Source organism: Erythrobacter sp., assembly GCF_024305245.1.
Lineage (GTDB): Bacteria > Pseudomonadota > Alphaproteobacteria > Sphingomonadales > Sphingomonadaceae > Erythrobacter.
On sequence record NZ_JAMWYX010000012.1, the window covers coordinates 1 to 55,881 of the forward strand.

Below are 55,881 nucleotides of genomic sequence, written 5' to 3' on the forward strand. Positions count from 1 at the left end.
CGCCGCCACCTCCCCCGCCAATGCCCACGCCGATGGGCGAACGCGGATAGGTCTCCTCCGGCGAACACAGAAGGGCAGTGCGATAACCGCACTGCCCTTCGACGCGGCTGGTGAGAGCCGAAAAGTGCAGCGGAGCTTGGCATACAGAAGGCACAGGAAATGAATTGGAACAAAGGCCTGTTGGCCGGGGTTGCGGCGGTTTCGATGCAGGTTGCGGTGCCTGTCCACGCGCAGATGACAGCACCTGCCACCAACGCAGCGACACAGACCGTCGATACGGCAGTTGCTAACGCCATTCGAAGTGCCGCCGATGGCCCCTTGCGCGAATTTTACGCGGAACGCGGCTACAGGCCGCTTTGGGTTGCGAGCGGCGAAGTCGGCGCCGTTGCGCTCGGGCTGATCAGCCATATCGAAGGCGCGGCGGTCGATGGACTCGACCCGAGCGCCTATGATCCCGATGATCTGCGCGAGATGATCCGAGCCGCCTCTGGCGGTTCTCCCGAGACGCTGGCGCGCGCAGAACTCACGCTCTCGCAGGCTTTCGCACGGCTGGTCAGCGATATGCGCCGCCCGCGGGCCGAGATGCATTATGCCGAGCCGGAATTGCAACCCGGTGCCATCGCGCCCGCCGACGTGTTGCGGCGGGCCGCACGCGCGGATTCCTTCGATGAATACCTGACCGGCATGGAATGGATGCACCCGGCCTATGTCGGCTTGCGGGGGCAACTGCTCGCGGCGCGGCAACAGCGCCAAATCCCCTCGATCGATGTGCCCGCTGGCCCGCTGCTGCGCCCCGGTGACAGTGGCGAGCGGGTTGCGTTGCTGCGCCAGCGCCTCGGGCTTTCCGGGGACGGGCATTACGACGATGAACTCGCGCAGGCGGTGCGTTCGTTCCAGCATGTCAACGGGCTCGCTGCCGACGGCGTCGCCGGATCCCGCACCCTCGCCGCGCTCAATCGGGGTCTTGATGCCGCCCCCCGCAATGCAGAACGCATTCTCGCGATCAATCTCGAAAGAGCGCGGCTGCTGCCCGATGCGCATACAAGGCATGTGGTCGTGAATGCGGCGGCGGCCGAGCTGAGCTATTACGGCCAAGGCGAACGTCAGGGCGCGATGAAGGTGGTCGTCGGAACACCCGAAACGCCGACGCCGATGATGGCGGGCATGATCCGCTATGCAACGCTCAATCCCTACTGGAACCTACCGGCGGACCTGGCGGCGCGGATCATCGCGCCGCGCATGATCGAAGGCCATTCGCTGTCGGCCATGGGCTACGAGGTGCTCTCCGGCTGGACGCGCGAGGCCGAGGTGATCGATCCGGCCACGGTCGACTGGCGATCGGTTGCGGCAGGCAAGGAACTCGCGCGGGTTCGCCAACTGCCGAGCGCGCGCAATTCCATGGGGAGTGTGAAGTACATCTTCCCCAACGAGATGGGCGTGTTCCTGCATGACACGCCCAGCCGTTCCCTGTTCGACAAACCGGCGCGCCAGTTCAGCAATGGCTGCGTGCGGCTGGAGGACGCCGAAAGGTTGGGCGAATGGCTGTTCGGCCAGAGATTGGCGGCCGAGACCAAAGAGCCGGAACAATATCGCCACGTGCCCGAGCCGGTCCCGGTCTATATCACCTATCTGACAGCAGCGCCGGTCGGCCGGAATATCGCGTTCTTCCCCGATGTTTATACCCGCGACGAGCAAGCGATGGTGCAGGTTGCCGCGAGGTAAGCCGATAGCGAAAGCAGGAAACGCGCCCGGTCAGCAAGCTGCGGTTCGCGCAACGGGCCTTTGCCGCAGTCGCGTGTTCAGAGCATCGAGTATGTGATTGGTCCTGTCCACCGCAGCATTCTCCATCTCGGGCCAGTGGGCGAGATAGGCGCGGCTGAAACGCCGGACGGTTCCCATCTGCCGGAACTGTTCGACATGCACCAATTCGTGCGCCCACAGCGAGATATTGCCCGCATCCGCCGGGGTCTGGAACACCACCAGATCATCGAAGGTCATTGCCCTGTATCGCGGGAACAGGGCGCTGACGAAGGTATCGAGGCTGACCCTTCGGGAGGACACCGTCCAGCGCACCTGATCGAGTGTCTCGGCATCGAAGAAGGGGGCAAGCTGCTGCCGCATCTCCGGCGGAATCCGATTGTCGCCGCTGCGCAGCGCAGTGGCGCGCGAATGGCTGATCGACGCGCTCAGCAGCGGCGCAAGCGCTGCATTGGTGTTGCTTGCGATCCATGATGGCGGCGCGGCGCACAGCCTCACGCCCGGTGAACTGCAAGACCCGAGCAGGACAACGCACAGGCTCAACGCCAGACCTTTCGCGATCTGGCGAGGCCTGTGCGTACGGACCCGGGACATTGTGCCAAACTCCTGAAAAGACGACGGTGCTCGCCTCGCAATACGGCGAAAAATTTTGTCAGGAATTTGGCGTGTCCCATTGGCCGAGCCACAATTGCGGTGAACGACACCCGGCCTACCTAGGTTGGTAATCCGCCTTGTTACCGGATCGGGGGGAGTATCAGACCATCCGACCGTCGCGCATCGACACGACGCGGCATAGAAATCTAGGAGAACACGGATGAAACGATTCCTCACCATTGCCGCAGCATCGTCACTCGCGCTTATGGCCGCCTGCACCGAAGAGCCGGACGCGATCGAAACCGACGACCTCGCAGCCGATCAGACCACCATGGCCGAACCGGTCGGCACGGCCGGAACCTGGGACACCAATAATGACGGCATGTTGGATCAGGCCGAATACAACGCATGGGGTGAGCGCGGCATATCCGCATGGGACACCGATGCCGACGGCATGCTGAGCATGCAGGAATTCGAAGCCGGGTGGACCGGTGAGGGTATGAACAACGGCAACGACGTGTTCCTCGCCTGGGACGACGACAATGACGGCTTCCTGACCGACGACGAATTCTTCGACGAAGAGGAATGGACCGAGTGGGACGCCAACAGCAGCGGGATGCTCGAAAACGACGAATTCGCCAACTACTGAGGCTGGCCAATTGGTGAGACGGGGGTGACCTGCGCAAGGGTCACCCCCCCCGCTGCGCCCGCCTTAAAAGACAGGCCCCGCTTCCCACCCTCGCAACCCTTCCGGCCCGGCCTGAAGGGATAGAACATCGCTTGGCTTATCGGCTGCCTCAGGCCTTTGGTCGGCGTTTCGACAACCAACCCGAGCTAGGTTCACACAGGCGATGAAAAACGATCCGCCCTCCCCCAGCCGGGTGCCCGGTGCCGAGCCATCCCCGCTGCACCACCGCCTGTTGTTCGTGCTCGCGGCTGCTGCGCTGGTGTGGCTGCTGCGGGAAACCTATGCGGTGTTGATGCCCACTGCGGCGGCGCTGCTGCTGGCGCTGGGCGTGTGGCCGGTGGTCGCTGCGATCCGCGACCACCTGCCGCGCGCGCTCGGCTGGCTCGGCGCGGTGGTGGGAATGCTGCTGGTGCTCGGTATTCTGGTCCTGTTCTTCACGGGCATCGGCTATGCGGCGCGCCGCGTCTACGGGCTGGCGCAGGACATCGGCCCGCAATTGCAAACGCGGCTCGGCAACCTGCCGTTCGATCTGCCCGATATCCTTTCCGACGGTCCCGATGCCGATACCACCGCGCTTGCCACCAGCAGCGATCTGGCCTCCAGCGCGCTGGTCGTGCTCAACATGACCGCCGGCACATTGGGCGGCATCATCCTTATCCTGTTCCTGATGCTGCTGATGCTGACCGAAGCGGGCAACTGGAACGCCAAAATCCACTCGATTTCAAAGGGTCATCGCGATGCGCGGCGCTGGCTCGACATTGGGCTGTCGGTCGGCGGCAAGTTCCGCGCCTATTTCACCACACGTCTGCTGGTCGGCGTGCTGAGCGGGCTGCTCTACTCCGGCTTCCTGCTGCTGTTCGGGGTAGAATACACGGTGCTTTGGGGCCTGTTGACGGTACTCCTCAGCTTCATCCCAACGGTCGGCTCGATCATCTCGGGAATCCTGCCGACCATCTATGTCTTCATCACCCGCGATATCGGCACGGCGCTGATCGTCGGCGCGGGGCTGCTGGTGATCGAGCAGGTGATGGGCAATTTCATCGATCCCAAGCTGATGGGCCGCAGACTGGCAATCTCGCCATTGGTGGTGCTGGTGGCGCTGGTGTTCTGGTCGCTGCTGTGGGGTCTGGCAGGCGCGCTGCTGGCGGTGCCGCTGACGGTGCTGGCGACGGTGGTGATGGCCCATTTCGACCGCTTCAAGCCTGCCGCCCTGCTGCTGACCGACTGCGATGATCTGGAGGGGCTGGAAGATTACCGCCAGCCTGATTAGGGGCGCCGCGCTGCGATGCAGGCCGGTGGCGACGTCGGCTTCAATAGGAAAATGGCGCGCCCGGCAGGACTCGAACCTGCTACCTCAAGATTAGAAGTCTCGCGCTCTATCCAGATGAGCTACGGGCGCGCAGCCGCAAGCCCAATAGCGTGCTTTGCGGCGGATGGGAATCGCGCTAACCCGAGAAGCGATGGAAAACACCTCTCCCGCCTCCACGCTCGCCGATCCGGCCGCCGCATTCGATCGCGACCCCAGCGACGGCATTCACGCCGCCAGCCGCGCGCCGACGGCGTTCCGCTATTACGACATCGTGATGGCGGCATTCGTCGCCATTCTGCTGCTGTCGAACCTGATCGGCGCGGCCAAGCTGTCGACGGTTGCGGGATACACCTTCGGGGCGGGGATCCTGTTCTTCCCGGTCAGCTATGTCATCGGCGACGTGCTGACCGAGGTCTATGGCTATGCCAAGGCGCGGCGGGGGATCTGGACCGGGTTCGGGGCGCTCACCTTCATGGCGTTCATGAGCTTCGTCGTGGTCGCCATGCCGCCCGCCGATAGCTGGACGGGGCAGGCCGCTTATGAAGAGGTGTTCGGCAGCACCTGGCGCATTGTCGTCGCCTCGATCACCGCGTTCTGGGCGGGCGAATTCGTGAATTCCTTCGTCATGGCCAAGATGAAAATCCTGACCAAGGGACGCGCCCTCTGGAGCCGCACCATTGGTTCGACCTTCGTCGGGCAAGGCGTCGACAGCCTGATCTTCTACCCGATCGCGTTCCTCGGCATCTGGACGACGCAGGACGTGCTGACAGTGATCGTCACCAACTGGGCGCTGAAAGTGCTGTGGGAAGCCGCGCTGACACCGGTCACCTATGTGGTGGTCAACAAGCTGAAAGCGGCCGAGGGGGTCGATCTGTTCGACCTCGACACCGACTTTTCGCCCTTCGCCAGCAGCAAGGGCAACGCAGGCTAGTCGCGGCGCGCCATCAGCACGCAATCGGGCACGATCTCCACCCGCCATTCACACCCGAGCCTGCCTGCCAGCAGCTTCATGTCCTTTTCGGTCGGGATGCCGAACAGGGCTTCGTGGCTTTCTGCCAGCTTGAGCACCAGTGCGCCGTCCTCGACCACCAACTGGCTGACTTCGAACGAACGGCGCGAACTTGCGCCCAGCCGCCGGGCGAGGCGCAGCGCCAATCCCCAGCGCGCCGCCTCTTCCAAGGCCTCCTCGCTCGCGAGAGCGCGCACGCGGCCGGGCAGATCGAGCTGGTTGCCATTGGCCGCAATCGCCGCCGCCATCATTGCCCGGCCCTCGCCACCCACGCCGACCCAGCGTTTGTGCAGCGCCCAATCGATCGCCTGCGGCAGGCGCAGATTCGGTTCGATCTGCATCGAGGCAAGCGCCAGCATGGTCGCCGCCAGCCGCAGCCGTTCGCTGCCGTGCTCGCGCGCGGGCGCGGCATCCAGCGTCCAGGCGGCCATCCGCATCGCCAGTGTCGCAGGCGCGCCGCGCTGGCTGGCGAACACGCCCACCCCCGCCAGCAGCGGGTCCTGCGTCCGGCTATGGGCAGGCAGGCGGTCGTAGAGCAGCCCTTCCCGCAGGCCCCAGGACGAAAACACCACCTTGTCCGGATTGAGCCGCGTCAGCAGCGCCCCCAGCAGCACAGCCGCATCGGGCAGCTTTTCCGCGCGCATTGCCGAAATCCGGTCGCGTTCCTTCAGCGCGTCGCTTTCGCTACCCGCCAGCGCCGCCACCAGTTCCTGCGCGCTCGCCGCGTCCAGCTCGAAGCCGTGGGGATCGCTCAAAGCGTGATCGCGCGCCGCCATGGCATAGACCGCCATCGCCCGCCACGTGCCACCGACCAGATACAGCGCGCCGTTATCGGCAGGCGCAATCTCCGCCAGATCCCACCCGGCCTTGCGGATCGCCTTGTCGAGCGCTTTTGTCATCTCGCCCCGCCCGCCCTTGCGGAAATCGGGCAGCCGCAGCGTGCCCAGCGGCAGCGTGCTGGCGGTGTCCGCCGTGCCGCCTGCCACCCGCACCAGTTCAAGACTGCCGCCGCCCAGATCGGCCACGATCCCGCGCGCATCGGGGAAGGCACCGATCACCCCGTGGGCGCTGAGCAGCGCTTCCTCCTCGCCCGAGATTACCCGCGGCTTCAGCCCGATAGCGCGCAATTGCTCGACGAATTCCGGGCCGTTGGCAGCATCGCGCGCCGCCGCGGTCGCCACCGTCTCGACATCGTGAATGCCGAGGTCTTCGAGCAGCAGCGCGAACCGTTTCAGCCCGCGCAGGGCGAGCGCGATGGCTTCGTCCGCCAGCCGCCCGGTGGTGGCGATCTCGCGCCCCAGCTTGGCGGTGACCTTTTCATTGAGCAGCACCATCGGCGCGCGCATCGAACCGCCATAGACCACCAGCCGCACGGTGTTCGATCCGATGTCGATGATCGCGCGTTCGGGCGTGTTGCCGGCAAAGGCGCCGTCGCGGTCGTCCGGTCGTCTGCGATAGCTCATGCCGACCGCCCCCGGCGCAAGCTGAGCTTGGGCACAGCCCCTGCCTCCAATGCGCCGCCGCGTCCCGATAGCGACGGGTTCGTCATGAAATAGCGGTGACAATTGAACGGCTTGCCATCGGTGGACACCCGCGAATAGGAGCCATCGGCATTGCACCACCAGCTTTGTTCACTGTCGAGCATATTGGCCAGCAGCACCTGTTGCAGCACCTGATCATGCACTGTGCGGTTGAGGATCGGGATCAGCGCCTCGACCCGGCGATCGAGATTGCGGCCCATCAGATCGGCCGATGATATGAACACCGCAGCATGCGCGCTGGGCATCGCGTGACCATTGGCGAAGGCATAGATGCGGCTATGTTCCAGAAATCGCCCGATGATCGATTTGACCCGGATGTTCTCGCTCAACCCGGCAACACCGGGCCGCAGGCAGCAAATCCCGCGCACCATCAGTTCGATCATTACCCCGGCATTGCTGGCGGTATACAGCCGGTCGATCACGCCTTCGTCGGTCAGCTGGTTGCATTTCAGCCAGATCGCGGCGGGACGGCCCGCAGCGGCATTGGCGATTTCGGTATCGATCCGGCGATAGATTTCGGCGCGCAGATCGATGGGGGCGATGTGGATGCGTTCCAGCGCGTGCGGTTCGACATAGCCGGTGACGAAATTGAACATCTTGGCCGCATCGCGCCCCAGCTTGGGATCGGCGGTGAAGAAGCTGAGGTCGGTATAGATCTTGGCGGTGACGGGGTGATAATTGCCGGTGCCGAAATGGCAGTAGGTGCGGAACGAGGTGCCTTCGCGCCGCACCACCATCGCCACCTTGGCGTGGGTCTTCCAGTCGGTGAAGCCGTAGATCACCTGCACGCCCGCACGTTCCAGCTTGCTGGCCCATTTGAGGTTCTGTTCCTCGTCGAACCGGGCTTTCAGTTCGACCACGGCGGTGACGGATTTGCCCGCCTCGGCCGCTTCGATCAGCGCGCCGATCACCGCGCTTTGCGAACCAGCGCGGTACAGCGTCTGCTTGATCGCCACCACGTCCGGATCGGCGGCCGCCTGCCGGATGAAATCGACCACCACCTCGAAACTTTCGTAGGGGTGGTGGATGATGATGTCCTTTTCGCGGATCGCGGAAAAGGCATCGCCGTCATGTTCGCGGATGCGTTCCGGGAAGCGCGGGGAATAGGCATCGAATTTCAGATCGGGGCGGTCTTCGGAGGCAATTTCGGCCAGCCCGTCGATCCCGATCATGCCGTCGGTCTTGATCACCGCGGCTTCATGCACGCCCAATTGTTCTAGCAGCACGGCCTCGGCTGCGGGATCGAAATCCTCTTCCAATTCCAGCTGGATCACCTGCCCGCGCCGCCGCCGCTGGATCGCGCTGCGGAAGGTGCGCACGAGGTCTTCGGCCTCTTCCTCGATTTCGATGTCGCTGTCGCGCAGCACCCGGAACAACCCGTCGCCCTGAATGGTGAAGCCCGGGAACAGCGCCGAGGCATAGCGCTGGATCAGGCTGGCGATGGAAATATACAGCGCGCCGCCCGTTCCTGCTTCGGCCCCCGTTCCGGCGCCCGTCACCTCGTCCGGCACACGCACGAACCGCGGCAGCGCGCTGGGGATCAGCACCATTTCGATCAGCTGTTCCTTGTCGCCATCACGCGTCAGAGTGAACAGCAGGCCCATGCCTTCGTTCTGGACGAACGGGAACGGGTGGGCCGGGTCCAGCGCCTGCGGGGTGATGATCGGCAGAATTTCGTTGAGGAAGAAGCTTTTCAGCCACTTGTGAGCGGCGGGCTTGACCCGTTGTTCGTCGGCAATGTGGATATCCGCGCCCGCCAACGCATCGCGCAGCGTCCGCCAGATATGCTGCTGGCGGGACGACAATACGGCCAGCATATCGCGGATCGCGGCGAGCTGCTGGGTCGGCGTAAGCCCGTCGATCGATGGCCGCGCGATATCGCGCTGCGCCTGACCCACCAGTCCGGCCACGCGGATCATCATGAATTCATCGAGGTTGCTGCCCGAAATCGACAGGAAGCGCAGCCGTTCGAGCAGCGGGTAGGCCTCGTTCTGTGCTTCGGCCAGCACCCGCTGGTTGAACTGCAGCCACGACAATTCGCGATTGAAATAGGCCGATTCGTCGGGGCCAAGCCGCGCGAAAACGGGCGCGCCTGCCGCCTCGCCGTTGTCCTCATCCTCGATCGGTAACGTGCTCATCGGTTCCCTGCTACGCCAGCCCGGCCCATTCGTCACGGCGTTCCGCGCCGCCCCAATGTTCGCTGGCACCCCAAGTGTAAATCACCATCAAGCGCGTGTCACATGGATGTCGTTTTGGGGACGCGGAATTCCCGATCAAACCAGCGAACGGCACTCCGCGATCTGGGTAATCCCGCGCTTGCCATTGGCATCGCGCCCCAGTTGCACGATCACGTCGATCACGGAAGCGGCATAGGCGATGGTGTCCGACCGGGTCAGGCCGATCCCGGTCTGCATCACCATCAGCGACAATTGTTCGAGCGCGCCGCGCAAGCTGTTGGCGTGGATGGTGGAAAAGCTGCCCGGATGCCCGGTGTTGATCGCGCGCAGGAAGCTGACGCTTTCCGCGCCGCGCAATTCGCCCAGCACGATCCGGTCGGGCCGGAGGCGCAGCGCGGCTTGAAGGAGTTCGTTGGCGGTGACCTTGGCCTCACCCAATTCGCCCTTGATCGCGACCAGTCCGACCGCGTTTTCGCCCGGAAACTTCAGTTCGGGCGTGTCTTCGACCATGACCACGCGTTCACGGCGCGGAATCTCGCCCAGCATGGCGTTGAGGAATGTCGTCTTGCCGGTGCTGGTGCCGCCCGAAATCAGGATGGTGCGGCGATGGCGGATCGCCTCGCGCAGGTAGGCGATCGGCTGGAACTGCGGATCGGGCAGGTCGATATGGCCCTCGCCCACCAGCGGGCCGGTGTCATAGGCGTCGAGCGGCAGGTCCAGCCGGCGGTGGCGGCGGATCGCCATCACCCAGTGTTTGCGGCTGGCAGGCGGCCCGCAGAACTGGACGCGCGCGCCGTCCGGCAAGGTCGCGCCCAGCAGCGGGTGTTCGCGGTTGATCCCCTGATGGCTGACCCGCGCGACCTGTTCGGCCAGGCGCTGCACCAGCCGGTCATCGATCTCGGGCGTTTCGATCCGCTGCATGCCGGGGCTGGCGGCATCCTCGATCCAAACCTCGCCCGGCCGATTGACCATGATCTCGGTCACGGTGTCGCGGTCGAGCCAGCGGCGGAACGGCGCGAGATAGGCTTCGAGGTAGACGCTGCGTTCGGCGGGCAGCACGGGGCTGGCGGGGGTACCCTCGCCCTCGCCCGCTTGCGCCGTCAGCCGGTGGATATCCGCGCTCATGGCCGCGCTCAGCCGACCGTGCTGAAATCGAGATCGCGCGCGGTGAACACGCGGATCGGCTCACCCATGCGAACGCGGATGGTGGGGCTGATCTGGCCTTGCGATTGCACCGCCGAATTGGCCGCGCCTTGCGCGCCGCCTGCAACGATCACGCCGCCCACGCCGCCGGTCGCAAGCGCGCCGAGGCCGCCGACCACCGACAGGAGCAGGCCCGAACCGAAGCGTTTGAAGAAGTGGCTGTTGACGTCGCCTTCAAGCCCCGTCGTCCCATCGAACCCGACCGCGGGCGAGGCAAGGTTGACCGAGACGCCGTCAGGCCGGATCAGCCGCGTCCACACCACATAGGCGCGGCGCTGGCCTTGCTCGACGCCCGCCTGATATTGCCCGATCAGGCGCGACGAACGCGGGACGAGGATGCGCTTGCCATCGAAGCTGCGCACGTCCTGGCTCACCACCGCGCGGACATAGCCGGGCACATCGGTGTTGATCGCGGTTTCGAGGATCGCGGGGATCAGCGTGCCTTCTGTGACCGTGGTCGAAGGATTGGTCATCGGACGAGCCTGAGCAGGCGCGCCGCCCACGCCGCCGATCCGGCTGGCAAAGGCCGAGGCGCCGCCGGTGCCGAGGTCGGCTCCGCTCGCCCCGGTTGCGGCAGCCGCGCCCGGGGGCGCTTCGGCCAGACGCGCGCTGTTGGCGGCTCGGCTGGCGTCGAACACCATCGTCGGGCTGGCATAGGGATTGGCGGCCGGCATCGCGACCTGCGCAGGCTGGTTGGCATAGACCGGCGACGGCGCGGGATCGGCTTGCGGCGTCACCGGCGCGGGGGCCGCGACCGGCGTCACCGGCGCGGGCGCAGCGGCAACCTGCGGCGGCGCGACATTCGGATTGCCCACGCCCTGCGGCTCGGGCAGCCGGGCGGAATTCATCGCCCAGAACGTGACCGCGCCGATCCCGCCGATCAGCAGCACTCCAGCAGCCAGACCCAGCCCGTCACCCTTGGCCTTGCGGTCGGTGACGGCGGGGAACGCGGCGCGGCTGGCGAGATCGATGATCTCGGCGGATTCCTGCTCGCGCGGGTCGGCGCCGTCGGCAGAGCCGTTATCGCCCTTCTTGGGCGGCAGACGCATGGCAAGGCGCATCAGTGGAACTCCCTGACAGGATGGAACAGGCGGCGGGGCATCATCATGACCCCTTCTTGCGCGGAGCCGACAGCCCGGCGCTGCGGGCCGAACGCGGTGCCGGGCCGGTATTGGTGAGCGTGGCGGTGTCGCGGCCCGAACGCAGGATGAACTGCGGCGGCACGCCGTCGACAACCACGGTATCGCCGCGCACGGTGAAATTGACCGGGCCTTCATCGCCGTCCTCGTTGGTGACGAGGATTGCGGGGATCGCAGTGCCCACCGGCCAGGTGAGGAACACCGCCTCGCCATCATCATAGGCGCGCGAGGGGATCAGTTCGGCGGTTCCGGCGCTCGCCCATGCGAAGTTCAGGCTGGCCGGATCGGCCACCGCATAGGGATCGGTGGCGGCGGTCATTTCCGCCGGGCTGGCGGCGAGCCGCGCGGCTTCCGCCTCGGCCTCGGCAGCGGCGGCAAGGCGCACTTCTTCGGCGGCCCGTTCCAACTCGGGGTAACGGAATTGCAGCACGTAGAGCGGGGCGTTCTTCGGGCTGGCGACCAGATCGAACAGGTAGGTGCGGCGGTCGGTCACCACGGTCATGTTGGTGCGCGCAGACGTCTCCAGCGGTTTGACGAACAGGATGTCCTGCGCCTTGTTGGGCTGCACCTGCCACGCGGTGGAATCGCCGATCGCGACGTTCTCGATCACCTCGTCGGGGGCGAACTTGATGGTGGTCTGCACCAGCACCTTGCCATCGATCCGCACCACGGCGGCTTCATCGAAGACCAGCGTCTTGAGGCGCGGATCGTCGGCCAGCGCAGGCGCGGAAAGCGCGAGTGCGGCGGCGGACAGGGTCAGCCGAAATATGCCGGCGCGGATCATTGGTATTTCTCCGAAGGGGTGGCCGCAGCGGGCTTGGGCGCAGCGCTTCCGGCGGACCGAAAGCGATTGCCGATCCCGCGCGTGCGAGAAGTGGCGGGGGTCAATGGCGTTACCTGCCCGCCCCCGCCGCTGGTCGCATAGACGCGGGTTTCACGTGAAACATTGGCCGGGCCGGTATCATTGGCGGCATAGGCGGGCGCGGCGGCGCCGACATCGACCCTGCGCGCGGCCATGCCTGCGCCGGCCTGGGCGACATTCATATTGCGCGGCGCAGTGGGTGCAATCGCCGCAGCCATGGGAGCCGCGCGCAGGCCGTCACTGCCGCGCCCGCGATCCTTGTCCGGCACCAGACCGAACACCTGCCAGCCCGCCACCATCGTGCCCGCGACCTTCAGCGCCATGAACATCAGCGCCATGTGCACCGAGCCGACGAGGAAGAATGCCATCGCCGCCTGTTGATCGATCTTGCCGTCGATCCCGACCAGCGCGGACAGAATCGGCACCGACAATTCGAGCATGATCGACCCGCCCAGCACAGCGAACAGCGGTGCCAGTGCCATCATCGTCAGCCCCTTGAGCCAGCCTGTAAACAGCCCGCGCGTGCCTTCGAACAGCGCCAGCACCACGAAAATCGGGCCGAGCGCCAGCAGCAGTGCCAACGCAATCCGCGCCGTCACCAGCAGGCCGACCGTGCCGAGCAGCAGCAGCATCGCCCCCAGCCACATCATGCCCGGCGGTGAGAAAGCGTTGATATCGGTCGTCGGCCCGCTCGCCTGCTGGATCGCAAGGAACACCACGTCGAGCTTTTGCGCGAACACCGCGGTGGCGGATTCGCCCTGCGTGCCGGTGAGGATGCCCGCGATCTGATCCGGGCCGCCGATGAAGATGTTGTAGAAGATGGTCGAGAACGCCACGAAACTGGTGGCGAAACCCATTATCAGACCCAGCGTGATGACCTTGGGCAGCAGTGCGCGCACCCCCAGGTTCGACCGGCCCAGCATCAGCGATATGGCGAAGAAGCCGACATACAGCACCAGCATCAGCGTCAACGCGAAGGTCAACTGGCCCTCGGTCCCGAACAGGCGGTTGAAGGCTTGTTCGGACATGCCGCTGGCGATGCAATCCACCGCCGACAGTGCGGCGGAAACCCCGGTGCCCATCGACTGGGCGGCAAGATCGCAAGGCGTGCTCATTCCGCTGCCTGCCAGACGGGCTGACCGTCCTCGTCCACAGCCGCCGAACCATCGGGCCACGGCCTGCCGGTCAGCGCGGGATACCACGCTGCAGGCTCATCCCCCACCGCCTCGCGCAGCAGATCGAGCCTGCGCACCGCGCTTTCGCGGCCCGACAGGATCGTCAGCACTTCGGGCGCGCCCGACAGGTCTAGCCGCACGACAACGCTGGCATCGGGCTGGCGCACGAGGAAGCAGCGCGAATGCGCGGGCAGGCTGCGGATCAGCGCGAATTCGTGGTCCGTCAGGCCGAACCCGTCGCAGTAATCCTCCGGCCGCGCGCGGCTGTTGGGCATGAACACCATGGTCGCGGTCTGTTCGACCAATGCGGTCGAAATGCGGCTGTCGAGCGCATCGCGGGCGGACTGTGTCGCAAACCCGACCAGTGCATTGCGCTTGCGCAGCGTCTTGAGCCAATCGCGGATGCGCGCGGCGAAGACTTCGTCATCGAGCGCCTTCCAGCCTTCATCGATCAGGATCATGGTCGGCTGACCATCGAGCCGCTCGTCGATGCGGTGGAACAGATACATCATCGTCGGCGTGCGCAGGCGCGGATTCTCGAGCAGCGCGGTCATGTCGAAGCCGAGCACACGCTCCGACAGGTCGAGCCGGTCGCGTTCATTATCGAACAGCCATGCGTGCTCGCCGCCGTCTCCGCTGGCGCTTCCGATCCATGCGCTCAGCCGGTCGGCCAGATCGCCCGGTTCGGGCCGACGCGCGCCCGCCAGCAATTCCTTGAAATGCCGCAACCGCCGCAGCGAAGGATCATTGGCATAGGTCGCGTCGACAGCGCCGCTGACCAGCGCGAATTCCTCCGGCCCCTCGGCCTTCAGCAGAACGCTCAGCCAGTCGCGCAGGAACGCGCGGTTGGCGGGGGTATCGGGCAGCGACAGCGGGTTGAACCCGGTCGGCTCACCCGGCGCAATGCGATCATAGCGCCCGCCGATGCCGCGAATGAACAGCTCCGCGCCGCGATCCTTGTCGAACAGGATGGTGCGCGGTTTGAACTTTTGCGCTTGCGCGGCAAGGAAGTTCATCACCACGGTCTTGCCTGAACCGCTCGGCCCGATGACGCTGAAATTGCCGAGATCGCCGTGGTGAAAGTTGAAGAAGAACGGCGTGGCGCTGGTGGTTTCCAGCAGCGTCACCGCATCGCCCCAGTGGTTGCCGCTCGCCTGCCCCAGCGCAAACCCGTGGAACGATCCGAAGCCTGCCATATTGGCCGAGGAGATCAGCGCGCGGCGGACAATATATTCCTCGTTACCGGGGAACTGTGCCCAGAACGCCGGTTCGAGATTGGTGTCCTCGCGCACCGCAATCGCGCCGGTATCGGCCAGCGCGGCGGCGCAGGATGCCATGGCGTCATCGAGCCTGCCCAGGCTACGCTCGCGCACCAGCACAGTGAGGTGATGGTCGCCGAAGCCGACCGCGCCATTGCCCAGCGCATCGCGCGCCGCCATCATTTCGCCGCGCTCGGCTGCAGCTTCCTCGTCCACCGAGCGCGAGCGCCGCAGCGCGAGGTCGATCCGTTCGCGCGCAGTGGTGCGTTCATTGGGGGCGTAGCTTTCGCTGACCACCATTTCGAACGGCAGGCGCAGCAGATTGTCGAGCAGGCCGGGCGAGGTCGCCTCAGGGTAATCTTTCAACCCGAGGATCGCGGCAAAATCGGGCGCGGCGCTCCCGCGCAATTCCATCGCATCAAGGCCAAAACTGGCCCGGCGATAGGGCAGCATGTGGCCGATATCGGTTTCCGGCGCAGGGCGGCGCACCGGGCGCATTTCGCCGTTATAAAGCGCCGAAAGCAGTTCGAGCATTTCGGAATTGGTGCCGCCGCGGTCGGAGCCGGGCGCCTGATAATCACCCAGCACCGCCGCGCCGTAATTCTGCAAGCTGGCGACCAGCCCGGTGATCGCGGCCTTGAGGCTGCGGATATCCTTGGGATCGGCCTCCAATTCGTCTTGCCCGCGCCGCGAGAACAGCTTGCTCATCCGCTCGGGCAGGCCCGTCTTGCCGCGTGCGGGGCGGCGGATCAGAGTGACGAACTGATCATTGATAAACAGCGATCCGCCCGCCAGCCGCTGTTTCCAGCGCGCATCGATATGGCGCGACAGGGCGTCGGGGAATTCGGCGTCGAGCTCCACTTCCACCCGGCGGCGGATGACGTGGTGATACATTACAAACCGCGCATCGAGCGTGGAGCGCAGCATCACCTCACGCGTGGCAGCGTGGGCGTTGAGCGCGTCGGAATCCTCGGTTTCGAACAGCAGGCCGGGCACCTGAATGGCGCTCATCACGCTGCCATCGCGCAGCAGCACGGTGTTCTCGTCCACCAGGCGGGCATAGGGCAGCCGGTCGCCGACGCGCGCTTCCTTCGCGCTCCATGCGGCGGCTCCGATCCATTTCACCATGTCCGGCCCTCCTTGCCTAGGCCATTGCTCTGCGTCACGGGGCGTAGCTGTTGCAGCCCCAGCGCTTGAAATTGGGTATGCGCGGGCATCTGCTGACCTTGGTGATCCACAGATCGAAAATGCGCGGTTCGCGCAGCGAAGCGAAATAGCCGATCACGTGCATCACGATCGGCACGGGAATGATCCAGAAGCTTTTGAGCATCAGGAAGGCGATTGTCGTCACCATCAGGTTGATGATGAAGAAATTCATCGTCACGCCCGCAAACATCTGCGGGCGGGTGAGCGCGCGGTGCACCGGTTGGCGGATCAGCTCGCTCATGTTCGCCCCCTACCCCGCCGCCGACTGGATGCCGGCCACAATAGTGGTCGCGCCGAACAGGATGAACACGCCGATGATGACTGTCGCGCCGAAGCGCCAGTTCATCCGCCCGGTCAGCATCATGAACCCGATAGCCGCCACCGCCATGACCGCGACGGTGGTGGCGACCGTGCCCAGCAGCGTGCCTTGCAGCCACAGCAGCGCCGAATTGATCGGGCCGGAGCCTGCCGGGTCAGCCGCCTGCGCGAAAGCCGTGCCGGGAGTGAACGCCAGCGCCAGCAGCGCGAACAGACGGGCAGGAAAGCGGAACATCGAATTCATGAAAGGTCTCATCATCCTTGGATCGGGTTGGCGCGGCAGGATCACTGGCCCGGCACGCGCGAATGATTGGCGAGGCGACCGATGATGGCCGCGACATATTGCTTCGTCTCGCGGATATTGGGAATGCCGCCCGCCCGCTCGACCCGGCCCGGCCCGGCATTATAGGCGGCCAGCGCCTTTTCCAGATCGCCGTCGAACCGATCAAGTTGTTCGCGCAGATAGCGCGCGCCGCCTTCGAGGTTCTGGAACGGATCGTTCGAGTCGACCCCGAGATAGCGCGCCGTCCCCGGCATCAGCTGCGCAAGGCCGCGCGCGCCGACCGGCGACACCGCATTCTCGCGCCAGCGGCTTTCCTGCCACACCACCGCTTCGAGCAGGCTGGGCGACAGGTCGAAGCGCGCGGAAAGCTCGGCAATCTTGGCGGTGTAGCGCGCCGGCACTCCGGCGGCGTGGCGGGCCGGATCGGCAATCGCGAAATCGGGGATGGAGAGCCCTTCGACCTGCATGCGCGCGGTCTCAGCCGTTGCGGCGACAGACACCGACGCGTCCGCCAGCGGCCCAGCCACCCAGCGCGCACCGTCAGTGCCGAGTTCGAGCACGTCAGCGCGCGCCGCAACCGCGACGCACAACAAGGTGGCAGCAATGGTGACGCGGCACGCCGCGGCGAGAATCATTCCAGTTCCCTCCAGAATGTCCCCCTTTGTCTATCCTAAATGACAGGCAGGTGACAGTCTCGCGCTTGCCGGGCTTTTGCGCGCCGCGCGTATTGGATGCGTCAGGCAGCAAAACGGGCGGGCCGCACCACTGGCAGCCCGCCCGCAGCGGTTCTTTTGGCAGGCTTTGGGCTGCCGCTTCTTACTGGTCGTTATAGGTCAGTTGTCCGCCGCGCGCCGGCTCGGCCCGGAAATCGCCGCGTTCGAGCATCCTGATCGCCTTTCGTGCAAGCCGGCGCGAATCGGTGGCGGTGCCATCGGCGGTATCGAGCTCGATGACCTCGTGACAGTTCAGCGCCGCTTCGAATGCGGCGCGCGCCTTGGCATCGTCGCCCTTGTGGGCATAGGCGATGCCGAGATTGATGAGCACGGCCGGATCATGCGGATCGGCAGCGCTGGCGCGCTGAAGCACGGCCAGCGCCTCATCCTCGCGTCCGGCGGCGAGCGTCTGCGCGGCTAGATCGCCGCCCGGCGTGGCGGACTGAAGCTGCGCCTGGGGCGCATCGGCAAGCGGGGTGGCGGCAAACAGAGCGATCGCGAAAGCGGTGACGGACATGGGCTGGGCTCCTCTTTCCAGTGCTGGGAGCATAGTGACTCAGCTTTCCCATGAATGCAACAAAACCGTAATAATGTCTTTTTCCTGTAATTTTATCCGCCATCACACTGTATTAAGACCGTTTTCTACAGTCACATTCGCGGATCGGCGACAGCCCTAAATGGTCATCTTTGTCTTTCTTCGGTCATAATGACGTAAATGCCTCCGGACTGTCATGCTGCAAGAATTCTGTCACGCAGCACCCCTAGCGAAGCGACGCGCATTCGAATCTCGGTATTCGCGCTTTGTCTGATTCTCGGTTTTTGAGGGGACCGCTCGCTGTGAAAAACATTCAACGCACTCTCGTTCTGGGTTGCAGCCTGGTCGCTCTGGCTGGCTGCGGCGCCGACGAAATCGTCTCGCCCGGCACCAGCGGCGACATCATCATCAACAATCCGGCCCCGACGCCGACCCCGACGCCCACGCCGACCCCGACCCAGTCGCTGGTCACTCCGGCGGGCGGCTGTCCGACCATCAATTCGACCGGCGGTCTGACCGATGCCGGCACGATCACGAACAATGCCGTCGGCACTTTCCGGGTTTGCACCCTGCCGGCCACGTTCAACCAGAACGACACGCTGCCCTACATTTCGGGCCTGCTCTACCAACTCGGCGGTCAGGTTTTCGTCGGCAGCGACGAAGGCTTCGCCAGCACCGATAATGAAGTGACCCTGACGGTCGAACCGGGCGTGATCCTGTATGGTCAGGGCTCTTCGGCGCTGATCGTCAACCGCGGCAACCGCCTCAACGCCAATGGCACCGCCGATCGCCCGATCGTGTGGACCAGCCGCGATAACGTGATCGGTGTCGCCAACGACAACAGCCAGCAGCAGTGGGGCGGCGTTGTGCTGCTCGGCCGTGCGCGGGTTTCGGATTGCGCCACCGGCGGCGTCAACCTCGATGCCACCTTCTCGCAGAACCCGAACTGCAGCCAGAACCTTGAAGGTGCGGCGGTCACCATTCCTTATGGCGGGGCGAATGATGCCGACAATTCCGGATCGTTCACCTTCAACCAGATCCGCTTCTCGGGCTTTGAACTGGCACCGGGCAACGAACTGCAGTCACTGACCACCGGCGGCATCGGTTCGGGCACCACGATCGAGAACCTGCAGTCGTTCAACAGCTCGGACGACGGCGTCGAGTTCTTCGGCGGCACCGTTCGCATCCGCAACCTTGCGGTGATCGGCGCTTCGGACGATTCGCTCGATGTCGACACCGGCGCACTGGCCGATCTCGATACCGTTGTGGTCGTGCAGCGTGCCACCACCGGCGACGCGATCATCGAGCTTGATTCGCCCAACGCCGTTGCGAACCCGATCGTGGCCTTCCCGCGCACCCGCCTGCAGGTGAACAACTTCACCTTCGTGGAACGTTCCTCGGCTTCGGCACAGATGGTGCGTGCACGCGGCGGTGCGCAGCTCAGCCTCACCAACGGCGTGATGGACAAGATCGACGGCGATGCGACCTTCTGCTTCCGCATCGACGAGCAGGAAACGCTCGACGCGCTGATCGGCATCGACTCCGTGGTGTGCGACGGCGGCAGCAACCGTCAGGCTCGCGGTGACCGCGGCACGGGCGCCAATGCCACCACCGATGCCGAAGTTCTGGCGGCAGTGACGGCGGGCACCAACACCAACCTCGCCTTCACCATCACGCTCACGGGCACGGTGATCAACGGCACCGGCGAAAATGGTGTGACTCCATTCGCTGCCTCGGGCCGTTCGAGCTACTTCCCGGATCGCACCTATGTCGGCGCGATCGAAAATCAGGCCCAGTTCGAAACGACCTTCCGCAACTGGACCTGCAACTCGTCGATCCTCGACTTCGGCAGCTCCACCGGTGCCTGCACCGCGCTGCCGGTCTACAGCTGATCGCGCCTTTCGGAATGAGGGAGGCGCCGCGACATGCGAGCGCCTCCCGCTTTCTTTCTATCCGGCCCTGCGCGGCCGGCACTCATAAAAAGCCTAATCATGAGGGGGTCTAGCATTATGTCGACCGGCAAGCGCCTGGCAGGGCTGCTGCTTCTCACCACGTCGCTCACTGTTCCCGCCGTCGCCCACGCCCAAGCGGCTGATGCGCAGACCGAGGACGAGCTGACGGCGCAAGTCGAGGACACCCCGCCCGAAGAGCAGATCGAGGAATCCGATGTCTCGATCCCCGGCGGCGGGATCATCGTTACCGGGCGTCGGGGCCGCAATCCCGAACGCGCATCGAGCCAGGTGCTCAACGTCCTGTCCGAAGCCGACATCGCCCGCACCGGCGAAGGCGATATTGCCGGTGCGCTCAGCCGCGTCAGCGGGCTCAGTCTGGTCGGCAACGGCCGCGTGTTCGTGCGCGGCCTTGGCGATCGCTACTCGCTCGCGCTGCTCAACGGCCTGCCGCTGCCCAGCCCCGAACCGCTGAGCCGTGTGGTTCCGCTCGACATCTTCCCGACCAACGTCGTCTCCTCCAGCCTTGTGCAGAAGACCTATTCGGCCAACTTCCCGGGCGAATTCGGCGGCGGCGTGATCAATCTCACCACCAAGGCCGTGCCGACCGAGGATTTCCTCACCTTCAGCGTGAGCGGCGGCGGCGACACCGAAACGACGTTCGAAAACGGCCTGACCTATTTCGGCAGCCGCTGGGACACCTTCGGCTTCGACAATGGCAACCGCGACATCCCGTCGAACCTGCAGACCTTCTTCGGCAGCGGCGAACGGCTCGAAACGCTCGATCCGGCCACCTCCAACGGTATCGCCGGACAGCTGTTTCCGACCAACCTCGTGACACTGCAGAAGAACGACAATCTGCCGATCAACTTCAGCGCCAACATTACCGGCGGCAAGGCCTTCGAGCTTGGCGGCGACGTCTATCTCGGAGTGATCGCCACCGCGGGTATCAGCAACAAGTGGCGCAACCGCTCGGTGCTGAGCCAAGCCGGTAGCGCCGATCTCAGCCAGGTGTTCGAAACCAGCACCACCTTCATCACCGACAACAACGTGCTGGTGAACGCGCTGCTCGGCTTCGGCCTCGATATCGGCGAACACACGATCCGCTGGACCAACCTGTATATCCGCGATTCGCTCAAGACCGCGCGTCTCGGCGAACGGACCGACATCCAGCAGGGCGACAGCGGCTTCGACTTTCTCGATCAGCAGACGGCGTGGTTCGAACGCCAGCTGATCGACACCCAGCTGGTGGCCGAACTGGAATTCGGCAAGCTCGACGTCGATCTGCGCGGCGGGTTCGCCCGCACCCAACGCGAGGCACCGTTCAACGCCACCTTCAACTATGTCCGCACCAACAATCCGGGCGATCCGCTGGGCGACCAGTTCCGGGTCGATATCGGCGGCCTGCGCGGCCAGACCGGCATCCGCGCGCTGGTCGAATTCGACGACCTGCAGGAAGACAACTACTTCGGCGGAATCGATCTGTCCTACGAACTGCTGGACAACCTCGATGCGACCGTGGGCTATGCCTATTCCGACGTCACCCGCCGCTCATCGAGCCGCGGCATCCAGGCGCTGGTGGGCTGCGGACCGATCTGCGAATTCCTGCCCGATCAGGCAGCCTCGCAGACGATCGAAGCACTCGGCCTGAGGCCGCCGGGCGACATCATCAATGGTGCGACGCTGGCCGGGTTCAATGTCCGCCTGAACGAACGCACGCCGTTCCCGGTGTTCGACGCCGCGCTCGAAGTTCATGGCGGCTATGGTCAGCTGCGCTGGGCACCAACCGACACGCTGTCGGTCGACATCGGGGTGCGTTACGAAGACGCGATCCAGACCGTCGCGCTCGACCAGTCGATCTTCACCACCCCGATCGCCGGGGCGACGCCGACCAACATCGCCAACGACTATTTCCTGCCCGGCGCAACGGTGACGTGGGAGTTGATGGACGACCTGCAACTGCGTTTTGCCGCGTCCAAGACCATCGCCCGCCCGCAGTTCCGCGAGCTGGTCGAACAGCTGTATTTCGATCCCGAATCGAACCGCCGCTATGTCGGTAACCCGCTGCTGCAGGACAGCCAGCTGACCAATGCCGAAATGCGCGCCGAGTATTACCTTGGCGGGCCGAACCGCATCAGCCTCGCGGGGTTCTACAAGGAAATCGACAGCCCGATCGAAAGCTTCGCGACGATCACGCCCGGCGAATTCCGCACCAGCTTTGCCAACGCACCGGCGGCCGAACTGTACGGCGCGGAACTCGACATCACCTACGGGTTCGACCTGTATGACTGGGGCAGCTTCTTCGAGACCAAGCAGTTCCTGGTCATGGCGAACTATACCTACACCCAGTCGAGCCTGAGCGTCGATCCGAGCGTCGACCGTGGCAGCTGCCCGCAGCTTGCGCCAACACCGGAAGATCCCGGACGCTGCGCCGCCGAACTGTTCGTCGACGGCGCATCGTTGGTGGGCCAGTCGGACCATGTCGGCAATATCGCGCTCAGCCTTGAGGATACCGAGAAGGTGCAGCAGCTTACCGTGCTGCTCAACTATGCGAGCGAGCGGGTGACGGCGCGCGGCTTTAACCGCCTGCCCGACATTGTCGAGGATCCGGGCCTGACGGTCGATTTCGTGGCGCGGTCGGAACTCAAGCTGGCCGGGCAACCGCTGGAACTGAGCTTCGAAGTGCGCAACATCTTCGGCCGTGACAACTTCGAATTCCAGGAGTTTCAGGGCAACCGGATCGACATCAACACCTTCCAGGTCGGCACGGCCTTCAACTTCGGGCTGAAGGCGACGTTTTGATTGTGGGCGCGGCCCCTCCGGGCCGCGCCTTCCTCGCTCACACGGTCTGAAGGCCGCGTCGCTGCGGGCGCGCAGTCGCGCTTACGGACCCTAGGGGTCCGTTCCAGCGCGTTCGCGATGGTGAACTGGTTGGTGGTTTTGCCGCCCCTCCCCCTCAATTCAGATCGAAGACGTAGCCCATCGATCTTACGGTGCGCAGGGGATTGCCGCCGCCTGCGCCCTTGAGCGCGCGGCGCAGGCGGCCGATCCACACATCCACGGTGCGTTCGTCGATCGGCGGTTCGCGCTTGCCCAGCCCGCCGATCAGATCCTCGCGCGTCAGCACCCGGTTGGGGTTTTCGGCGAAGAACCGCAGCAGCCGGAATTCATTGGGTCGCAGCATGATCGGCTCGCCGTTCCAGCGCGCCTGCAACGCGGCCATGTCGATGCACAGCGCCCCCGCTTCGAACCGGCTGGTGGCATGACGCTCGGCCCCGCGCGATTGCAGCGCCAGCACCCGGTCGAGCACAGCGGTGCGGGTCAGCGGGCCGACGACATAATCATCCGCCCCTGCGCGCAATGCGCGGCGGCGATCCTCGGCGTCGTTTTCCTCCAGCACCATCGTCACATGGGCATCGGCCGTGCGCGGATCGGCGCGCAGTCGGCGGCACATTTCCAGCCCCGCCAGATCGTCCATCACCCAGTCGATGAACGCCCACATCGGCCCCTCGACCAACCGTCGCGGGCCTTCCGGTCCGAGCCGGTCGAAAGTGAAGCGCCGCTGATCGTGGATGAAATCATCCAGGCTTTCGCCAAGCTCGCTGGTCAGGAAGATATTGACGACGTCCATGCGTGCCCCGCCCTGTTGTCATAAGCGGAGTTGGCGCAGGTGTGTGACGCGTTCGTGACGGGATTGCAGCAATAAGTAGCGACCGCTCAGGACAGGGTCAGCCCCCCGTCCACCACCAGCGTCTGCCCGGTGATGTAGGCGGATAGCGGCGAGGCAAGGAACAGCGCGGCGCCGGCCATATCCTCGGGCGTGCCGAGGCGGCGCAGCGGGATCGCCTTGAGGCTGGCTTCGCGCCGTTCGGGGTGGTCGGTGGTCACGGATGTGAGCTTGGTCGGCACCAGCCCCGGCGCGATCCCGTTGACCCTTATGCCGTCGCGCGCCCACGCCTCGCCGAGCGTCTTGGTGAGGCTCGCCGCGCCCGCCTTCGATGCCGCATAGGCCGGCGTGCCGAGGGTCGACTTGAACGCCGCGACGCTGGAGACGACGATGATCGCGCCCTTGGCTTCGGCCAGCGCAGGGTGGAAAGCGCGGGCGGCGTCCATCACCGAATTGAGGTTGATATCGACGACCGCGTCCCAGCCCTCGCGGGTGAATTCCTGTTTTCCATATCGGACAGTGCCTTGGCACAGCACCAGCACATCGATTTCGCCGAAGTCCGCCGCCAGCTGTGCGGCCGCCTCGCGGTCGGTCAGGTCGAGCTGGCGGTAATCCAGCCCGGTGAAATCGGCGTCCTCCGCCTCGAGGTAGTCGCCGAAATCGGGCCGCGTGCCGGTGACGGTGACAGCCGCGCCCCGCCCCCGGAACCCATGCGCGATGCCGTTACCGATCCCGCTCGATCCGCCGATGACAAGGATGCGTTTGCCGCCGAAGTCGAGCGGATTGTCGAGGGGGTCGGTCATGCTCAGATACTCCGCGAGATCACTTCCTTCATGATCTCGTTGGTCCCGCCAAAAATGCGCGTCACCCGCGCGTCGCGCCACAGGCGGGCGATGGCATATTCGTTCATGTAGCCCGCCCCGCCGTGGAGTTGCAGCGACGCATCGCACATTTCCCATTGCAGGTCGGTGTGCCACAGCTTGGCGGCGCTCGCTTCGGAGGTGGTAAGTTCGCCCGCCAGATGCTTGCGGATCGCCCAGTCCAAGTGCGCCCACCCGACTTGCAGCTTGGCCTTGAGGTCAGCCAGCGTGAACTTGGTGTTCTGGAATTCGAACACGGTCTTGCCGAACGCCTTGCGGTCCTTTGTGAAGGTCACCGCTTCATCGAATGCCCGCTGCGCTGCCGCCTGCGCGCCGACCGCGATGCCGAGCCGTTCCTGCGGCAGTTCCTTCATCAGATGCACGAAGCCCATGCCCTCCGCGCCGAGGATGTTGGTCATCGGAACGCGGCAGTCATTGAAAAACAGTTCGGAGGTATCGGCGGCGTGCTGCCCGATCTTGTCGAGATTGCGCCCGCGCTCGAAACCCGGCGTGTCGGCGTCGACCAGCACAAGGCTGATGCCCTTGGCGCCGCGCTCGGGATCGGTCTTGGCAACCACAATCACGCAATCGGCGTTCTGGCCGTTGGTGATGTAGGTTTTCGACCCGTTGATGACGAGGTGGTTGCCGTCCTTCTTGGCGGTGGTGCGGATGCCCTGAAGGTCGGAGCCTGCGCCGGGTTCGGTCATGGCGATGGCGGTGATGATGTCGCCGCTGACCATGCCGGGGAGGTATTTGGCGCGCTGCTCGGGGTTGCCGAGGCGCTCGAAATAATTGGCGGTGATGTCGTTCTGCAAAGTGAAGCCGGCGGACGAGCCGAGGTAGGACAATTCCTCGGTCAGCACGCAGTTGAAGCCGAAATCGAGGCCGAGGCCGCCGTTTTCCTCTTTCACCGTCATGCACAGCATTCCGGCGTCGCCCATCGTCTTCCACACATCGCGCGGGACGATGCCGTTGGCTTCGTGCTCCTCCATGTGCGGGGTCAGGGCTTCCGCGAAGACCTTGCGGACGGTGTCGCGGAAGGCCTCGTGGTCTTCATTATAGGCGGTGCGATAGGATGTTGCGAGCATGGCGGTTCTCTCTCCCGAAGAGTTTCGATTTGCCACGCTACAAACAGGGCCTGCGCTTGGGGGTCAAGCGGGAAAGCGGGAAGCAGAGCCTGAGATTTCAGCTGGGGAAAGTCGGCGCCGGTCAGGCCACGTGGCAGACCACCAGGACGTGCAGCGCAGAACCGTCTTCACTCAGTACCGGGGTCGACCGGCCCCTCTGCACCTGCTCGACAACCGGCCTGAGCTGCGGAGGCAGTTCCGACTGGTGCACGAACTTGTGTCTGGTGACCTTGGCACCCAGCGCCTCGCCAAGCGCCTTCGCTTCGTTGCAGGACCGGATTGCCGCCGTGACAGACTGGAATTCCGCAGGCGCGATCTGCGCCGAGGCGACCGACAATTGCACGAAGCTGTAGCTGGGAAGAGGCGATTGGCGCACGGGTTGGGCAATGGCGACTGCGGGCGCAATGCTCGCAAGGATGCCTGCCGATACCGAAACCAGACGCTTTGCCATGCCGTCCTCCTTCACCGAGGGAAGGTTACTATGGCAAAGTGAACCTTGCGTGAATTCAGCGGCATGGCTGCCGCCGCATCAGCCCACGAACGCGCGTTCGATCACGAACTGGCCCGGCTTGTTGTTCGCGCCCTCTTCAAAGCCGCGCGCTTCCAGATCGGCGGCGTGGTCCTTGATCATCGCCATCGATCCGCACAGCATCACGCGGTCCTCCTCCGGCACAAACCGCTGCGGGCCATTGGACTGTTCGAACAGCCGCCCGTCGTCGATCAGCGCCTGAATCCGGCCCTGCGTGCGGAAGGGTTCACGGGTCACGGTGGGGACGTAGATCATCTTGGCGCGGTCTTCGTCTTCGAGCAGCGGATCGCCTTCGAGCTTGCTTTCCAGCAGCTCGCGATAGGCCAGCTCGTTCACATTGCGCACCGAGTGGACGACGATCACTTCCTCGAACATCTGATAGACCTCGGGATCGCGAACGAGGCTCATGAACGGCGCAAGCCCGGTGCCGGTCGACAGCATGAACAGCCGCTTGCCCGGCAGCAGCGCATCGGTCACCAGCGTGCCAGTCGGCTTCTTGCCGAGGTAGATCGGATCGCCGACATTGATGTACTGCAGCCGCGACGTCAGCGGGCCATCCTGCACCTTGATCGACAGAAATTCGAGTTCCTCGTCGTAGCTGGGCGAGGCGACCGAATAGGCGCGCAGCAGCGGCTTGCCGTTGTCGCCGGGCAGTCCGATCATCACGAATTCGCCCGACCGGAAACGGAAGCTCGGCGGACGGGTGATTTTGAAGCTGAACAGCCCCTCACACCAGTGGTGGACATAGGTGATCGTCTCGACAGAGAGCGCCGCGCTTTCGGTGAACTGGTCGCGGTCGATGATGGGCTGGTTCAAAACGGGCCTCGAATACAGGTCAGCGCCGCAAGGACACGCGGCTGGAATGGGGGCGCAGATGGACGACAAGTGCGCGCCCTTCAAGACAGTTTAGCGATAAGCCCTGAAAGCGGGCCTTGATGCGCCTCAATTCCTTTGGCGCAAATCAGTTCCAGCCGGCGCGGTCGAAGATCCTCACCGCCTCGGCCTGATTACGGCCGATTTCTGCGGCGTTGATCGTGTCTGGTTTGAAGCTGCCCAACTGCTCGACCGCCGAATTGGCCTTCAGCCCCTGCGCCGCCGGATATTCGTTATTGCCGTCGGCGAAGTAACGCTGCGCGCTTTCCGAGGTGAGATATTCAAGGAACTTCACGGCATTCTCGCGATTGGGGGCGGTCTTCACCAGCCCTGCGCCGCTGACATTGACGTGGGTTCCCACCCCGTCCTGATCGGGGAAGATCACACCGATATTGTCGAAGATCGCCTTCTGGTCGGCATCGCCCCCGGCATAGCGCGCGAGGTAATAGGTGTTGACCACCGAGATGCGGCACTGGCCGGCCGCCACCGCTTCGATCTGCGAGGTGTCGTTACCCTGCGGCGGCTGCGCGAAATTGGCGACCACGCCTTTGGCCCACTCCTCGGCCTCGGCCGTGCCATTGTGCGCGATGATGCTGGAAAGCAGCGATATGTTGTAGATGTTGGAGGAGGAACGGATGCAGATATCGCCGCGGAACTTCGGATCGGCGAGATCGGCGTAGGTTTCCAGCCCCTCGGGCTTTCCGGCGGCCTTGTTGTAGATGATGATCCGCGCGCGGGTCGACAGGCCGGTCCACAGCCCATCCGGATGGCGCAGGTTGGCAGGGATGCGTTCGGCCAGCACGGCGGAATCGACCGGGCCGAACACGCCCGCTTCCTCCGCACGCCACAACCGCCCGGCATCGACGGTGATGAGGATATCGGCCGGGCTGAATTCGCCTTCGGACTGGATGCGTTCGATTAGCGCATCGGCATCGGCCTCGATCCGGTTGACCTTGATGCCGGTCTGTTCGGTGAAGTCCTCATACAGCGCCAGATCGGTATCGTAATGGCGCGAGGAATAGAGGTTGACCACGCCTGCATCGGCCGGGGCATCGCCCTCGCCGTCAGACGTTTCGGCACAGCCAGCGAGCACGCCAACGCTGGCGCAGGCAATCAGGCCGAGGAACAGTTTCTTCATGGATAGAGCTTTCTCGCTTTAAGTTGCGAATGACTTGCAATATTATTTGGCGCGGCGCAAGCCCTAACTCCGCGCGAACACCCTGAGGCTGCCGGCGCGCGGGGCGACGCGGTAACGCTGCGCGGGATCGACCGGCGCGGTGGTTTCGGCGGTGATTTCCGCGCCGTCTGCCGCCACCAGCACCACCCGCACGCCCTTGCCCTGAAGGTGGCAATCGCGCACCCGCAATCCATCGGCATCCGGCACCAGTTCCAGCGCATCGGCATGCACCAGCAGATCGAAGGCCGCGCCGTCGGGCGGCACGACGTCCGTTGCCCACAGCCCGAACGGGGTTGCGATCCCGCCCTCCCCGCGCACGCCCTGCACCACCTGCGCGCCGCCGAACATCGCGCCCACCGCCGCGCTGGCGGGCGCATCGTGCAGTTCCTGGGGGCTGGCGAACTGGACGATCCGCCCTGCCTCCATCACTGCGATCCGGTCTGCGATATCAAGCGCCTCTGCCGGATCATGCGTCACCAGTACTGTGGTCGCGCCGCGTTCACGCAGCAGGATGCGGCAATCGCGGCGCAGGCGGCGGCGCAGCACGATGTCGACGCTGGCGAAGGGTTCGTCCATCAGCAACACCTGCGGCCCCGGTGCCATCGCGCGGGCCAGCGCAGCGCGTTGCTGCTGCCCGCCCGATAATTCGTGCGGATAGCGTGCGCCCAGCCCCGCCAGCCCGACCTGCGCCAGCCAGCCCTCGGCCTCACTGCAGCGCTGTTTCGGCAGGCCGAACGCAATATTCGCGGCGATGGTCATGTGCGGAAACAGCGCGCCGTCCTGAAACACCAGCCCCACGGGCCGCGCTTCGGGCGGCGGGCTGCGGCGGGCATCGGCCAGCGGCTCGCCAGCGATCAGGATGCTGCCCTGCTGCACCCGCAGCAATCCCGCCGCCAGCCCGAGCAGAGTTGACTTCCCGCAACCCGACGCGCCAAGCAGGCACGTGATCTCTCCCGTCGGCGCGGTGAAACTGATGTCCTCCAGCGCTCTGACCTGACCATAAGCATGGGCAATATGACGAAATTCGAGGCTCAACGATTGATCCCGCCCATGATCCTTGGGAGTTGCCGGTGAGCCGCCTTAGGCAATTTGCACCGGCAGAGGCAAGCACGCCTGCAAGCTCGGGGGCAGGGTCGGGCGCAGGGTGGAGCGTCGCCGCACTGGCGATTGCCGCGCTGGCGGGCCTGCCGATCGCCGCGATCCTTGTTGGCGCGACCACTGGCGGATTCGAAGCGATCGCCCATCTCGCGCGCACGGTGCTGGGCGGCTATGTCCTCAACACCGGCCTCTTGATGCTGCTGGCGGGCAGTTTTGCCGCCGTGGTTGGGACCGGCTGCGCATGGCTGGTGGCCGCGAGCGAATTTCCGGGGCGCCGCGTGCTCGGCTGGGCGCTGGTGCTGCCGCTGGCAGTGCCCGCCTATATCGCGGCCTATATCTACGCCGATATGCTCGACTTTGCCGGGCCGGTGCAGAGCGCGCTGCGCCAGGCGGTCGGCTGGGGGCCGCGCGATTATGTCTTTCCCGAAATCCGTTCGCTGGGCGGCGGCGCGCTGGTGCTGGGTCTGGTGCTGTATCCTTATGTCTACCTGCTCGCCCGCACCGCCTTCGCCACGCAGAGCGTCACCCAGTTCCGCGCCGCGCGCAGCCTTGGCGCGGCCCCGACACGCGCGTTCTGGCGGGTCGCCCTGCCCGCCGCACGCCCCGCCATTGCAGGCGGTCTCGCGCTGGTGCTGATGGAGGTGCTCGCCGATTTCGGCGTGGCGGAATATTTCGCCATTCCCACCTTCTCCACCGGGATCTTTCGCAGCTGGCTGGCGATGGGGGACAAGCCCGCCGCGCTCAAGCTGGCGGCGGTGATGCTGGTGTTCGTGGTGGCGCTGATCGCGCTCGAAGCCGCCACGCGGCAGGGCCGCAGCGACAGCCGCGACGGGCTGGCGGGGCGCAGCGCCAGCGAGCCGCTGGTGGCGCTATCGCCGCTGGGCAAGGCGCTGGCTTTCATTGCCTGCCTCCTGCCTGTGCTGCTGGGCTTCGTGATCCCGGCGGGATATCTCGGCGCGATGGCGATGAGCGATGTCGCGCAGGGCGCAGCGGGCGATCTCGCCACCTATGCGGCAGGCAGCCTGCGTCTGGGGCTGGCGGCCAGCGGCGTTTGCCTTGTCGCCGCATTGCTGCTGGCCTTTGCCCGCGCACGATCGACCTCGCGGGTGACGGCGGGCGCGATCCGGCTGGGCACGCTCGGCTACGCCTTGCCCGGCGCGCTGCTGGCGGTGGGCCTGCTTGCCCCGCTCGGTGCGCTCGACCAGAGCCTGACGCGCTTTGCCCGCGACAGTCTGGGCTGGAGCGGCGGGCTGCTGCTGACCGGCACCAGCGCGGTGCTGATCTATGCGCTGTCGGTGCGGTTCCTGACGGTCGCCTATAACAGCGTCAGCGGCGGGATGGCGCGCATTCCTCCAGCGCTCGATTCGGCGGCGCGCAGCCTTGGTGCCGGGCCGCGGCGCGTGCTGGCGCGGATCTATGCCCCGCTGCTCGCCCCCAGCCTGCTGGGCGCAGCGGCGCTGGTGTTCATCGACACGGTGCGCGAACTGCCCGCCACCCTGATCCTGCGCCCGTTCAATCTCGAAACGCTCGCCACCCGCACGTACCGGCTGGCGAGCGACGAACGGCTGGTCGAAGCCGCGATCCCCGCGCTGATCCTGCTGGCGGCGGGGCTGTTGCCGGTGCTGCTGCTCAACCGGCTGACGAGGCGCTGACGGCCAGCGCCCGACTGTAAACGTGGATTGACGCCTCGCCTGTCTATCTACCCCTTGTCCCGACGCGTTCGGGCGCTAGAACCGGCGAATATGGCACGTTTTCCTTTTTCCGCGATCGTCGGTCAGGACGAAATGAAGCAGGCGCTGCTGATTGCAGCGGTCGATCCCAGCATCGGGGGCGTCATGGTGTTCGGCGACCGTGGCACAGGCAAATCCACCGCCGCGCGCGCGCTCGCCGGTCTGCTGCCGCCGATCATGGCGGCCGAGGGCTGCCCCTATGGCGCCTCGAAAGAGGATCAGGCGCGCTACCCCGACGTGTGCGGCACCGGCAAGCTGGTGAAGCGCGCCGTGCCCTTCGTCGACATGCCGCTGGGCGCGACCGAAGACCGCGTGATCGGCAGCCTCGATCTGGAACGCGCGCTGCGATCAGGCGAGAAAGCGTTCGAACCCGGCCTGCTGGCCAAGGCCCACCGCGGGTTCCTGTATATCGACGAGATCAACCTGCTCGAAGATCATCTGGTCGATCTGCTGCTGGATGTCGCGGCATCGGGCGAAAACGTGGTCGAGCGCGAGGGGCTTTCCGTCCGCCACCCGGCCAAATTCGTGCTGATCGGCAGCGGCAACCCCGAAGAGGGCGAATTGCGCCCGCAATTGCTCGACCGCTTCGGTCTGTCGGTGGAAGTGCGCAGCCCCAAGGATATCGAAGTGCGGATCGCGATCATGCGGCTGGTCGCGGAGAACGAGCGCGATCCGGAAGGTTTCGCCGCGCGCTGGGCGGGTGAGGACGAGAAGATCCTCAAGCGGGTCGCACGCGGCAAGGCGCGGCTGCCCAAGCTGGAAACCGGCGAGGATGTGCTTCGCGATGCCGCCGAATTGTGCATGGCGGTGGGCGCGGACGGGCTGCGCGGTGAACTCACCCTGATGCGCGCTGCCCGCGCGCTGGCGGCGCTCGACGGCGCGAAATCCGTCACCCGCAAGCATCTGATCGCGATTGCCCCTTCGGCCCTGCGCCACCGGCTGCGGCGCGATGTGCTGGACGAAACCGGATCGACCGTGCGCATCACCCGCGCGATCGGCGAATTGTTCGGATGAACACAGCCGAGGCCGACGATCTGCAAGCCGATCCGCTGGAGGATGCAGTGCGCGCGGCACGCCTGTTTGCGCTCGCGCCGAAGCTGTTCGGCGGGATGGTGCTGCGCGGCTCCAGCCCGGCGCGCGATGCGCTGGTGGCGGCCTTGGGCCAGAGAATCGCGCTGCGGCGGATGCCCGGCCATGTCGATGACGAGCGATTGCTGGGCGGGATCGATCTCGCCGCCAGCCTCTCCGCCGGCAAGCCGGTGCGCCAGCGCGGGCTGATCGAGGAAGCATCGGGCGGCGCGCTGGTCGCCGGAATGGCGGAACGATTGGACGCGAGCATCGCCGGGCGGCTGGCGCAAGCGCTCGATGAAGGCGGCGCGGCGCTGGTGCTGCTCGACAACGCGGCCGAACCGGATGAAGGCCCGCCTGCCAGCCTGATGGAACGCCTCGCCTTTGTCTGCGATCTATCGGCCTCGCGGCGCTGGCAGGGGGTGGAACTGGCCCCGGCTGCGCTCCCGCTCGCCGCTGTCGCGCCGCTGGATGATGACGCCATGACAGCGCTCGCCGCGACCGCCGCGATGCTGGGGGTGGATAGCTTGCGCGCGCTGATCTTTGCGGGCGAGGCTGCGCGCGGGCTGGCGGCGCTGGCCGGACGTGAGAGCGCGAACGACGCCGATCTGTCGGGCGCGGTGCGACTGGTGCTGGCCCCGCGCGCCACTCGCCTGCCGCCGCAGGAAGCCGAGCAGCCGCCCGAAGACCAGCAGGAGCCTCCACCCCCTCCGCCCGAAGGCGAGCAGGACAAGGCAGAGGATGCCGACCGCCAGCAGCAGGAGCCGGACCTGTCCGAAATCCTCGTCGAGGCGGCCAAGGCGGCGATCCCGGCCGATCTGCTGGCGAGCCTCGCACAGGGCAAGGCACCGCGCCGCTCATCCAGCAGCGGCACCGGGCAGAAACGCAAGGCGGCAACGCGCGGGAAGCCGCTCGGCGCACGTCCCGGAATGCCGCGCGGCGGGGCCAAGCTGGCGCTGATCGACAGCCTGCGCGCGGCGGTGCCGTGGCAGCAGGTGCGCCGCAAGGAACAGGGTGCAAGCCCCGACTCCCCCATCCTGATGCGCAAGGAAGACCTGCGCATCCGCCGGTTCGAGGAGCGCGCAGCCCGCGTCACGATCTTCGCGGTCGATGCCAGCGGATCGGCAGCGGCGGCGCGGCTGGCCGAGGCCAAGGGCGCGGTCGAACTGATGCTGGCGCAGGCCTATGTCACCCGCTCCGAAGTCGCGCTGGTCGCGTTCCGGGGCGAGACTGCCGAATTGCTGCTGCCCCCCACCCGCTCGCTCACCCGCGCGCGGCGGGCGCTATCCGAATTGCCCGGCGGCGGCGGCACACCGCTGGCGCTTGGCCTTAACGCCGCGCGCGAAGTGGCCGAAGCGGTGATCGCGCGCGGACGCAGCGCAAGCCTTGTGATCCTGACCGATGGCCGCGCCAATATCGCCGCCGATGGCTCCCCCGGCCGCCCGCAGGCCAAGGCCGATGCAGAAAACGCGGCGAAAGCGATCTACGCGCGCGGGATCGATACGCTGGTGGTGGATATCTCCGCACGCCCCGGCCCTGAAGGCGCTGCGCTCGCACAGGCATTGGGCGGACGCTTCCTCGCCCTGCCGCGCGCCGATGCGCGGATGTTGCAGGCCGCGATCAACGCTGTGCAGCCGGCGCTGGCCGCATGAGCGCGCTCGACTGGAACCGCGAAGGGCTGATCTGGCCGCACCGCGACGCGAGCCAGTTCATCGAAGCAGGCCGCGCGCGCTGGCATGTGCAGCGGATGGGAACAGGAGCGCCGCTGCTGCTGCTCCACGGCACCGGCGCCTCGGTCCATTCATGGCGCGGGTTGATGCCGCTGCTGGCGCGCGACAACGAGGTGATCGCCATCGACCTGCCGCGCCATGCCTTCACCACCGGCCACAATGCCTACGCCATGAGCCTGCCCGTGATGGCGGGCGAGATTGCCGGACTGCTGAAGGTGCTGGCGGTCGAACCCGCCGCGATCATCGGCCATTCGGCAGGCGCGGCGATTGCGCTGCAACTGGCGCTGGATCATGCCTATGCCGGGCTGATCGTGGGCCTCAACTCCGCGCTGCGACCCTTTCCCGGCCCGTTCGCGCAGATCTTCCCGGCTGTGGCGAAAGCGCTGTTCATCAACCCGCTGGTGCCGCGGTTCTTCGCCGGAAGCATCGACCTTGTCGGCGGGGCCAAGAAGTTCCTGTGGCGGTCCACCCATTCGCATATCGATGCCGAAGGGCTGGCCTGCTATCGCACGCTGCTGAAGCATCCCGGCCATGCGGGCGGCGCGCTCGCCATGATGGCGAACTGGGACCTGCCCGGCCTGCGGACGCGGATGGGCAGCGTCGCCAATCCGGTGCTGCTGGTGCATTCGGACAAGGACCCGGCCATCCCGCTCGCCTGGACGCGGGAAGCGCGCGGCTGGCTGCCGCAGGCGCAGCTTGAAGTGCAGCACGGCCTCGGCCATCTTGCCCACGAGGAAGCGCCTGAACAGGCCGCCGCGCTGATCAAGGCCTTTCTGGCGCGGCAAGCATAGGAGAGACACCATGGGCGGCGGCAATTTCGGCTGGATCGAACTGGTGTTCTTCTACGGTATCGCGATCGGGATCGGCGTGTGGCAATGGGTCAAGATGGACCGCATGCTGAAGAAAACCCGCGCCGAACGCGCAGCGAAAGAGGCCGCGGAGAACGAGGCCGGACCGCCTGCCGAGTAGATTGCACTGCGAAGGCGGATGGACCGCTTTTTGGCCTCGCCGGACGCTAGCTGTCGTTCGGGTATCGACCCTAAGCGGACTCGCGACGAGGCCGGGCTGGCTTGCTCCGCTGCATGCCAAATGCAACCTGCTCCCGCTGACCAATTGTGATGGGGCGAGCTTTCTCTCCCAAACCGCTTTAAAGCCGGTTATTGGAATATATGGACACTGACAAAGATGAACGCCGCACGGCCTTTAAAACGGCCAATATGCAGGTAGCGCAAGAAACCTCGTCCAGTGGTGCCTCGGTGGCTCGTTCCACCCTGATTGTTCTTGCAATCGTGGCTTTCGGTTGGCTGCTGATCGAGCTGAACCGGTTCTTCCTGCTGGTTTTTGCAGCGATTGTTTTGAGCGCGGTATTTGACGCGATCACCGGCCGGATTTGTCGCTGGACGGGAATGGGGCGTTCCTACGGCCTGACCCTGGCGATCCTTGCGTTTCTCGGTGTGTTCGTTGGCGCCTTTACGCTGTTTGGCACACAATTGGCGGACGAATTCGACACGATCAGGCAGACCGTTCCCGCAGCAGTGGAAGGGCTGCAGGGTTTTCTTGAACGCTTCGGCATGGGCCCGGCGGTGAGCGAGCTGGCCCAACTGAGCAGCGACGATATCTCCCGGTTGTTCACGCAAGCGGGCGGCTTTGCCCTTGCAGCCGGTAACGGGATCGCCGATTTTGTTCTGGTGCTGGTCGGCGCAATTTTCATGGTCGCCAATCCCGATGTCTATCGCAGGGGGTTCCTGCTGCTTTTCCCTGATAAGGCCGAAGCGGTTGCCGCACAGGCGCTGGACGACACAAGCACAGGGCTACGCGGCTGGATGATGGGGCAGGCGATTTCTTCTTTGCTTGTCGCTGCGCTGACATGGATCGGGCTTTGGCTTCTGGGAGTCCCGGCAGCGGGCGGGCTCGGTGTGATTGCCGGATTGCTCGACATCATTCCGATGGTCGGGCCGATCATTGCCGGCGTCCCGGCCGTTCTGCTGGCGTTTACAGTGTCGCCGCTAACCGCGCTGTGGACGCTGCTGCTGTTCCTCGCCATCCAGCAATTGCAGGGCAATTTCCTGCAACCCATGATTCAGAAGCATGCGGTGGATATTCCGCCCGCCTTGCTGTTGTTTGCGGTGCTGGCGTTTGGTTTGCTGTTCGGTTTTCTGGGCGTGCTGCTTGCGGCACCATTGACGATCGTGAGCTTCATTCTGGTCCGGCGGGTCTATGTCGAGGCGATATTGGGCAAACCGATTACCGTTGCCGATGTGGAGTAATGGGGCGGGATAGACGGAGGGCGGCCGCGCCCTGGATCGAGTCCGGCGTGGCGTTGGAGAGGATGGCGGATAACCGCTCTGGCCTTCCGCCACCCGGTCTGCCTTCCGAAAGCGGACGCCTCCCCTCACCCGGCCTTGCGCTTTCCTACTCGCGCAAAACGCGGCAGCACCGCGCACATGACCTGCCATTTCCCCTTCCGCTACCGCCCGACACGGGTGCTTTGGGCGGGGGGATTTTCGGTTCCTGGACAGTGTCTCATGTGTCTCCTACAAGCGCGCCGCCGGGCAAGGCTTCCCACGCGGCGGGGCAGTGGAGCTAGCCGCCGTCGCCTGCCTTCAGCCGCTCCATTGCCGCAAGATGCCGCAGCACCACCGGGTCCGATGCGGCGGCGAGCGAGCGCAGCTGGCTGTTGTCGCCGCTTTGCGCATAGCCCGACAGCAGGTCATGCGTCTCCTTGTGCGCCAGCACCTGCTGGTCGAGATAGGTGGCATCGAACGCATCATCGGGCGCGGTTTCCAGATGCTCGATCAGCTTGGCACGGCGGGTGTCGAGGTTCTCTGGCGGCAGCGGCGCGCCCGCGGTCTCGTTCATCCGCAGCGCCGACTGCATCTGGTGCGTCATGGCGGTGTGATCGACGATCATCTTCTGCGCCGCCGCACGCACCCCTTCCGAATGGCTGCGTTTCAGCGCGATCTGCGCCGCCTCGATCTCGTAGCGATTGCCGATCGTGGCGTTCTCGATGAAGGCGGCGGTGGAGGTGGCGCCGGCGGTCTTGGCCTTGGCGCGGCCCATCATCCCGCCCATTACGTCGCTGGCCTTGTCCATCGTGTGGCGGAGCGTTCCGTGTTGCTCGATCATTCTGCAAACTCCCTGCGGGCCTGCTGTTCGGCCTTGGCATATTCGGTATTCTCGCCCGTCCCGCTGTCACGCAGGGCGATGATCGGGTGGTCGCCTTCGGTGGCGAAGCGGTATTCCTGGCCGAACTCGCTGCGGTGTGCGGTGATCACGTCCTCGCTCGGCACGCTGCCTTCGTTGACTGCCCGCTGGTAATCGAAGAAGCGGTGGCCCTGCGGCAAGTCGTTGATGGGCACGAACTCGCTATCCCAGCTGGTCCAGTCGACCGTCCGGTCGAGCACGTCGCGGACATACTCCTTGTTAGGCTCGAAGGTCATCGGCTTGTCGATCCCGCCTTTGGGGAAGAAGTCCGCCGCATCCAGCCCGTGCACCGCCTTCAGCGCATCGCACGCGACCCGCAGGTGTTCGAGCTCCATCGCGAGGTGCAGTTCCCAGATACCGCGAATGCGCGGATCGGTCTCGGTCTCGCACGCCGACCAGTAGAGCCAGCATTCGTTGTATTCGTGGAGCACCCAGTTGAGCATTTCGGGAGTCATCGGATCGAGGATCGATTCGTAATGGGTGACGTGCTGCTCCTCGATCATCGCGATCTCCTGGTACAGCGCGCGGGCGAGCGGGTGTTCGGGCCGGTTGCCGACCGTCATGTAGAAGTTCATCGTCTGCTGCTCGGCCGACAGCACGGTCAGCGCGTTGAGGATCGACTGCACGCTCGCCGCCTCGACCGTCATCGGCCGGCGCAGTTCGTCGTGCGGATCGCGGTGCTGGAAGATGGTGGGGCGGCCCGGCAGGATTTCGGTGAGGTCGCCGGTGATCGCCTCGGCTTTGCGGCGTTCGCCCATCAGATCCATCAGGTTGGCGTAGCGATAGAGGTGATCGTAATCCTCCAGCACGCCGAATTCGTAGACCTGCTTGAGATAGGGGTCGGGCTCGTGACGGGCGATCCACGAGGTGAGATCGACCGCGACCTGTTCATAGCCGATGGTGTTGGCGATGCTGCTCTCGCTGCCGGGGATCAGCCAGTTCACGGCCTTTTGCTGCTGCTGTTCGACACGCCTGACCATGGCGAGCGCCTGCTTGATCCCGCTATCGGCGGTGCGGCGCGCGGCGTTGTGCGAATTCATGATCGCTTCGACTTCGATGCCGTTCATCAGGATCACGCGGCAACGGGTGTAGGGGTGCACATCTTCGGTGCGGTAAGGCTCGACCGCGAGTTCGGACCAGTTGCGCAACTGGCGATCCAGCGGGATGCCTTTTTCAGTGAGGGGGTTGAATGCCATGGTTCTCTCCGCGGTATGATTTGTCGCTCGGGGGCGTGCGATGGGGAGGATTTGACTCGGCGGGCGGTGCGCGGCCCTAACTTGTTTGATTAGGGTCGGTGCGGCTGCGGCGGAGCGTGAACCGGCCAAGCCCGGTCGCTGCGATGACGAGGCGCGAAGGTCGCATGACGCGCGAACGAAAAGGGCCGCCGGATCGCTCCGACGGCCCCTGCGGGATCGTATGGCGAAAGGCTCAGCCCTTGCCGCCCGGATCGGCGAAGTGGTTGGGCAGCAGCGCGTTGACCACGCCGCCGTCGACCGTCAGCGTGTCGCCCACCACATAATCGCCCGCGCGGCTGCACAGGTAGATCGCGGCGGCTGCCATGTCTTCGGCGGTGCCGATGCGCTTGGCCGGGATGCCCGAGGCGCTGGCGTCGGGCGCGTCCTTGGCGGCCTTGTTCATCTCGGACGGGAAGGCACCCGGCGCGATCGAGGTGACAACGATGTTGTCCTCGATCAGCCGCGCGGCCATGCGCCGGGTCAGCTGGATCACCGCGGCCTTCGATGCCTGATAGGCGTAGGTTTCCCACGGGTTGATCCGCTGCCCGTCGATCGAGGAGACGTGGATCACCTTGGCCGGATGCCCGGCCTTGCCGCCTGCGACCAGCAGATCGTGGAGCTTCTGGGTCAGGAAGAACGGGGTCTTTACGTTCAGGTCCATCGTCCGGTGCCATCCCGCCTCGCTGAATTCGAGGTAGGGCTGTCCCCATGCGGCACCGGCATTGTTGATGAGGATATCGAGCCGGCTTTCGCGCGCCTTCATCTCATCGGCGAGCGAAACCATGCCGTCCATCTGGCTGAGATCGGCGGGGATGCCGATAACCCGGTCGGCACCGAATTCGTCGATCGTCGCCTGCATCTGCTCGACCTTGCGGGCCGAGATGTACACGCGCGCGCAGCCGGCCGCGAGCAGGCCTTCGACAAACATCTTGCCGATGCCGCGGCTGCCGCCGGTAACCAGTGCAATGCGCCCTTCGAGGCTGAAAAGTGATTGAATGTCCATATGTATACTCCCCCCTCCCGCGAGCGGGAGGGGCAGCGAGACTTGGGCTTGCCTCGCAAGGCCTAGTCGCAGCGGGGTGGGCCCTTGCGGGCCCATGCCCACCCCCGCCCCCTCCCGCAAGCGGGAGGGGAGACGCAAATCAATACCCGCTCAGTTCCGCCACGCGGTTGGCGTGGAAGTAGGCATCGCCCAAAAACTCGGCCAGAGCGCGGTCGCGCTTCATGTAGAGGCCGATGTCGTATTCGTCGGTCATGCCGATACCGCCATGCATCTGCACGCCTTCCTGCACCGCGAGGCGCGCGGTCTTGGCGACCTTGGCCTTGGCGACGCTGGCCATCAGATCGGCCTGTTGGCTGCCCGCATCGAGCAGTTGCTGCGCCTTGATCGTCACCGCGCGGGCAATTTCGACTTCGGAATAGAGGTGGCTGGCGCGGTGCTGCAACGCTTGAAATTCACCGATCAGCTTGCCGAACTGCTTGCGCTGCTTGAGGTAATCGACCGTCATGTCCATCGCCCCGCTGGCGACACCAACGCCTTCGGCTGCCGCGCCGACCCGGCCCGCCAGCAGCATCGCATCGAGCACCGCGCGCCCGCCGTCGATCTCGCCGATCACGGCATCGCCGTCGAGTTCGACGCCATCGAACTTCGTGTGGGTCGCCATCGAGGTATCGACCAGTCGCACGGCGTCATGGCTCATCCCGCTGGCGTCCTTGGGCACGGCGAAAAGAGTGATCCCGTCAGCATCGTCGTCCGCGCCCGAAGTGCGAGCCGCGACCACGATCATGTCGGCGCTGCTACCCTGAATGACGAAGCTTTTCGAGCCGGTCAGGCGGAACCCGTTGCCCGATTTCTCGGCGCGGGTGGCGATGCGGCTCGGGCGGTGCTTGGCTGTCTCGTCGATCGCGACCGCGAACACGTGATCGCCTGCAATCAGGCCGGGCAGATAGCGGCCCTTGATGTCGTCCGAACCGTGGTTCAGCGCAGTCGCGGCCAGCACCGACGAGGTGAGGAACGGCGACGGCGTAAGATTGCGGCCGATTTCTTCGAGCACGATCCCCGCCTCGACATGGCCCATTCCCAGCCCGCCGTCGGCTTCGCTCACCAGCATCCCGGTGAAACCCATTTCGGCCATCTGCTTCCACAAGCCGTGGCCGAAGCCGTCCTTGCAATCGCGGTCGCGCCAGTGGCGCAGTTGTTTGGCAATGTTGCCTTCTTCAGCAATGAAGCCGCGCGCGGTGTCGGCCAGCATTGCCTGATCGTCGTTATGATACAGGGGCATTGGTTTTCCCTCTCCAATTGTTCGTCTTCCCGGGCTTGACCCGGGATCCCGCTGCATTCGTGCCCTGCCGCAAAAGAAGCGGGGCCCCGGGTCAAGCTCGGCGAGGCGCGGGTTTCTAAATCAGGCGCCCGGCAAATCCAGAATGCGCTTGGCGATCACGTTGAGCATCACCTCGCTGGTGCCGCCCTCGATCGAATTGGCCTTGGTTCGCAGCCAGCCGCGGGCCGGTTTGCCGCCGCCGGTGTCCTCGCTATCCCATTCGAGGCTGCGCGAGCCGCCGACCGCCATCATCAATTCATGGCGGCGCTTGTTCAGTTCGGTGCCGACATATTTCATCATGTTGGGCTGCGCAGGATGCGCCTTGCCGACCTTGATCTCGTCGAGGAACTTCTCGCCCATCGCGGTGTAGGCCAGCGCATCGACATCGAACATCGCGAGTTCGGCGCGCAGAACCGGATCGACATCGTCGCCGGTGCGGGCCGATGCGCGCTTCATCGCTGCGCCGATTGCTGCTGTGCGATCCCCGCCGCCAGCACCCGAAATCATCTCGCGTTCGTGGCCGAGCAAATACTTGGCAACGTCCCATCCGCGATTGACCTGACCGACATAGGCCGGGCAATCATCGCCATAGGACTTGGGCACCTTCACATTGTCGAAGAAGGTTTCGCAGAACGGCGAATTGCCGCTGATCAGCAGGATCGGCTTGGTCGAAACCCCTTCGCTCGCCATGTCGTAGAGCATGAAGGTGATGCCCTTGTACTTGTCTGTCTTGTCGGTGCGGACGAGGCAGAAGATCCAGTCGGCCTGATCGGCATAGGACGTCCAGACCTTCTGGCCGTTGACGATCCAGTGATCGCCCTGATCGTCGCCATAGGTCTGCAGGGACACAAGGTCGCTACCCGAACCGGGTTCGGAATAGCCCTGACACCAGCGGATTTCGCCGCGCGCGATTTCATTGAGGAAGCGCTGCTTCTGCCCCTCGGTGCCGAAATGCAGAAGCGCGGGGCCGAGCATCCAGATGCCGAAGCTGCTGAGCGGCGGGCGCGCGCTGATGCGGCCCATTTCCTCGCGCAGCACCTTCGCCTGTTCGGGAGAAAGACCGGCGCCGCCATATTCCTTGGGCCAAGCCGGCACAGTGTAGCCCTTGGCAAGACAGGCTTCGAACCACGCCTTTTGCGCATCGTTCTTGAAGGTTGCGCGGCGGCCGCCCCAGTAGATGTCGTCCTCGTCGCGGACCGGTTCACGCATTTCGGCCGGGCAGTTCGCCTCCAGCCACGCACGCGTTTCACTGCGGAATGTTTCCAGATCAGCCATCAGCCGATTCTCCTCTCGCTCATGCTCTCACTTGACGCTTACGTTATCGTCATTTGCGCAGAGCCTGCAAGCGCTCTTCGCCCAATTGGCTTTGCCGTAGCGTCAGCAGAGACGCGATTGACGAGGCGCGCAATCGGTCTAGGTTCGAAACTGAAACGGGAGAGAGACATTGCCGGGAATCGCCGGGCTGGTAGCCGCCAGGGGCCGCTGCGCGTGAGCAGCGGTGTGGGCATCATTGCAGGCAAGCTGCCGATGCGACTGAAGCTGATTCAGGGCTTCGGAGCCGTGGCGTTCGGCGTGAAGGACAACGGCTTTTCATTCTTTCTGCTGATTTTCTACAATCAGGTATTGGGCATGGATGCCGGGCTGGTGAGCCTTGCGCTGCTGATCGCGCTGCTGGTGGATGCAGTGGTCGACCCGATTCTGGGCAACCTGTCGGATCGCACCTATACCAGCTGGGGCAGGCGGTTGCCGTGGCTTTACGCCGCGCCGATCCCGCTCGCGTTCGCATGGGTGATGATGTGGAGCCCGCCCGCAGGCGAAGCGCCGAGTTTCGCCGGGCTGGTGGCGATAGCCATCGCGGTGCGCGTGCTGCTGTCTGCATGCGAGGTGCCATCGGTCAGCCTCGTGCCGGAAATCACCACCGATTACGACGAACGCACAACCTTGTTCCGCTATCGCGCGCTGGGGGGATGGATCGGCGGGTTGGGCATGATGGTGCTGGCCTACACCGTGTTCATGCCGGGTCCGGAAGGCCTGCTGCAGCGCGAAGGGTACTACGCGTTCGGCGTGTTCGGCGCGATCCTGATGGCGGTTTCGGTGATCGGATCGGCGGTCGGCCAGCACAGTCTGGTCGCCCGCCTGCCAGCGACCAAACCGGCCCCCTTCACCATCAAAGGCGCTTTCGCCGAAATCCGCGAAGCCTTTTCCGAGCGCGCCTTCCTGATCTTTGCCGCGGGCGGTCTGGCGGCCTATGTCCATCAGGGGCTGAATTTCTCGATCACCAATTACATCAACATCTTCGTGCTCCAGCTGACCCGCGGCCAGCTGATGTTCTTCCCGCTGGTCTTGCTGGGCGCGGTGGTTTTGATGTTCGTGACCATCGGACCTTTGCACCGGCGCTTCGGCAAGGCGAAGGCGGCCGGGCTTGGCATGATTGTCGGCACCGTGCTGGGGATCGTGCCTTACACGTTGCTGCTGTTGGGGTTCTGGCCTGCGCCGGGCAGTACGGCTTCGGCGGCGCTGTTCTTCGGCTTTGCGATGGTCGCGACCGGGCTCGGCATTATCTCGCTGGTGTCGGCCACCTCGATGATCGCCGAGATCGTCGAGGCCTTCGAAGAACGCACCGGCAGACGTGCAGAAGGATCGTTTTATTCGGGCAACTGGCTGGTGCAGAAATGCGCGACCGGTGCGGGCATCTTCCTTTCCGGCCAGATCATCGCCTTTTCGCAGTTGGCCCCCGATGCCGTTCCCGGCAGCGTGCCGCAAAGTGTGCTCACCAGCCTGCTGCTGTCCTATGGCAGCGCCATGCTGCTGCTGGCGGTGATTTCCGCATGGTGGCTGGCGCGCTTTCCGATCAGCCGCGAAGAGCACGAGGAGCGCATCAACCGACTGGCCGAACGCCGGGCGCAGGACAACCGCGATGCCGTAGCGGCAGCCGCTGATACGCCATATCTGGCCGTCGACGGAGTGCCCGCACCCCATAAATGAGAGCTTGGCGCAGCCATGAGGCTCTGCCACGGTCACCCGCAGATTCGAAGCAATCAAAGACGAGAGAGGAACACCCCCATGGATTTCGAACCCACAGAACGTCAGGTCTACTGGTCCGGCCGTGTGCGCGATTTCATCGCGGCGCATGTGCGCCCCAACGTGCCTGTCTATGACGAACAGGACCGCGCGGGCGATCGCTGGAAGGTGATTCCGATCGTCGAGGAAACCAAGGCCAAGGCCAAGGAAGCCGGCATCTGGAACCTGTTCATGCCGCCGCGCAACGACAGCCATCACCATGTCGATGATACCTTCGAATTCGAAGGGCCGGGCCTCACCAACCTCGAATACGCGCTGTGCGCCGAGGAAATGGGCCGCATCGGCTGGGCATCGGAAGTGTTCAACTGTTCCGCGCCCGATACCGGCAACATGGAAGTGTTCCACCGCTATGGCACCCGCGAACAGAAGGAACAGTGGCTGCGTCCGCTGATGAACGGCGAAATCCGTTCGGCCTTCCTGATGACCGAGCCAAACACCGCCTCGTCCGATGCGACCAACATCGAAACCCGGATCGAGCGGGACGGCGACGAATACGTCATCAACGGGCGCAAGTGGTGGTCTTCGGGCCTCGGCGATCCGCGCTGCAAGATCGCGATCGTGATGGGCAAGACCAATCCCGATGCACAGCGCCACGCGCAGCAATCGCAGATCCTGATGCCGATCGACACCCCCGGCGTGACCATCCTGCGCCATCTGCCGGTGTTCGGCTATGACGATGCACCGCACGGCCACATGGAAGTTGAAATGAAGGACGTGCGCGTCCCCGCCGACAACATCCTGCTGGGTGAAGGGCGCGGGTTCGAGATCGCGCAGGGCCGCCTCGGGCCGGGCCGCATCCACCACTGCATGCGCACCATCGGCGCGGCGGAAGTGGCGCTGGAGAAAATGTGCCGCCGTCTTCAGGAGCGTGAGGCGTTCGGTAAGCCGGTCTACAAGCATTCGGTCTGGGAAGAACGCGTTGCGCGTGCCCGGATCGATATCGACATGACCCGCCTGCTGTGCCTCAAGGCGGCCGACATGATGGACAAGGTCGGCAACAAGGCCGCAAAGCAGGAAATCGCGATGATCAAGGTGCAGGCCCCCAACATGGCGCTGCGGATCATCGACGATGCGATCCAGGCGCATGGCGGCGGCGGCGTTTCCGACGATTACGGTCTTGCCCGCAGCTACGCCAACCAGCGCACCCTGCGTCTGGCTGACGGCCCGGACGAAGTCCACGCGCGCTCGATCGCTCGCATGGAATTCGCCAAGCACGCACCCAACCCCGGCCCCACCGCCAACGCATTGCGCGGCGATCACGGGCGCGCCGCCAATGACGGCGACGGTTTCAGCTCGGGCGACATGGGCGTGGCGCGGTAAGGTCTGCAAACAAGGTAATCCGTTCGTGCTGAGCCTGTCGAAGCACTGCTTTTTCTTCAAGCAACGGGATTGGAAGAAGAACAGCCCTTCGACAGGCTCAGGGCGAACGGAGATTTGGAACAATGGCAAAAGCCGCCATTCTTGAAACACCCGGCGAAGGTCTGACCATCGCCGACGTCACCTATGCCGATCCCGGCCCGCACGAAGTGCTGATCGACACCAAGGCCTGCGGGCTGTGTCATTCCGATCTGCACTTCATCGACGGGCATTATCCCCACGCCCTGCCCGCCATTCCGGGGCACGAAGCGGCAGGCATTGTCCGCGCGGTCGGAAGCGAAGTGCGCACGGTGAAGCCGGGCGATCATGTCGTTTCCTGCCTCAGCGCCTTCTGCGGCCACTGCGAATTCTGCGTGACGGGCCGCATGGCGCTGTGCCTTGGCGGGGATACCCGCCGGACCAAGGGCGATGCGCCGCGCATCACCTTTGCCGATGGCTCGCCGGTCGCGCAGATGCTGAACCTTTCGGCATTGAGCGAACAGATGCTGATCCACGAACACGCCTGCGTCGCGATCGACAAGGACATGCCGTTCGATCGCGCTGCCGTGCTCGGCTGCGCAGTGACGACCGGCGCGGGGACGATCTTCAACGCCTGCAAGGTGACGCCGGGCGAAACCGTGCTGGTGGTCGGCTGCGGCGGCGTGGGTCTGGCCGCGATCAACGCCGCGAGGATCGCGGGCGCGGGCAAGATCATCGCCGCCGATCCACTGCCCGAAAAGCGCGACCTCGCCAAGGTGCTGGGCGCGACCCACACTGTCGATGCGCTTGCCGACGATGCCGCAAAGCAGATCATCACGATCAGCGGCGGCGGGGTCGACTGGGGGATCGAGGCGGTCGGGCGTCAGGCTTCGGCCGATCTCGCGGTCGCTGCCCTTAAGCGCGGCGGGACGGCGGTGATCCTCGGTATGATGCCACTGGATTGCAAGGTCGGTCTGGGCGCGATGGACCTGCTCGGCGGGAAGAAACTGATGGGCGCGATCATGGGGATGAACCACTTCCCCGTCGATCTCCCCCGCCTTGTCGATTTCTACCTGCGCGGGCTGCTCGATCTCGACACGATCATCGCCGAGCGCATTTCGCTTGAGCAGGTCAACGAAGGGTTCAACACAATGCGCGCCGGTCATTCGGCGCGCTCGGTGGTGGTATTCGACTGATGACAGACGCTCCCAACATCGATTTCGACAAGGAAATGGTCGGCACCGTCGCAGTGACCGAGCGAGACGCGCTCGATCTTGCGGCGCTGACCGCATGGTTCGAAGCCAATGTCGAAGGCTTCGCCGGTCCGATCAGCTACACCAAGTTCAAGGGCGGGCAATCCAACCCGACCTACCGGATCGACACGCCTGCACAAAGCTACGTGTTGCGCCGCCAGCCGTTCGGCAAGCTGCTGCCCTCCGCCCACGCGGTCGACCGCGAATATACCGCGATGACCGGCCTGTTCCCCACCGGCTTCCCCGTGCCGCGCACCTATGGCCTGTGCGAAGACCCGGAGGTGATCGGATCGAAGTTCTTCGTGATGAGCATGGCCGACGGGCGCAGCCTGTGGAACGGCGCACTGCCGGGTCTGACCCCCGAGGAACGCCGCGCGCATTATCACGCCCTGATCGATACCATTGCCGATCTTCACCTGAACAGGCCTGACGACATCGGCCTTGGCGATTATGGCAAGCCGACCGATTACTGCGCGCGCCAGATTGCCCGCTGGACCAAGCAATACAAGCTCTCCGAAACCGAGCACATGCCCGAGATGGAGCGGCTGATCGCTTGGCTGCCCGAAACCATCCCGCCGCAGCACGAAAGCAGCGTGGTGCATGGCGACTACCGGCTCGACAATGTGATCTTCCACAAGACGGAACCGCGCATAATTGCGGTTCTCGATTGGGAGCTGTCGACGCTGGGCGATCCGGTCGCTGATTTCAGCTACCTGATGCTCAACTGGTTCCAGCCTGCCGATGGGCGGGCCGGATTGCAGGGGCTGGACCTTGCGGCGCTCGGTATTCCCACGGTCGAGGAAGCGGTCGAACGCTATGTCGCGCGCACCGGCTATCCCGTGCCGCCGATGGACTGGTACTTCGCCTATAACCTGTTCCGCCTTGCCGGGATCATGCAGGGTATCAAGAAGCGTGTGATCGACGGCACCGCGTCCTCCGCTCACGCACAGGCGATGAGCGAACGGGTGCGTCCGCTGGTGGAGCGGGCCTATGAATTCGCCCTCTCTGCGGGGATGAAAGCGTAACGCTTGCCGACTTGTGCAAGCGCGGCTAGCAGCACCCACCTGCTGATTTCGCGCCGGAGGATTGCATGAGTGACACGCTGATCGCCACGATCGAGGAGGCATGGGAAAACCGCGCCGATCTCACCTCCACCAGTGATCTGCGTCATGCGGTCAGCGATGCGTTGGCGAAGCTCGATTGCGGCGAAGCGCGGGTTGCCGCGCCCGACGGCAACGGTGGCTGGACAGTCAACCAATGGCTCAAGAAAGCGGTGCTGCTGAGCTTCCGCCTCAACGATAACCGGGTGATGGATGGCGGCGCTGCGGGTGAAGCGGCATTCGACAAGGTGCCGTTGAAATTCGCCGGCTGGGGCGAAAGCCGCTTCCGCGAGGCGGGCTTCCGCGTGGTGCCCGGCGCTGTGGTGCGGCGCGGCAGCTTCATCGGCAAGGGCGCGGTGCTGATGCCGAGCTTCGTCAATATCGGCGCCTATGTCGGCGAAAACACCATGATCGACACCTGGGCAACGGTCGGATCGTGCGCGCAGATCGGGGCCAATGTCCACATCTCTGGCGGTGCCGGGATCGGCGGCGTGCTCGAACCGCTGCAGGCCGAACCGGTCATCATCGGCGACAATGCCTTCATCGGCGCGCGCTCGGAAGTCGCCGAAGGTGTGCGTGTGGGCGAAGGGGCAGTGCTTTCCATGGGCGTCTATCTCGGCGCGTCGACCAAGATCGTGAACCGCGCCACGGGCGAAGTGCACATGGGCGAGGTCCCCCCGTTCTCCGTGGTCGTGCCCGGCGCGATGCCCGGCAAGCCGCTGCCCGATGGCAGCCCCGGCCCCAGCCTCTATTGCGCCGTGATCGTCAAAACGGTGGACGCGCAGACCCGCTCCAAGACTGGAATTAACGAGTTGCTGCGCGACTGATCCGCGCGGCGGCCCGGCCGCTCGCTCCGTCGCATTTATGCCCCGCCCGGCCCTCCGGCGCGAAACAGCGCCACAACCCGGCCGTTGATCCCTGAAGCCGTGATTTCAGGAGATTATTTATGCCGACACCCGATCGCAGAACCCGGATCGATCAAGACGACGCCAAGGCGGGCACCAATGAAGGCGTGGTCCGCTGGGTTCTGCTGATCAGCACCGCGCTTGCCATCATCGCGCTCACCATCATCTGGGTGACAGGGGCGCTTTCTGAAGGCGAGGTCGAAAGCGAGGCTACCGTCACCGAACGGATCGAGGAACGCGCCGACGACGAAGGGATCGACCGCTCGATGGACGGGATCAACCCCGAGGTCGGCGACGAGTTCACCGACATTCCCGATAGCGAGTAAGCCGATGAACGACCGGTTCGGGAAAGGCCAGAAGGTCAAGTGGCAGTGGGGTAGCGGCGAAGGCAAAGGCAAGATCGCCGAACGCTTCGAGCGCGATGTGACCCGCACCCTCAAAGGCTCCGAAGTCACCCGACACGGCAGCACCGACAACCCCGCCTATCTGATCGAGCAGGACGATGGCGATCAGGTGCTGAAGCTCGGCAGCGAAATCGAACCGGACAAGGACTGATGGACGCGGACGAGCGCGAAGAGGTCTACCAGACCTTCGGCGAGCGAGTGAACATGGCGCCGAAGGAGCTGGAAGACTGGCTCCAGACGGACGAATCGCAGTCCGTCGGTGATAGCGATGATAGCGGGGAGAGCACCGGCCATGCCTCAGGGCGCCGGATCGTCGCAATCAAGCGCACGCACAAGGCCGACCTGTCCGACGATGATTACGCCCACATGCGCAAGGTCAACGGCTATATCGCGCGCCATTGCGCCCAGCGGCCAAGCGGCGACATCGCCGATACGCGCTGGCGGTATAGCCTGATGAACTGGGGCCACGACCCGCTCAAGGATTGAGCGGGTCTGCGCAGTTTCACGGCTGCGGCGACGGGATGATCGTCTCGATCGGGGCCATTTCCCGCACGCTGGCGGAATAGGCTTGGGCCGCGCGCATGACCCTCAGCGCGTTGCGACTGGCGACCATTTCCAGCTCCGCCTGCGAATAGCCGCGCCGCGCCAGCTCGGCGAACAGCAGAGGATAGCCGCGCACATCCTCGAACCCGACCGGGCCTGACGGCATCCCGTCGAAGTCACCGCCGATACCGATCGATTCCACGCCCGCGATGTCGCGGATATGATCGATATGATCGGCCATGTCGCCGATGGTCGCGGCGGGTTCGGGGTTGGCCTTTTCCCACGCCTGCATCTCTGCCGCGACCTTGTCGGGCTGTCCCAGGAACAGCGCCTTCAAGCGTGCTTCCTCTGCCGCGCCGCGGGCGCCCCACTGACGCAGTTCCTCGTTGATGAAGCGCGGTAGTGCCACGACCATCACGATCCCGCCGTTTTCGGGCAAGCGCGCCAGAACGGAATCCGGCACGTTGCGCGGGTGGCCGTTGACGGCGCGTGCGCCCGAATGGCTGAAGATCACCGGCGCTTTTGCCACGTCAAGCGCATCCATCATGGTGTCTTCGCTGACATGGGAGAGGTCGACCAGCATCCCCAACCGGTTCATCTCGCGCACAACATCCTTGCCGAAATCGGTGAGGCCGCCGTGAACCGGCGTATCGGTGGCGGCATCGGCCCAGGGCGTGTTGCTGTTATGCGTCAGCGTCATGTAGCCCGCGCCGAGCGCATGAAGCTGGCGCAGCACGGCAAGGCTGGATCCGATCGAATGGCCGCCTTCCATGCCCAGCAGCGATGCGACCTTGCCATCCGCCATCGCGCGTTCGACCTGATCGGCGGTTTCGGCAAAGCGCAGGCCTTCGGGATAGCGCGCGATCAGCCGCTTGGTGACGTCGATCTGCTCGATTACCTGCTGCACCGCCTCGGCCTCGTCCGGGTTGGACGGGACATAGACCGACCAGAACTGCGCGCCGACCTTGCCTTCGGCGAGGCGAGCAAGATCAGTGTGCAGGGCGCGGCCTTCGGGGTGGCCTTCACCGGTGTCGGTGGTGTCCTCGAAATCGAAGCCGCCGATCTGGTTGGCGACCCGCGAGCGCAGCTGGTTCGGCACGTCATTATGCCCGTCGAACACCGGCGCGACCTCAAGCGCGGCGTTGGCGGTGGCAGTGGCGGGATCGACCGGCGCTTCCTGCGCGGCAAGCGGGCCTGCCAGCATCAGCGCGGCAGCCAGAGCGGTGAGGGACGGCGCGAAAGATTGCATGGACAAGGCTCCTGACGGTAGAGCGCCTGCACCCGACAAGACGAGGCAGGCAGGGATATTCGGCATGAGTGATAGCGCGGCAGGACTGATCGAACAATTGGATCTGACCGCTCACCCCGAAGGCGGGTGGTATCGCGAGACGTGGCGGGGCGATTCCGGGCCGGACGGGCGCGCGTCGGGCACGGGAATCATCTTCCTGCTGCAAGCGGGCGAGGCATCGCACTGGCACCGGGTCGATGCGGCAGAGCTGTGGCTGTGGCAGGCGGGCGATCCGCTTGAACTGCGGCTTGCGGCCAGCGATGCCGGGCCGGTGCGATCGGTTGTTCTGGGCACGAATTTCGGCGCGGGCCAGCAGTTGCAGGGGCTGGTCGCCAAAGACGAATGGCAGGCCGCCCGTCCGGCGGGCGCGCCGCAGCTCGGCTATACGCTGGTGTCCTGCGTGGTGGTGCCGGGGTTCGATTTCGCCGGGTTCACCCTCGCCCCGCCGGGGTGGGAACCGGGCGCAGGACAGGGCGCGTGATCCGCGCCGCGCTGCGCTGGCTGCTCGCGCTTTTTTATGGGGCGGCGGGGGTAATCCACCTGATCCGGCCCGAGCCGTTCCTCACCATTATGCCCGCTTGGGTACCCGCGCCCGAAGCGGTGGTGCTGTTGACGGGTGTGGCCGAGGTACTCGGCGCGATCGGGCTGGTGCAGCCTTTCTTACCGCAAGTGCGGCGTGCGGCGGGATGGGGGCTGGCGCTTTATGCGCTATGCGTATGGCCTGCCAATATCAACCACTTCATCATCGACATGGCGCGCGCCGACGGCGGGCTGGGCCTTGGCTATCACGTCCCGCGCATGTTCGCGCAGCCGGTGATCATCTGGTTGGCCGTGTGGGTCAGCCGCGATCCGGCAGCGCCCCGCCAGACCGGATCAGCGCAAACGCCCGGCTGAAACGCAAAACGGCGCGCGACCCATGACAGGCCGCGCGCCGCTTGTGTTGAGCCCCGCCATGAAGCGGAGCATCAAGCTCAGGTGAGGTGCTTGGAAACAGCAGCGGTCATCTTGAACATCGAGATCTGGTCCTTGCCGATCACGGCGCCAAGCTTGGCATCGGGATTGATCTGACGCTTGTCCTTGCTGTCCTGCAGGTTGTTCGCCTTGATGTATTCCCAGACCTTCGAGGTGACCTGTGCGCGGGTCATCGGGCCTTTGCCGATCACCGCTTCGAGGTCTCCGGAAAGCTGCACCGGCTTCTGCAGTGCGTTGGTCGTGCCAGCCATGTTCTACTCCCTTGTATTTGTGGCAGGTTAGTCAAATATCGTCATCATCGAAGCCCGCATCTTCCCCCGCACCGCCCGTGAAGGTGGCCGGAAGTACCGCGCAGGCCGTTATGGTCCCTTGCAATGATGCGAGCAGTTCCGCGCGGCTTGCCCCGGGCATCAGCACCAGCGGCAAGTCGGTAGCGAAAATCTGAAACAGGTAGTGGCGCTGTTCGCCTGCGGGCGGATCGGGCAGCAGCCATTCGGAATTGCCGAATGCGTTCTTGCCGGTGCGCGGGGGAACTTCGCCCTCGAGCAGCTTTCCGCGCTGTGCGGGCAGACCCCACACCAGCCAGTGGCACGCAGGTTCGGCCGCATCGCTCGACGCTTCCTCGACCACGATCACCAATTCGTGCGATCCCGGCGGCGGCGCGCTCCATTCCAGCGGCGGGGCGACGGCGTCTTCCTCGGTCGCGGTGAAGCTGGGATCGAGTTCATCGCCCGCGCGAAACGCCGGGCTGGTCAGTGCAAATCCGCTGCGACCCAACGCCTGCGCCGAGCCGAGCGCAGCCACCGCAAGACCGGGATGGCGCGCCGCAGCAGGCACATTCGAGGTGAGCCAGGCCGGGAATTCAGTCATGATTCTGTCGTTTCATTGTCCTCGTGCTAGTCCCATCCAGCGCGAGAAACGAGACTTTCGAGCGCAGTTTTCGCCGGTTTCTGCGGAAAACCCTGCAATAGCAGGCAAAAACAGCACAAGTGTGGTATTTTTGGGCCACTGATGCGGCGCGGCTTGCCCTCGATGCAAAGACATTGCATCCAAGGGAACCACACCAAACAAGCTCCCACCCCCCTCTCCCACCGGAGTCGCATCCCAAAATGACAGTATCTCGCGCTGCGCTCAGCACCATTCTTGCCTGTGCACTGATTGGCTGCGGCGGAGGAGGATCATCGGCCCCGCCGATCTCGGGCGGGGCGTCACCCACCCCGACACCTACGCCGACACCGACGACATCCGCATGTTCGTTACGGGCGCAGCAGGATTTCGCCGACAGCGTCCTCAACGAATGGTACCTGTTCCCCGACCTGCTCGCCAATGCCAATCCGGCGAGCTTCAGCGCGCTGCAGGACTATCTCGACGCGCGCGTCGCGCCCGCCCGTGCGCAGAACCGTGATCGCTTCTTCACCTTCGCCACCTCGATCGCGGAAGAGAACGCGCTGATCAATTCCGGCGCGAGCGCAGGGTTCGGTATTCGCCTGTTCTACGACACCTCGAACAACCGCGTGTTCGTTACCGAAGCTTTCGAAGCGGGTAACGGCTTTGCCGCCGGGCTCGACCGGGGAAGCGAGATCACCGCTATCGGCACCTCAACCGCCAACCTGCAAAGCGTCGCCACGCTGATGGCGAGCGGCGGGCCGCAGGCGGTGGTCAACGCGCTCGGCCCCAGCACCGCTGGGACGGCCCGCATCCTGCGTTTCGTCCAGCCGGACGGTGCGACCATCGAACGCAGCATTACCAAAACCGAGTTCGCATTAGATCCAATATCGAACCGCTATGGCACGCAGGTGCTGGATGATGGAGGCAAGCGGGTCGGCTATCTCAATCTGCGCACGTTCATCATTGCCGACGCGGCAACCCAGTTGCGGCAGGCCTTCGGCCAGTTTGCGGCGCAGGGGGTGACCGAACTGATCATCGATCTGCGTTACAATGGCGGCGGGTTGATCAATGTGGCCGATACGATGGGCGATCTGATGGGGTCGGGCCGGGTCGGGCAGGTCTGGAGCCGGACCGTGCTGCGCCCTTCAAAGGCCGCAGAGAACGAAACCCGCCTGTTCCAGAGCGAGGCGAATGCCATCGCCCCCACCCGCATCGCCTTCATCACCACCAATGCCAGCGCTTCGGCCAGCGAGCTGGTAGTCAACGCGATGATTCCTTACCTCGGCGACAATATGGCGCTGATAGGCGGCAACACCTTCGGCAAACCGGTCGGCCAGTTCGGCTTCGACCTTGAAACTTGCGACCTCAGGGTGCGCGCGGTGACCTTGCAAACGGTCAACGCCAATGACGAGGGCGAGTATTTCAGCGGCCTTGCCGGCGTCGTCCCGAACACCTGCCGCGCGCCGGATGATATCTCCCGTCCGCTGGGCGACCCGCGCGAAGCCTCGATATCGGTCGCGCTCGACTTCCTGGCCGGACGTTCGTGCATGGCCATCGGACAGAGCGGAACGGGCGATACCGCCAGCAGCGGTGCCAATGCGTCGCAGCGCAGCACTTCAATGATCGACCTGCCCGAAACCGAAGCGCTGCGACCAACCCGCCCCAGCCCCGCACAGATCGACATCCCCGGCCTGTTCTGACGCCGCTTTGGGCCGCAGCCTGTCGGTTCAGGGTGCGGCGTCCCCGGTGAAAGGCTGGCCGGTGGTATAGCCGCAGCCCATCAGGGTCTCCTCGCCCACCACAATCGTGGCGACATACGGGAAGGTGCGATTGCTCATCCCGTCGCTGCAATCGCCGGGGGTGAGCGTGGCGGTGAAGGCATCGCCGTTCAACTCGCCGGTAAAGCCCAGCCCGTTATTTCCGGCAAAGCGGTTGACGGCAAACCGCGTGCCGCCCGGATTATCGGGCGTCATCCACACCGCCTCGCCTTGCTTGATGCGGGCAGTCCAGAAGGGCTCGGTTCCCGCGAGTGTGACCACTTCGGTCGGCGCAACAGCGTCGAAGGTCTTGCCATCGGGGTCGATTCCATCATCGGCAGGGGTGCAGGCAGCCGCCAGCAGTGCGGCGGAAAGCGACGCGTAACGAAGGCGGGCGGACATGGCGAAACTCCTGTTGCCGATCGGTCTGGATAGGCCTGTATCGCATGGCAAAGCGCCGCAGCGAAGCCCGACAAAGCAAAGGGCGGACCGCGCCATCGCGCAATCCGCCCCGTGAAGTGCTTGGTTGCCGGTTTGGCTTATTGCGGCATCAGCACGGTATCGATCACGTGAATGACGCCGTTCGATGCCGCCACGTCGGTCGCGGTCACATTGGCGGTGTTGCCAGCCGCATCGGTCAGCACCACGCCGCCATCGGCAACCGTTGCGGTCAGCGTGCCGCCGCCGACGGTGGTGATGGTGTAACCGGCATCGCCTGCTTCGGCGATCGCGGCGGTCAGCGTGGCCGCGTCAACCGAACCATCGACCACGTGGTAGGTCAGGATCGAAGCAAGCGTTTCGGTATCCTCGGTGGTCAGCTGTTCCACGGTGCCTTCGGGCAGCTTGCCAAAGGCATCATTGGTCGGCGCGAACACCGTGTACGGGCCAGCGCCCGAGAGGGTTTCGCCAAGATCGGCGGCGGTTACCGCGGCGACCAGCGTCGAAAAGGTTTCATCGCCCTGCGCGACTTCGACGATGTTGCCGGTTGCGGTCGCGTCTTCGGTCATCGCAGTGGTGTCAGCCGCGGTATCATCAGCAGGGGTTTCGCTGGCGCAGGCAGTCAGAGCAAGTGCGACGGCCGAAACGAGAGTGAATTGCATGATCTTCATGAAAATGGTCCTTGATTGCGCCCGAAGGCCTTGGTTCGTCCCGATGACACAGCGCACCGGGGACGACCGGGCTTGGCACCGAAATGGCGCTGCCCGTTCATTCCCTCAATGATTGGATGCGGCGGAGGTTCCGAACCTTTCGCAACGTGAAGCTCCGGCCCGGAACTTTGCCCCGGAACTTTGCCCCCGGAACTTTGCCAATGCGGCAGGGTTGCTTGCCCCATGAACTGGAGCCCCACCCGCGAGCATGCGCTTGCACGCCTTGCCGAATTCCTGCCCGCTGCGGGCACCACCTATGCCCAACGGCGCAATGCGGACGATGGCCCGTCAGCCAGCGGGCGCAGCAATGTCTCGCAGCTATCGCCGTGGCTACACGCCGGCGTCCTGGGCGAGGCCGAAGTGCTGGAGGCAGTGCTGGCGCAGCATGGCCCGCGGGCGGCCGAGAAGTTCATCGCCGAGGTGTTCTGGCGCATCTACTTCAAGGGCTACCTCGAACAACGTCCGGGCGTCTGGGACAGCTACCGCGAAGGCCGCGATGCAGCGCTGTCGGCGATGGAAGCCAATGCCGGCCTGCGCAAGGCCTATGCCGAAGCCACCGAAGGGCGCACCGGCATCGCGGCTTTCGATGTCTGGGCGCGCGAGCTGGCCGAGACCGGTTACCTCCACAACCACGCGCGGATGTGGTTCGCGAGCATCTGGATCTTCACCCTGCGGCTCGACTGGCAGCTGGGCGCGGACTTCTTCCTGCGGCACCTGCTGGACGGCGATGCTGCATCGAACACCTTGTCGTGGCGCTGGGTTGCGGGGCTTCATACCCGCGGCAAGCACTACCTCGCGCAGGCAGACAACATCGCCCGCTACACTGCCGGGCGTGCGGGAGGCCCGCTGACTGCCGACGGGTTGGCGCAG

53 protein-coding genes and 1 tRNA gene (1 of these 54 only partly in view) are annotated in these 55,881 nt (G+C 65.0%); 24 read left to right on the plus strand and 30 right to left on the minus strand.

Annotation, left to right across the window (positions count from 1 at the left end; all coding sequences use genetic code 11):
- Positions 1-159 precede the first annotated feature (159 nt).
- Entirely contained in the window at positions 160-1,722 is a 1,563-nt protein-coding gene (locus Q0L48_RS14420) for a L,D-transpeptidase family protein (protein ID WP_296722109.1), read from the plus strand.
- 30 nt (positions 1,723-1,752) lie between these two features.
- On the opposite strand, the gene Q0L48_RS14425 is transcribed toward Q0L48_RS14420, so the two are convergent.
- The gene (locus Q0L48_RS14425; protein WP_296722110.1) at positions 1,753-2,256 is read right to left on the minus strand and encodes a DUF4157 domain-containing protein; all 504 of its coding nucleotides are present in this window, start codon (positions 2,254-2,256) and stop codon (positions 1,753-1,755) included.
- A gap of 316 nt (positions 2,257-2,572) precedes the next feature.
- On the opposite strand from Q0L48_RS14425, the gene Q0L48_RS14430 reads away from it, so the two are divergent.
- On the plus strand, positions 2,573-3,001 hold the full coding sequence (locus Q0L48_RS14430; RefSeq protein WP_296722112.1) for a hypothetical protein: 429 nt from the start codon (positions 2,573-2,575) through the stop codon (positions 2,999-3,001).
- A 202-nt stretch (positions 3,002-3,203) separates the two neighbouring features.
- Entirely contained in the window at positions 3,204-4,310 is a 1,107-nt protein-coding gene (locus Q0L48_RS14435) for an AI-2E family transporter (RefSeq protein WP_296722113.1), read from the plus strand.
- 52 nt (positions 4,311-4,362) lie between these two features.
- Here the strand turns inward: Q0L48_RS14435 and Q0L48_RS14440 are convergent.
- Positions 4,363-4,439: transfer RNA gene (locus Q0L48_RS14440), tRNA-Arg, on the minus strand.
- 61 nt (positions 4,440-4,500) lie between these two features.
- Here Q0L48_RS14440 and Q0L48_RS14445 point away from each other — a divergent pair.
- On the plus strand, positions 4,501-5,280 hold the full coding sequence (locus Q0L48_RS14445) for a queuosine precursor transporter (protein ID WP_296722115.1): 780 nt from the start codon (positions 4,501-4,503) through the stop codon (positions 5,278-5,280).
- Here Q0L48_RS14445 and Q0L48_RS14450 read toward each other — a convergent pair.
- The 11 genes from Q0L48_RS14450 to Q0L48_RS14500 form a co-directional block, all read right to left on the minus strand.
- Positions 5,277-6,821, minus strand: a complete 1,545-nt coding sequence (locus Q0L48_RS14450) for a Ppx/GppA family phosphatase (RefSeq protein WP_296722116.1) — start codon at positions 6,819-6,821, stop codon at positions 5,277-5,279. The genes Q0L48_RS14445 and Q0L48_RS14450 overlap by 4 nt on opposite strands.
- Positions 6,818-9,037 (minus strand): RNA degradosome polyphosphate kinase, encoded by a 2,220-nt coding sequence (locus tag Q0L48_RS14455; RefSeq protein WP_296722118.1) that lies wholly within the window; start codon positions 9,035-9,037, stop codon positions 6,818-6,820. Before Q0L48_RS14455 ends, Q0L48_RS14450 begins: the two co-directional genes overlap by 4 nt.
- A gap of 135 nt (positions 9,038-9,172) precedes the next feature.
- Positions 9,173-10,201: a P-type DNA transfer ATPase VirB11 gene (gene virB11 / locus Q0L48_RS14460; RefSeq protein WP_296722120.1), complete on the minus strand. Its 1,029-nt coding sequence runs from the start codon at positions 10,199-10,201 to the stop codon at positions 9,173-9,175.
- 8 nt (positions 10,202-10,209) lie between these two features.
- A complete protein-coding gene (locus Q0L48_RS14465) occupies positions 10,210-11,340 on the minus strand; it encodes a TrbI/VirB10 family protein (protein WP_296722121.1) in 1,131 nt (376 codons plus the stop codon).
- Between the two features lie 43 nt (positions 11,341-11,383).
- The gene (locus Q0L48_RS14470; protein ID WP_296722123.1) at positions 11,384-12,202 is read right to left on the minus strand and encodes a TrbG/VirB9 family P-type conjugative transfer protein; all 819 of its coding nucleotides are present in this window, start codon (positions 12,200-12,202) and stop codon (positions 11,384-11,386) included.
- Complete coding sequence (locus Q0L48_RS14475) at positions 12,199-13,395, minus strand: type IV secretion system protein (RefSeq protein ID WP_296722125.1); 1,197 nt, start codon at positions 13,393-13,395, stop codon at positions 12,199-12,201. The genes Q0L48_RS14470 and Q0L48_RS14475 overlap by 4 nt, the downstream gene beginning before the upstream one ends.
- A complete protein-coding gene (locus Q0L48_RS14480) occupies positions 13,392-15,842 on the minus strand; it encodes a VirB4 family type IV secretion/conjugal transfer ATPase (protein ID WP_296722126.1) in 2,451 nt (816 codons plus the stop codon). Before Q0L48_RS14480 ends, Q0L48_RS14475 begins: the two co-directional genes overlap by 4 nt.
- A 34-nt stretch (positions 15,843-15,876) precedes the next feature.
- Positions 15,877-16,161, minus strand: a complete 285-nt coding sequence (locus tag Q0L48_RS14485; protein ID WP_296722128.1) for a VirB3 family type IV secretion system protein — start codon at positions 16,159-16,161, stop codon at positions 15,877-15,879.
- A 9-nt stretch (positions 16,162-16,170) separates the two neighbouring features.
- On the minus strand, positions 16,171-16,482 hold the full coding sequence (locus tag Q0L48_RS14490) for a TrbC/VirB2 family protein (protein WP_296722129.1): 312 nt from the start codon (positions 16,480-16,482) through the stop codon (positions 16,171-16,173).
- Between the two features lie 41 nt (positions 16,483-16,523).
- Complete coding sequence (locus Q0L48_RS14495) at positions 16,524-17,156, minus strand: lytic transglycosylase domain-containing protein (RefSeq protein ID WP_296722131.1); 633 nt, start codon at positions 17,154-17,156, stop codon at positions 16,524-16,526.
- Between the two features lie 181 nt (positions 17,157-17,337).
- Positions 17,338-17,751 carry a tetratricopeptide repeat protein gene (locus tag Q0L48_RS14500; RefSeq protein WP_296722133.1) on the minus strand — a complete coding sequence of 138 codons (414 nt, stop codon included), beginning with the start codon at positions 17,749-17,751 and terminating at the stop codon, positions 17,338-17,340.
- Between the two features lie 320 nt (positions 17,752-18,071).
- On the opposite strand from Q0L48_RS14500, the gene Q0L48_RS14505 reads away from it, so the two are divergent.
- On the plus strand, positions 18,072-19,661 hold the full coding sequence (locus tag Q0L48_RS14505) for a hypothetical protein (RefSeq protein WP_296722134.1): 1,590 nt from the start codon (positions 18,072-18,074) through the stop codon (positions 19,659-19,661).
- Positions 19,662-19,778: 117 nt separating this feature from the next.
- Complete coding sequence (locus Q0L48_RS14510) at positions 19,779-22,520, plus strand: TonB-dependent receptor (protein WP_296722135.1); 2,742 nt, start codon at positions 19,779-19,781, stop codon at positions 22,518-22,520.
- A gap of 154 nt (positions 22,521-22,674) precedes the next feature.
- On the opposite strand, the gene Q0L48_RS14515 is transcribed toward Q0L48_RS14510, so the two are convergent.
- From Q0L48_RS14515 to Q0L48_RS14545, 7 genes are all read right to left on the minus strand, one after another.
- A complete protein-coding gene (locus tag Q0L48_RS14515) occupies positions 22,675-23,349 on the minus strand; it encodes a response regulator transcription factor (protein ID WP_296722137.1) in 675 nt (224 codons plus the stop codon).
- 86 nt (positions 23,350-23,435) lie between these two features.
- Positions 23,436-24,188, minus strand: a complete 753-nt coding sequence (locus Q0L48_RS14520; RefSeq protein WP_296722138.1) for an SDR family NAD(P)-dependent oxidoreductase — start codon at positions 24,186-24,188, stop codon at positions 23,436-23,438.
- A gap of 2 nt (positions 24,189-24,190) precedes the next feature.
- Positions 24,191-25,333 carry an acyl-CoA dehydrogenase family protein gene (locus Q0L48_RS14525; RefSeq protein ID WP_296722139.1) on the minus strand — a complete coding sequence of 381 codons (1,143 nt, stop codon included), beginning with the start codon at positions 25,331-25,333 and terminating at the stop codon, positions 24,191-24,193.
- Between the two features lie 121 nt (positions 25,334-25,454).
- Entirely contained in the window at positions 25,455-25,823 is a 369-nt protein-coding gene (locus Q0L48_RS14530; RefSeq protein ID WP_296722140.1) for a hypothetical protein, read from the minus strand.
- Positions 25,824-25,901: 78 nt separating this feature from the next.
- Positions 25,902-26,717: a ferredoxin--NADP reductase gene (locus Q0L48_RS14535; RefSeq protein WP_296722141.1), complete on the minus strand. Its 816-nt coding sequence runs from the start codon at positions 26,715-26,717 to the stop codon at positions 25,902-25,904.
- Positions 26,718-26,862: 145 nt separating this feature from the next.
- Complete coding sequence (locus tag Q0L48_RS14540; protein WP_296722142.1) at positions 26,863-27,912, minus strand: Fe(3+) ABC transporter substrate-binding protein; 1,050 nt, start codon at positions 27,910-27,912, stop codon at positions 26,863-26,865.
- 63 nt (positions 27,913-27,975) lie between these two features.
- Entirely contained in the window at positions 27,976-28,986 is a 1,011-nt protein-coding gene (locus tag Q0L48_RS14545) for an ABC transporter ATP-binding protein (RefSeq protein ID WP_296722143.1), read from the minus strand.
- A gap of 35 nt (positions 28,987-29,021) precedes the next feature.
- On the opposite strand from Q0L48_RS14545, the gene Q0L48_RS14550 reads away from it, so the two are divergent.
- The 6 genes from Q0L48_RS14550 (at position 29,022) to Q0L48_RS14575 (ending at position 35,844) form a co-directional block, all read left to right on the plus strand.
- Positions 29,022-30,701, plus strand: a complete 1,680-nt coding sequence (locus Q0L48_RS14550; protein WP_296722144.1) for an iron ABC transporter permease — start codon at positions 29,022-29,024, stop codon at positions 30,699-30,701.
- Positions 30,702-30,791: 90 nt separating this feature from the next.
- Entirely contained in the window at positions 30,792-31,793 is a 1,002-nt protein-coding gene (gene bchI / locus Q0L48_RS14555) for a magnesium chelatase ATPase subunit I (protein ID WP_296722145.1), read from the plus strand.
- On the plus strand, positions 31,790-33,499 hold the full coding sequence (locus Q0L48_RS14560) for a magnesium chelatase subunit D (protein ID WP_296722146.1): 1,710 nt from the start codon (positions 31,790-31,792) through the stop codon (positions 33,497-33,499). The genes bchI and Q0L48_RS14560 overlap by 4 nt, the downstream gene beginning before the upstream one ends.
- Entirely contained in the window at positions 33,496-34,368 is an 873-nt protein-coding gene (gene bchO / locus Q0L48_RS14565; protein WP_296722147.1) for an alpha/beta fold hydrolase BchO, read from the plus strand. Before Q0L48_RS14560 ends, bchO begins: the two co-directional genes overlap by 4 nt.
- A gap of 10 nt (positions 34,369-34,378) precedes the next feature.
- Positions 34,379-34,546: a hypothetical protein gene (locus tag Q0L48_RS14570; RefSeq protein ID WP_296722149.1), complete on the plus strand. Its 168-nt coding sequence runs from the start codon at positions 34,379-34,381 to the stop codon at positions 34,544-34,546.
- A gap of 200 nt (positions 34,547-34,746) precedes the next feature.
- A complete protein-coding gene (locus Q0L48_RS14575) occupies positions 34,747-35,844 on the plus strand; it encodes an AI-2E family transporter (RefSeq protein ID WP_296722150.1) in 1,098 nt (365 codons plus the stop codon).
- A 316-nt stretch (positions 35,845-36,160) separates the two neighbouring features.
- Here the strand turns inward: Q0L48_RS14575 and Q0L48_RS14580 are convergent, their stop codons facing one another.
- From Q0L48_RS14580 to Q0L48_RS14600, 5 genes are all read right to left on the minus strand, one after another.
- Positions 36,161-36,703 carry a DUF4142 domain-containing protein gene (locus Q0L48_RS14580; RefSeq protein ID WP_296722152.1) on the minus strand — a complete coding sequence of 181 codons (543 nt, stop codon included), beginning with the start codon at positions 36,701-36,703 and terminating at the stop codon, positions 36,161-36,163.
- Complete coding sequence (locus Q0L48_RS14585) at positions 36,700-37,977, minus strand: hypothetical protein (protein ID WP_296722154.1); 1,278 nt, start codon at positions 37,975-37,977, stop codon at positions 36,700-36,702. Before Q0L48_RS14585 ends, Q0L48_RS14580 begins: the two co-directional genes overlap by 4 nt.
- Before the next feature lie 232 nt (positions 37,978-38,209).
- Positions 38,210-39,019, minus strand: a complete 810-nt coding sequence (locus tag Q0L48_RS14590) for an SDR family oxidoreductase (RefSeq protein ID WP_296722155.1) — start codon at positions 39,017-39,019, stop codon at positions 38,210-38,212.
- A 139-nt stretch (positions 39,020-39,158) separates the two neighbouring features.
- Positions 39,159-40,298, minus strand: a complete 1,140-nt coding sequence (locus Q0L48_RS14595; RefSeq protein ID WP_296722157.1) for an acyl-CoA dehydrogenase — start codon at positions 40,296-40,298, stop codon at positions 39,159-39,161.
- Between the two features lie 120 nt (positions 40,299-40,418).
- Complete coding sequence (locus Q0L48_RS14600; RefSeq protein ID WP_296722158.1) at positions 40,419-41,612, minus strand: acyl-CoA dehydrogenase family protein; 1,194 nt, start codon at positions 41,610-41,612, stop codon at positions 40,419-40,421.
- Positions 41,613-41,825: 213 nt separating this feature from the next.
- Here Q0L48_RS14600 and Q0L48_RS14605 point away from each other — a divergent pair, with 213 nt between their 5' ends.
- The 8 genes from Q0L48_RS14605 to Q0L48_RS14640 all read left to right on the plus strand — a co-directional run bounded on the left by Q0L48_RS14605 (position 41,826) and on the right by Q0L48_RS14640 (position 48,901).
- Entirely contained in the window at positions 41,826-43,322 is a 1,497-nt protein-coding gene (locus Q0L48_RS14605) for an MFS transporter (RefSeq protein ID WP_296722160.1), read from the plus strand.
- A gap of 78 nt (positions 43,323-43,400) precedes the next feature.
- Entirely contained in the window at positions 43,401-44,738 is a 1,338-nt protein-coding gene (locus tag Q0L48_RS14610; protein ID WP_296722162.1) for an acyl-CoA dehydrogenase family protein, read from the plus strand.
- A 122-nt stretch (positions 44,739-44,860) separates the two neighbouring features.
- The gene (locus Q0L48_RS14615; RefSeq protein ID WP_296722164.1) at positions 44,861-45,949 is read left to right on the plus strand and encodes a Zn-dependent alcohol dehydrogenase; all 1,089 of its coding nucleotides are present in this window, start codon (positions 44,861-44,863) and stop codon (positions 45,947-45,949) included.
- Positions 45,949-47,031, plus strand: a complete 1,083-nt coding sequence (locus Q0L48_RS14620; protein ID WP_296722166.1) for a phosphotransferase family protein — start codon at positions 45,949-45,951, stop codon at positions 47,029-47,031. Before Q0L48_RS14615 ends, Q0L48_RS14620 begins: the two co-directional genes overlap by 1 nt.
- Before the next feature lie 65 nt (positions 47,032-47,096).
- Entirely contained in the window at positions 47,097-47,933 is an 837-nt protein-coding gene (dapD, locus tag Q0L48_RS14625; RefSeq protein ID WP_296722168.1) for a 2,3,4,5-tetrahydropyridine-2,6-dicarboxylate N-succinyltransferase, read from the plus strand.
- A 119-nt stretch (positions 47,934-48,052) separates the two neighbouring features.
- Positions 48,053-48,337: a hypothetical protein gene (locus Q0L48_RS14630; protein WP_296722169.1), complete on the plus strand. Its 285-nt coding sequence runs from the start codon at positions 48,053-48,055 to the stop codon at positions 48,335-48,337.
- 4 nt (positions 48,338-48,341) lie between these two features.
- Entirely contained in the window at positions 48,342-48,566 is a 225-nt protein-coding gene (locus Q0L48_RS14635; RefSeq protein ID WP_296722171.1) for a DUF2945 domain-containing protein, read from the plus strand.
- A complete protein-coding gene (locus Q0L48_RS14640; RefSeq protein WP_296722172.1) occupies positions 48,566-48,901 on the plus strand; it encodes a DUF3140 domain-containing protein in 336 nt (111 codons plus the stop codon). Before Q0L48_RS14635 ends, Q0L48_RS14640 begins: the two co-directional genes overlap by 1 nt.
- A gap of 16 nt (positions 48,902-48,917) precedes the next feature.
- On the opposite strand, the gene Q0L48_RS14645 is transcribed toward Q0L48_RS14640, so the two are convergent.
- Positions 48,918-50,207: a dipeptidase gene (locus tag Q0L48_RS14645; protein WP_296722174.1), complete on the minus strand. Its 1,290-nt coding sequence runs from the start codon at positions 50,205-50,207 to the stop codon at positions 48,918-48,920.
- Between the two features lie 64 nt (positions 50,208-50,271).
- Between Q0L48_RS14645 and Q0L48_RS14650 the strand changes: the two genes are divergently transcribed.
- The gene (locus Q0L48_RS14650; RefSeq protein ID WP_296722175.1) at positions 50,272-50,727 is read left to right on the plus strand and encodes a cupin domain-containing protein; all 456 of its coding nucleotides are present in this window, start codon (positions 50,272-50,274) and stop codon (positions 50,725-50,727) included.
- A complete protein-coding gene (locus Q0L48_RS14655) occupies positions 50,724-51,140 on the plus strand; it encodes a DoxX family protein (protein ID WP_296722177.1) in 417 nt (138 codons plus the stop codon). Before Q0L48_RS14650 ends, Q0L48_RS14655 begins: the two co-directional genes overlap by 4 nt.
- 77 nt (positions 51,141-51,217) lie before the next feature.
- Here the strand turns inward: Q0L48_RS14655 and Q0L48_RS14660 are convergent, their stop codons facing one another.
- A complete protein-coding gene (locus tag Q0L48_RS14660; protein ID WP_296722178.1) occupies positions 51,218-51,469 on the minus strand; it encodes an SWIB/MDM2 domain-containing protein in 252 nt (83 codons plus the stop codon).
- 31 nt (positions 51,470-51,500) lie between these two features.
- Positions 51,501-52,088 carry a YbhB/YbcL family Raf kinase inhibitor-like protein gene (locus Q0L48_RS14665; RefSeq protein WP_296722180.1) on the minus strand — a complete coding sequence of 196 codons (588 nt, stop codon included), beginning with the start codon at positions 52,086-52,088 and terminating at the stop codon, positions 51,501-51,503.
- A gap of 239 nt (positions 52,089-52,327) precedes the next feature.
- On the opposite strand from Q0L48_RS14665, the gene Q0L48_RS14670 reads away from it, so the two are divergent.
- Positions 52,328-53,806 carry a S41 family peptidase gene (locus tag Q0L48_RS14670; RefSeq protein WP_296722181.1) on the plus strand — a complete coding sequence of 493 codons (1,479 nt, stop codon included), beginning with the start codon at positions 52,328-52,330 and terminating at the stop codon, positions 53,804-53,806.
- Between the two features lie 27 nt (positions 53,807-53,833).
- Here the strand turns inward: Q0L48_RS14670 and Q0L48_RS14675 are convergent, their stop codons facing one another.
- Complete coding sequence (locus Q0L48_RS14675; RefSeq protein WP_296722183.1) at positions 53,834-54,265, minus strand: hypothetical protein; 432 nt, start codon at positions 54,263-54,265, stop codon at positions 53,834-53,836.
- Positions 54,266-54,402: 137 nt separating this feature from the next.
- A complete protein-coding gene (locus Q0L48_RS14680) occupies positions 54,403-54,972 on the minus strand; it encodes a fasciclin domain-containing protein (RefSeq protein WP_296722185.1) in 570 nt (189 codons plus the stop codon).
- Between the two features lie 222 nt (positions 54,973-55,194).
- Between Q0L48_RS14680 and Q0L48_RS14685 the strand changes: the two genes are divergently transcribed.
- On the plus strand, positions 55,195-55,881 hold the 5' portion of the coding sequence (locus Q0L48_RS14685) for an FAD-binding domain-containing protein (RefSeq protein WP_296722187.1). It continues 558 nt past the right edge of the window; 687 of the gene's 1,245 nt are visible here — the first part of the coding sequence; the start codon lies at positions 55,195-55,197; the stop codon falls past the right edge of the window.

Excerpts from the sequence above, each read along its gene's own strand:
- Q0L48_RS14445 (WP_296722115.1), top strand. The coding sequence starts at position 4,501 with ATGGAAAACACCTCTCCCGCCTCCACGCTCGCCGATCCGGCCGCCGCA.
- Q0L48_RS14485 (WP_296722128.1), bottom strand. The coding sequence starts at position 16,161 with ATGAGCGAGCTGATCCGCCAACCGGTGCACCGCGCGCTCACCCGCCCG.
- Q0L48_RS14620 (WP_296722166.1), top strand. The coding sequence starts at position 45,949 with ATGACAGACGCTCCCAACATCGATTTCGACAAGGAAATGGTCGGCACC.
- Q0L48_RS14650 (WP_296722175.1), top strand. The coding sequence starts at position 50,272 with ATGAGTGATAGCGCGGCAGGACTGATCGAACAATTGGATCTGACCGCT.
- Q0L48_RS14470 (WP_296722123.1), bottom strand. The coding sequence starts at position 12,202 with ATGATCCGCGCCGGCATATTTCGGCTGACCCTGTCCGCCGCCGCACTC.
- Q0L48_RS14675 (WP_296722183.1), bottom strand. The coding sequence starts at position 54,265 with ATGTCCGCCCGCCTTCGTTACGCGTCGCTTTCCGCCGCACTGCTGGCG.
- Q0L48_RS14630 (WP_296722169.1), top strand. The coding sequence starts at position 48,053 with ATGCCGACACCCGATCGCAGAACCCGGATCGATCAAGACGACGCCAAG.
- Q0L48_RS14430 (WP_296722112.1), top strand. The coding sequence starts at position 2,573 with ATGAAACGATTCCTCACCATTGCCGCAGCATCGTCACTCGCGCTTATG.
- virB11 (WP_296722120.1), bottom strand. The coding sequence starts at position 10,201 with ATGAGCGCGGATATCCACCGGCTGACGGCGCAAGCGGGCGAGGGCGAG.
- Q0L48_RS14480 (WP_296722126.1), bottom strand. The coding sequence starts at position 15,842 with ATGGTGAAATGGATCGGAGCCGCCGCATGGAGCGCGAAGGAAGCGCGC.
- Q0L48_RS14575 (WP_296722150.1), top strand. The coding sequence starts at position 34,747 with ATGGACACTGACAAAGATGAACGCCGCACGGCCTTTAAAACGGCCAAT.
- Q0L48_RS14525 (WP_296722139.1), bottom strand. The coding sequence starts at position 25,333 with ATGCTCGCAACATCCTATCGCACCGCCTATAATGAAGACCACGAGGCC.
- Q0L48_RS14510 (WP_296722135.1), top strand. The coding sequence starts at position 19,779 with ATGTCGACCGGCAAGCGCCTGGCAGGGCTGCTGCTTCTCACCACGTCG.
- Q0L48_RS14680 (WP_296722185.1), bottom strand. The coding sequence starts at position 54,972 with ATGAAGATCATGCAATTCACTCTCGTTTCGGCCGTCGCACTTGCTCTG.
- Q0L48_RS14615 (WP_296722164.1), top strand. The coding sequence starts at position 44,861 with ATGGCAAAAGCCGCCATTCTTGAAACACCCGGCGAAGGTCTGACCATC.
- Q0L48_RS14590 (WP_296722155.1), bottom strand. The coding sequence starts at position 39,019 with ATGGACATTCAATCACTTTTCAGCCTCGAAGGGCGCATTGCACTGGTT.
- Q0L48_RS14640 (WP_296722172.1), top strand. The coding sequence starts at position 48,566 with ATGGACGCGGACGAGCGCGAAGAGGTCTACCAGACCTTCGGCGAGCGA.
- Q0L48_RS14515 (WP_296722137.1), bottom strand. The coding sequence starts at position 23,349 with ATGGACGTCGTCAATATCTTCCTGACCAGCGAGCTTGGCGAAAGCCTG.
- Q0L48_RS14475 (WP_296722125.1), bottom strand. The coding sequence starts at position 13,395 with ATGAGCACGCCTTGCGATCTTGCCGCCCAGTCGATGGGCACCGGGGTT.
- Q0L48_RS14495 (WP_296722131.1), bottom strand. The coding sequence starts at position 17,156 with ATGATTCTCGCCGCGGCGTGCCGCGTCACCATTGCTGCCACCTTGTTG.
- Q0L48_RS14610 (WP_296722162.1), top strand. The coding sequence starts at position 43,401 with ATGGATTTCGAACCCACAGAACGTCAGGTCTACTGGTCCGGCCGTGTG.
- Q0L48_RS14600 (WP_296722158.1), bottom strand. The coding sequence starts at position 41,612 with ATGGCTGATCTGGAAACATTCCGCAGTGAAACGCGTGCGTGGCTGGAG.
- dapD (WP_296722168.1), top strand. The coding sequence starts at position 47,097 with ATGAGTGACACGCTGATCGCCACGATCGAGGAGGCATGGGAAAACCGC.
- Q0L48_RS14465 (WP_296722121.1), bottom strand. The coding sequence starts at position 11,340 with ATGCGCCTTGCCATGCGTCTGCCGCCCAAGAAGGGCGATAACGGCTCT.
- Q0L48_RS14420 (WP_296722109.1), top strand. The coding sequence starts at position 160 with ATGAATTGGAACAAAGGCCTGTTGGCCGGGGTTGCGGCGGTTTCGATG.
- Q0L48_RS14595 (WP_296722157.1), bottom strand. The coding sequence starts at position 40,298 with ATGCCCCTGTATCATAACGACGATCAGGCAATGCTGGCCGACACCGCG.
- Q0L48_RS14500 (WP_296722133.1), bottom strand. The coding sequence starts at position 17,751 with ATGTCCGTCACCGCTTTCGCGATCGCTCTGTTTGCCGCCACCCCGCTT.
- Q0L48_RS14455 (WP_296722118.1), bottom strand. The coding sequence starts at position 9,037 with ATGAGCACGTTACCGATCGAGGATGAGGACAACGGCGAGGCGGCAGGC.
- Q0L48_RS14490 (WP_296722129.1), bottom strand. The coding sequence starts at position 16,482 with ATGAATTCGATGTTCCGCTTTCCTGCCCGTCTGTTCGCGCTGCTGGCG.
- Q0L48_RS14585 (WP_296722154.1), bottom strand. The coding sequence starts at position 37,977 with ATGGCATTCAACCCCCTCACTGAAAAAGGCATCCCGCTGGATCGCCAG.
- Q0L48_RS14670 (WP_296722181.1), top strand. The coding sequence starts at position 52,328 with ATGACAGTATCTCGCGCTGCGCTCAGCACCATTCTTGCCTGTGCACTG.
- Q0L48_RS14540 (WP_296722142.1), bottom strand. The coding sequence starts at position 27,912 with ATGAAGAAACTGTTCCTCGGCCTGATTGCCTGCGCCAGCGTTGGCGTG.
- Q0L48_RS14665 (WP_296722180.1), bottom strand. The coding sequence starts at position 52,088 with ATGACTGAATTCCCGGCCTGGCTCACCTCGAATGTGCCTGCTGCGGCG.
- Q0L48_RS14635 (WP_296722171.1), top strand. The coding sequence starts at position 48,342 with ATGAACGACCGGTTCGGGAAAGGCCAGAAGGTCAAGTGGCAGTGGGGT.
- Q0L48_RS14645 (WP_296722174.1), bottom strand. The coding sequence starts at position 50,207 with ATGCAATCTTTCGCGCCGTCCCTCACCGCTCTGGCTGCCGCGCTGATG.
- Q0L48_RS14560 (WP_296722146.1), top strand. The coding sequence starts at position 31,790 with ATGAACACAGCCGAGGCCGACGATCTGCAAGCCGATCCGCTGGAGGAT.
- Q0L48_RS14530 (WP_296722140.1), bottom strand. The coding sequence starts at position 25,823 with ATGGCAAAGCGTCTGGTTTCGGTATCGGCAGGCATCCTTGCGAGCATT.
- Q0L48_RS14580 (WP_296722152.1), bottom strand. The coding sequence starts at position 36,703 with ATGATCGAGCAACACGGAACGCTCCGCCACACGATGGACAAGGCCAGC.
- Q0L48_RS14435 (WP_296722113.1), top strand. The coding sequence starts at position 3,204 with ATGAAAAACGATCCGCCCTCCCCCAGCCGGGTGCCCGGTGCCGAGCCA.
- bchI (WP_296722145.1), top strand. The coding sequence starts at position 30,792 with ATGGCACGTTTTCCTTTTTCCGCGATCGTCGGTCAGGACGAAATGAAG.
- Q0L48_RS14520 (WP_296722138.1), bottom strand. The coding sequence starts at position 24,188 with ATGACCGACCCCCTCGACAATCCGCTCGACTTCGGCGGCAAACGCATC.
- bchO (WP_296722147.1), top strand. The coding sequence starts at position 33,496 with ATGAGCGCGCTCGACTGGAACCGCGAAGGGCTGATCTGGCCGCACCGC.
- Q0L48_RS14570 (WP_296722149.1), top strand. The coding sequence starts at position 34,379 with ATGGGCGGCGGCAATTTCGGCTGGATCGAACTGGTGTTCTTCTACGGT.
- Q0L48_RS14660 (WP_296722178.1), bottom strand. The coding sequence starts at position 51,469 with ATGGCTGGCACGACCAACGCACTGCAGAAGCCGGTGCAGCTTTCCGGA.
- Q0L48_RS14450 (WP_296722116.1), bottom strand. The coding sequence starts at position 6,821 with ATGAGCTATCGCAGACGACCGGACGACCGCGACGGCGCCTTTGCCGGC.